The following is a 55,997-nucleotide window of genomic DNA, read 5'->3' on the forward strand; positions in this document are numbered from 1 at the left end:
GAACCGAGGTCGTTGACGGTCAGGTTCTCCAGCTTGATGCCCAGGTCTTCGGAAACGACCTGGCCGCCGGTCAGGGTGGCGATGTCCTTCAGCATGGCCTTGCGGCGCTCACCGAAGCCGGGGGCCTTGACGGCGACCACGTTCAGGGTGCCGCGCAGCTTGTTGACCACGAGGGTGGCCAGGGCTTCGCCTTCGATGTCCTCGGCGATGATGACCAGCGGCTTGGACATCTTGGCGCACTGCTCCAGCACGGGCAGCAGTTCCTTCATGTTGGAGACCTTCTTCTCGTTGATGAGAATCAGGGGCTCTTCCATTTCGCAGGTCATGCGCTCGGTGTTGGTGACGAAGTAGGGGGAGAGGTAGCCGCGGTCGAACTGCATGCCTTCGACAACGTCCAGGGTGGTTTCGAGACCCTTGGCTTCCTCGACAGTGATGACGCCTTCCTTGCCGACCTTGTTCATGGCCTCGGCGATGATGTTGCCGATGGTGGCGTCGTTGTTGGCGGAGATGGTGCCGACCTGGGCGATTTCTTTCTGATCGCGGGTGGGCTTGGCGACCTTTTCGAGGTCTTCGACGATGGCTTCGACGGCCTTGTCGATGCCGCGCTTGATGGACATGGGGGAGCGACCGGCGGCGACCAGCTTCACGCCTTCGGTGAAGATGGCCTGGGCCAGGACGGTGGCGGTGGTGGTGCCGTCACCGGCGACGTCGGAAGTCTTGGAGGCGACTTCCTTGACCATCTGGGCGCCCATGTTCTCGAACTTGTCTTCCAGCTCGATTTCCTTGGCAACGGACACGCCGTCCTTGGTGATGACGGGGGAGCCGAAGGACTTCTCCATCACGACGTTGCGACCCTTGGGTCCGAGGGTGACTTTGACCGCGTTGGCCAGCTTGTCCACACCCGCTTTCAGTTTCTCGCGGGCCTTGGCATCGAAAAGAATATCTTTCGCCATGGTGTATTCTCCTTAAAATAGAAATTGTGTTTAGTAGATTGGTACCGGATATGGAGCTATTCGACGATGGCGAGGATATCGTCCTCGCGCATGACCAGGTGCTCTTCGCCGTCGATGCTGATCTCGGTCCCGGCGTATTTGGCGAACAGGACCAGGTCGCCTTCCTTGACGGTGGTGTTCACGCGCTTGCCGGCTTCGTCCAGCTTGCCGGGGCCGACGGCCACGACTTCACCCTTCATGGGCTTTTCCTTTGCGGAATCCGGGATGTAGATGCCACCCGCGGTTTTTTCTTCCGTTTCCAGACGTTTGACCAGGACTCGGTCGTTCAGCGGTTTCAATTTCATCCTCTTATACCTCCAAAATGGATTTTTTGAATGTTTGCGCCGAGCGACATGAGCCGCCCGGCTTGCAGTTAGATAAACACGGCATGGCAGGAGTCAACCCGAGCGGACAAAAAAAATGGGGTCCGCTCGCGAGCAGCGGATGCATGGGGGAGAATGCGGAGGGCGGCGGCCCCTATCCTACGGATTTTTCCCTGAATTCCGCGAAGGGGAGGTCCATTTCCCGAACGTGTTCGGTGAACCAGTCGGCAAGGAATCCGTGGAGCTTGACGGGCGGCACGGATGTGCCGTTCATGAGTTCGGCTTCCAGGCGCGTGATGTCGTCAAGGAACCGTTCGTGCGATTCCTGCTGGCCATCCAGGCCCGGGTAGTCGGTTTCGTCCATGAGGTTTTCCTCGAAACTGAAGTGCTGCATGGCGAAGTCTTTGAGGTCGCTCATGATGTCGAGCATCTTGTCGGTCTCGTCGTCGTCGAGCTGACGGTACATGTCCGGCGACACCGTTTCGATGCGGCCGAGCATGGCGAAGAAGGTTTCGTGTTGTTCGTCGATTTCGGGGATGCCCAGGGTGATGATAGGCGAAGATTCGGCCGGGTTCGATTTGGCTGGCATGCGTTTCTCCTGTAACGCGGGTTGTTTCTTTTATGTTTCCCATACCGGGAATCCGGAAATATGTCACCTGTTCTCAAATTTTTCCCACGGGAAACGGAAACGGGGGCGGGCTGGCCTGTGTCACACCGTTGCCCGAAATACGTCACCCAAATACGCGGAAATGTCATGGACGCGGCGCGAACGGGGGGCGGCGGCCCGAGTATGGTCTGGCAACCATATTCAGGAGGATGAAAATGGAAGATCGCCTTGCCGGTCCGCTGTTCGATCTGGATTCGCCTTTCAACGACCCCGTTCGCCACACTCTTTTCTCCATGGTCAGGAGACCTTTGGCCAAAGTCCTCAGGCTCGATACCCTCAATACCCTGTACTCGACGTTGCAGGACGGTGAGGGCGGCTCCTTCGTGGACAAGGCCCTTGATCTGCTCGGGGTGCGCTTTTCCGTCGACGGCCAGCCCGTCAGCCGGGTGCCGCGCACCGGACCGCTGGTCGCGGTCTGCAATCACCCCTTCGGCGTGCTCGAAGGGCTTTTGCTGGTTCGCATCCTGCGGGAGGTCCGGTCCGACATCAAGATCATGGCCAATTTCATGCTCGGCATGATTCCCGAGATGGACGACCTCATCATTCAGGTGGACCCGTTCGGCGGCGCCGAGTCCTCGCGCAAGAATATCGCCGGTCTCAAGGCGTGTATGCGCTGGCTCAAGGACGGCGGTATGCTGGTGGTTTTCCCGGCGGGCGAGGTGTCAAGTCTGAAGGTCAAGAAGCGCCGCGTGGGCGACCCGAACTGGAGCCCCATGATCGGCCGGATCATTCGCAAGACCGGGGCCGCGGCCCTGCCGGTATTCTTTAACGGCCGCAACTCGGGGCTGTTCCAGACCTTGGGCCTCATCCATCCCCGTTTGCGCACGGTGCTGCTGCCGCACGAGAACCTGAAGCACGCCTCTCGCGACGTTATCGGTGTGCGGTTCGGCACGGTCATAGGCCACGACAAGCTGGCCGAACACGGCGACGACCAGGCGATAGTGGATTATCTGCGCTTCCGCACCTATCTCCTCCGCCGCGAGCGCAAGCCGCGTTTCAATTTCAAGCCCCGCGAAACCAGGCGGAGCATGGACCCCATCGCCAACTCGCGCGGCAAGCATATCCTCGCCTCCGAGGTGGCCGCCCTGCCGGATGATAACATCCTGCTCGAAAGTTCTGATTTCACCGTGTTCCACGCCCAGGCGTTCATGATCCCCCGGCTGCTGCGCGAGATCGGCATCCAGCGCGAGGAGACCTTCCGTCAGGTGGGCGAGGGCACCGGCCGGGCCATGGATATCGACAGGTTCGACGACACCTATCACCATCTGGTTCTCTGGAATCGGAAGGAACGGGAAGTGGCCGGAGCGTACCGTTTCGCCAGGACCGACGAGATCATCGCCGAGCAGGGCGCGTCCGGTTTGTATACCTCCACCTTGTTCGACTACCGCCCCGGCTTCCTTGAGGGCCTCGGACCCGCGCTGGAGCTGGGCCGTTCCTTCGTCATTCCCAAGTACCAGCGCAGTTACCAGCCGTTGCTCATGCTGTGGAAGGGGCTGGCCGAATACGTGGTCCGCAACCCCCGGTATTCCCGGCTGTTCGGCTGCGTGTCCATTTCCAGCGAGTATTCCGTGATCGCTCGTGAACTTATCGTAGGCTTCATGGAACGCCATTGCTCCATGCCGGAACTGGCTCGGATGGCGCTTCCCAAGCGGCCGCCCAAGGTCAAGAAATTGAAACGGCTCGACTTCTCCCTGCCCGAGGCGGTCTTCGATGATCCCGAGGACGTGGCCGACTTCGTGCGCGACGTGGAGGACGGCCGGTCCATTCCGGTGTTGCTCAAGCAATATCTCAAGCTGGGCGGCAAGATCATCGGCTTCAACATGGACCCGGATTTCGGCAATTGCATGGACGGGCTTATCCTGGTGGACTTGCACAAGTCGGACCCGAAGGTACTGTCCCGATTCATGGGCCGCGAGGGCACGACCCGCTTTCAAAATGCCGGTCAGCCCGCGCCCGTGCGCCGGATCGGCGACGCCGCCGCCTGACCCCGGCGGCGGAAGGCCGTCCGAATCCTGGCTCCGGGCTTGGCTTTCCGGCGTTAAGAGCATATGTTGCGCGAATGCGAACCAAGCTTATATTTTTGCCGTTGCTGATCGTTGCCTTGGGGCTGTTTGTCGGCTGTCAGAGGGTCGGCGACCTGCCGACCGACAAATACAAGCCCGCCGCACATGCTGAAAGCGGGAGTCGGGAAAAGGCCCAGGACCGGAAAAGGGCCGGGGCGCCGGATGGCTGCTCGCCCGAGTTCCGCGCACTCTTTGACCAGGCTGTGGTGGAGATGCGCGGCAAAGGCGACCTGGACGTTGTCGTGGTTACCGATCCCCTGTGCTGGCATTGCCGCCTGGCCCACAAGCTTTTGGGCGAGTACCCCAAGTTGTATGGCAGGCTTCGCCTTTCCTTCTTCCCGCGCCGAAGCTTCATCGGCTCCGACATGGCCGCCTGGATCATGGAGGACGCGGCAGGCTCCGACCGTCTGCCCAAGCTGATCGATTTCGCCTATGAGGATCTCCAACAGCCCAAGTCTGAAGACCTCATGGAAGCGCGCATGATCGTCCTGGCCCAGTTCACCAAGGCTTTTCCAGAGTTGCTTCATGGCACCACGCTCGATGCGCTGTACCTGCGGCTGCAAAAGGACCACGAGTCCCATGTGTTGGAAAGCGTCAAGCTCGCCAGGACGGCCCATCTCCCCGGCACCCCCATCCTGGTGGCGGGTGACACCGTGGTCCTGGGCTTCGGCCCCAGCGTCTGGCTCAAGGTCCTGGAAGGAGCCCAAATGTGCCGGTAGGCGTACCCACTTATCTTTTGGAAAAAAGGAATGACGGCCTCCTTCGGGAGGCCTTTTTCGTGGGGCGTAAAATGAATTTTCGGTGATTGTTGGAAGGTGACTTTTCTCTTTTCCCCTGTAAAACATCTGGGTAGCGATGAAGGTATACACCTAGCATAGGCACACTGAAAATGAGAATGCCTTGAGAGTTGAAAGCGGCCAACTTCGATGGGCTAAGCGTCTTTCGTAGCCGTTTACAACCCTTTCTTCAGCTCGATCCATTTGTCCACATGCGGCGGGACATAGGTCGCAAAGCGATCGATAAGTTCGGCCGGGTTCGGGCTGGTCAGGACCATGCGGCGGTGGTCGGCCATGAGGAACCCTTCGTCCACCATGCGGTTCAGGTGGTCGGTCAGGCAGGCGTAGTAGCCCGATACGTCGAGCAGGCCGCACGGTTTGGCGTGGTAGCCGAGCTGGTTCCAGGTCAGGACCTCGAAGAATTCCTCAAGGGTGCCGATGCCGCCGGGCAGGGCGATGAAGCCGTCGGACAGGTCGGCCATGAGCTGCTTGCGCTCGTGCATGGAGTTGACCACGTGGGCTTCGGTCAGTCCCTGGTGGGCGATTTCCTTTTCCACGAGACGCTTGGGAATGACGCCGATGACCTCGCCGCCTTCGGCCAGGCAGGTGTCGGCCAAGCGGCCCATGAGACCGGTGGAGGACCCGCCGTATACCAGCCCGATTTCGCGGGCGGCCAGTTCGCGGCCCAGTGCCACGGCAGCGGCCACGTACGACGGGTTGTTGCCGGGGTTGGAGCCCAGATAGACGCAGATTCGTTTCATTATTTCACCTTGATATTTTGAGTGCGTTGCGTCCTTGGAATCACTTCCTTTTCAAAAACCTGTCAAGAGGAAATGTTATCCCTTTTTCGGTCTTTTTTATCCCTCTGACGCCCGTTTTCTCTTTTGGCCAAAAACCGGGGTTATAGTTGTCGCGTTTTTTGGAGGCGGTCTCCAAAGACGTTTTCGACAACCTATAAAACAGGAGGCAAAATGTTCTTCTCAACTCCGGCAAAAGACAGATTTTGCAAGTTCACCTACAACTCGATGACAGGCGAATACGAGCGCGATTGGATCGAATACGCTGACGGCACGTTCGAACCGGTGCGCCGAAACGGCCACCTCAAACAAAAATGGGACGGCCAGCCGTCGCGCTTCCAATGTGGCACACCCGCAAACCCGCCGATTGGGTGCCGTGGGAACACGGTCTTCCGTTCTCCTGGAACCACACCCTCGCCCACGGCGACAAGCCCGCTGATTGGGGCGACAAATCGCAGACCGAAATCGAAGCTGGCAGCGCGCCTTACTTCATGGAAGTGGAGACGGACGCGGACAGCCGCATCGAATCGCGCACCGAGCGCATCGACGGCAGGCGCGAGACCTGGGATTTCCAGTACGACGACGAAGGACGGCTCCCTTGTGTGTCCACTGACACCGACTGGGTGCAGGAGTTCGAATACGATGCACAAGGCCGCCGCAGGGCTGACCATGATACGGTCAGGGATGTGTTCACGCGAACCTATGAGTATGGCGACGACAACCGCCTGCTCTCGGCTGGCAAGGTGCGCTACGAGCACGATGAAAATGGCTTCCGCTGCACCAGGATCGACGGTGAGTCCGTGACCCGTTACCAGTACGCAGGTGACTACCGGCTGCTCGGCGCGCTCATGCCTGATGGTCGAGCCATCGCCTACGACCATGACGAGAGCGGCCAGCGGTCCATGAAGTACGTGGACGGTCAGCCGGTCGAGGCATACCTGTGGCGCGACTTCATCCGGCTGGGCGCGTTTTACGATGGCGAGCATGAATTCGTCTTCAATTACGAAGAGGGCGAGCGTCTGCCGTACTCCATGACCGTGAACGGCAGCGACTACACCCTCGAATACGATCAGGTGGGAACGCTGAAAGCGGTTGTTTACCCAACCGGAAACGTGGTAAAGGCCATTCAATACGACGTGTTCGGCAACCTGCTCTGGGATTCCAACCCCGGCCTGCGCATCCCGCTCGGTTTCGCAGGCGGTTTGAGCGACCCGGACACCGGCTTCGTTAGGTTCGGTTGGCGTGACTATGACCCGGACACGGGACGTTGGACAGCGCAAGACCCCATCGGCGATGCTGGCGGGGATGATGACTGGTACGGGTATTGTCTGGACGATCCGGTGAACCTTATCGACCCCAAGGGGCTCATGGGCAGTAAGCCAGGTCTCCCCGATGAATCAAGAGCACAAAAGCGATATTGGAAATTCAAGTCAGAAAGTGGAGCATGCGAAGCGTGTGCAGCTTTGGACGGCGTTGTATTTAAAGATAAGCCCGGTCCGGTGCATCCAAACTGCCGATGCTCGGCAGAAGAGATTTGGATGACCGACGAAGAGGCAAAGAAATACACCGAATGGAAGCCATCGTTGCTTATGCCGGAGGATTCTCTTCGAGGCCGATCTGCTCGAAAACTCTTAAAAAAGAAGTTAACAGAGTTTGGCCAAGGCTTTACAGAAACACCAGACCCAATTGTGACTCCCATCCAAGAATGGGGGAAACGCAGAAAGAATAAAGAACGCGCTCGATAAAATGAACCTAAACAGCATTGCCGCTACGAGCAGAAAAATAGCGGCAATGCTCAAAGAGATATGATTTCATACACACAGATATACAAAATATTGGTGCTTATTGTGCTCGCTATGAAGAGCAATCAAGTCAGGGCATATTTGGAAGTTGACCCAGCAATGACCCCACTTGGATACTCGGCGGTCCAAGCCGGTGCCTATTCCGTGTTTTTGGGCTTTTATATTACAAGTCTTTTCCTAGCTTTTCTTGATGCGGGAAAACTCGCAATCCTTGCGTTATCCGCTTGTCTCCTTGTCTTTCTCTATTATCCTGCTTCGTTGTTTATTTCCGCCATTGTCGCAGGCTTGGCATCTGATATCCCCGTATCTTTGACGGCCTTTCTGGTCTTTTCAATTCTCGCTTTGGGAATGTGCCTCATTCAGATGAAAAAAGTCCCCACATGGTTGACTCTTTCTCGCATTGATAAACGGGATTGTGCTGTGGCTGTCTTCTTGATGTTCTCTCTTCCAACCATCTGGATTTCCGGCTTGTTTGGTGACTATACAATAGCTTTCCTTAACTACTATGCCACCTTTCTTTATGTTGTGTTCGCCGTCATGTTGGTGTCTATCTGGCAGCGCAAAGCCTTGAGTCTTCTGCTCCATCTTGTTTTTCTCTGGTCGATTTTGTTTATGTCTCTGATTGTCTGGTTCGGTTATTGGCAAACAGGCTATTGGTTGACGTTTGTTTTCCATACAGTCTGCGCAATCGCCTATCTCTATGCCATGTTTAAAAATCGACAAGAGCTATTGCCTTGAAGGCAAGTCCCAGTTGTTTTGTATATCAGTCGGTACGGCGGTTAACCACCTGACATCGCGTTGATTCTGAAAAATACTCTCAGTATAACAACTCAGAAACTCAGAAGTAAACACCCAAAATAAAAGAATTTCACCCTGGTATACGCAATGTATACCAGGGTGTGCCTGTATGTGTCTGGGCGGAAAAATTCGTCTAAAAAGGTGAATGATTACAACGGTTGTGAAATAGAGTCAGTGATTCCACGTCAGGACCTCGAAGAATTCCTCAAGGGTGCCGATGCCGCCGGGCAGGGCGATGAAGCCGTCGGACAGGTCGGCCATGAGCTGCTTGCGCTCGTGCATGGAGTTGACCACGTGGGCTTCGGTCAGTCCCTGGTGGGCGATTTCCTTTTCCACGAGACGCTTGGGAATGACGCCGATGACCTCGCCGCCTTCGGCCAGGCAGGTGTCGGCCAAGCGGCCCATGAGACCGGTGGAGGACCCGCCGTATACCAGCCCGATTTCGCGGGCGGCCAGTTCGCGGCCCAGTGCCACGGCAGCGGCCACGTACGACGGGTTGTTGCCGGGGTTGGAGCCCAGATAGACGCAGATTCGTTTCAGTTGCCGGGTCACTTGGCGGCCTCCACGGCCTTGCGCAGATCGGCCACGAACTCGTCGACCATTTCTTCGGTTGTGGCCCAGGAGGTCATCCAGCGCACGGTGTGGTCGTGTTCGTCCCAGACGTAGAAGTAATACTTTTCCAGCAGGATTTCCGTGGCCCGGGGCGGGATGTGGGCGAACAGGGAGTTGCAGTCCACGGTTCCCTTGATGTCCACCCCTTCGATGGCTCCGGCTTTTTCGGCCAGCCGCTTGGCCATGGCGTTGGCGTGGGTGGCGTTCTTGAGCCACAGGTCGTCGGCCAGGTAGGCTTCGAGCTGGGCAGAGACGAAGCGCATCTTGGAAACCAATTGCATGGCCTGTTTGCGCAGGTAGGGGAACCCTTCGCCGATGTCCGGGTTGAGGAACAGCACGGCCTCGCCCATGAGACATCCGTTCTTGGTGCCGCCGAAGGAGATGAAGTCCACGTCCAGCGCGGTGGTCATGTCGAAGAAGGAGCAGTCGAGTGCGGCGCAGGCATTGGCCAGGCGCGCTCCGTCCATGTGCACGAGCAGGTCGCGGTCGTGGGCGAACTCCACCAGGTCCTCGATCTCCTTCAGGGTGTAGAGCTTGCCGAGTTCCGTGGGCTGGGTGATGGAAATGACCTTGGGCTGGGAGGCGTGGACGAAGCCGATGTGGCCCAGATAAGGGGCGATCATGCCCGGCGTGAGCTTGCCGTCCGTGGACGGAATAGGCACCAGCTTGATGCCGCCGAACGCCTCGGGCGCGCCGCATTCGTCATTGTTGATGTGCGCCTGGGCTGCGCAGAGCACGGAGTTGTAGGTGTGGGTCACGGAGCGCAGGCCGAGCACATTGGCCGCCGTGCCGGTGGTCACATAGTGGATGCGCGCCTGGGAGCCGAAAAACTCCTTGAACACCTCGTCGGTGTGGATGGAAAGTTCGTCGTCGCCGTAGGATTTGCGGAATCCGGTGTTGGCCTTGACAACGGCCTCCATGACGGCCGGGTGCGCGCCTGCGTTGTTGTCGCTGGCAAAGGATTTGAGATCAGTCATTGTCGTTCTCCAAATCGAGGAAATTACGTACCGCGTCGGACTTGAGGAGCAGTTCGGCGAGGATGTCATAGCCCTCGGCAGCAGGGTGGACGTTGTCGTAGGCCGCCAGGGCCGAAGCATAGGGCGCGGAGTCCTTGAGGGATTGTATCACCGGCACACAGGGCACGCCGAGCCGATCGCATACGGTTTCAAGGCCCAGGGAAAGCTGGGTGATCCGTTCGGTCTTGTCCGGATCGCCCACGGGCATGGGGCCGATGAACAGCGTGGGGCCGATGTCTTTGGCTTCGGACAGGATGGCTTCGGCGTTGTCGTAGCAGGTCTGCGCGGGCACGTCGTTCGCGATGTCGGCCACGCCGAACGAGAAGATCAGCCGGGCGTTCTGTCCAGGCAGGAAGCGGCGGGCGACTTCGTCCCGCCAGCGGTCGCGGAGTTTGATGGTGGTGTTGGCGCGAACGCCGAGGTTGTACCAGGTGAGATCCCGGCCGCCCCGCATGAGGACAGTCGCGATTCTACCGGGCCAGCCGAGCCCTGTCGCGTCGCCGCATCCCAGCGTCAGGGAGTCGCCGATGAAAAAGGTAATCATGGTTCCCTCTCGTTATTTGATCCGCGCGGTGGCGGATGTGATGGCAATGGCATACACGGCGGTGATGCCCAAAACCTGTTCATTGTAGGGGAGTTTATGGCCCGCGTATTTGAGGGTGATGCGGTCCAGGGCGCGCATTTTTTCGTCGCCGGCAAGGGCGCGGGGCGTGCCGTCGCCCATTACCGAGCGGAAGTGGTATCCCAATTTGCAGGCGTTTTCGTCGTTGGTCTTGAGCCGCATGTCCACGGCGGCGGAGAAGGCCAGAGGCGCGCCCGAATCCAGGCAGGCGGCCTTGCGTCCCTTCATGCCCGAGTGGATGTAGAGCGTGTCGCCGTCCGATGCGAAGTTCACGGGAACACAGTAGGGGCCGTCCTTGTCGGCAAGAGCCAGCCAGACGACCTCGGCTCCGTCCAGAATGTCGGCAACCACGGACTTGTCTTGGGTTACGTCTTTGCGCATGGTTCCTCCAATTTAATCAAAAATGGAAAACAGACTAGTAAGCTTCCATGGGGCCGAAGGCAAGCTTCGCACCCGGCATTTTCCCAAACGGGCCTGATCGGCGGGAGCATGTGACGATGCGGCCGGGCGGCGAACGGACCGCCGTATTCGAATCGTCCGGCGGGTGAGCAATATGGAAACCGTTTGAAAATATCGACTAAATAATCACCGAGTGTTGCCCTTGGGGCAAATGGTGTTATAAATATGCATCATAACCGCAATAGGAGCGACCTATGAGGCAACCTCAGGACAGGCCATTGCCGGTCCATTACGTACTGAGTTCATTCGATAAATTCTTCCGTATGGAGGCCGCTGGCGGTATCGCGCTGATGGCCTGCACCATAGCCGCCCTGGTTTGGGCCAACTCTCCATGGGCCGCGAGCTACCATGCGCTGTGGCAGACCAAGCTGACTGTGGGGGTGGGAAATTGGGTTTTGTCCAAGCCTTCGTTGCTGTGGATAAACGATGGCCTCATGGCCATTTTCTTTTTCCTCGTGGGGCTGGAGATCAAGCGCGAGCTGATGGTGGGCGGGCTGTCCACGCCGAGTCAGACCATCATGCCAGTAGCCGCCGCCGTGGGCGGCATGGCCGTGCCCGCGCTCATCTTCTTTTCCCTGAACAGCGGGCTGGAGTCGGCTCCGGGATGGGGCATCCCCATGGCCACGGATATCGCCTTTGCCCTTGGCATCATGTCCCTGCTGGGCAGCCGGGTGCCAGTGGGACTCAAGATTTTTCTGACCGCCGTGGCCATCGTGGACGACATCGGAGCCATTCTGGTCATTGCCGTCTTCTACACCGACACCCTGAATCTGATGGCCCTCTTCATCGGGCTGGCCGCGCTCGCCTTTATGCTCATGCTCAACCTGGGCTGGCGCATCCGCAACTCCATTCCGTATTTGGTGTTCGGCGTCGTGGTCTGGCTGGCCTTCCTCATGTCCGGCATTCATGCCACCATCGCGGGCGTGCTGGCGGCCATGACCATACCGGCCGGAACACGCATGAACTGCTCCACCTTTGTCGAAGAGCTTCGCCACGCCGCCGAAGTCTTTGAAATGGCCATCACCCCCGGCAAGACCGTGTTGACCAACAAGGAGCAGCAGATGGCCCTGCATTCCATGGAGCACGCATACGATGCGGCCACCACGCCGTTGCAGAACATCGAGCATTCCCTGCATCCATGGGTGTCGTTTTTCATCATGCCTGTTTTCGCCCTGGCCAACGCGGGCGTGCAACTGGATGCAAATGTCTTTCAGGAGTTGCTCACGCCGGTTTCCCTGGGCGTGTTCATCGGACTGGTGGTGGGTAAACAGATAGGCGTCGCCGGGGCGTGCTGGATCATCGACAAGCTCGGTTTTGCCTCGTTCCCGGACCGGACCACAATGGTCCACCTGTGGGGCGCGTCCTGCCTTGCGGGTGTCGGTTTCACCATGTCCATCTTTATCGGAAACCTGGCGTTTAAAGAGGGCACGAGCCTGGTTGCGCTGGCAAAGATCGCCATTCTCTTCGCCTCCCTGGTTTCAGGGGTGCTCGGCTACCTGATCCTTAGGTACCTGGCTTCGGACGTCAGTAAGGACGGTGTGGAAGAACTCCCCAAAGACGCCTAGCCGCTCCACTCGGAAACGAAGCCCCCGCCGGACATTGGACCTGCGGGGGCTTTTAATTTCGGGGGGCGCGGATCATCGCACCGTGTAGATGGTCGTGGTCCCGGAAGTTTCGTTGCCCACGAAGAGCAGGGCGTCGCCCGTGCCGCTCTCGGCGGCGGGAACGAAATGCACGCCTTCGGGGCCGAGATCGCCGGCCGTGCCCTCTTTGGGGTCGCCGGAGAAGTCGCGGTCCAGCCGGTAGGTCTCGAAGAAAGGGTTTTGGGGGTCGGTGATGTCGAAAACCATCACCCCGCCCATGCGTTCAAGCCCGATAAAGACGTAAGTTCGACCGTCGACCACGCCGATTTCCGCGCCTTCCGGTTCGCACCCCTTGTCGTCCGAGCGTTTGTCGAACTTGTTCTTGTCGCTGTCGGCATTGAATCCGTATGCATGGAATCGGGCCAGGATGCGCTCGAACCTGTCGCCGGAGTCGAAAACGAGGCTGCCGTTCTCATCCCATATGGAGAAGGAGCGGCCGCCGAAAGCGACGATACGGTCGTAGTCGCCGTCGCCGTCAGTGTCGGACAGGTCCGTGATGGTCTTGAGGCGGCCCAGAGCCTTGTTGTCCTGAAGCTTGCCGCCTTCGGGGAATGCCCTCGGGTCGAGTTCGACTTTGGACAGCCGCTTTTCGTCGGCATATTCATCGTATTCGCGGGAATCGCCCTCGTTGGCGGTGACGAAATAGTTGCGGCCGTTCACGGCGTAGGCAGCGATGCCGTCGGGCATGTAGGCGGAATACACGGGCCACTGCCTGAGGTTGACGGCCTTGTCCTTGTCGCTGGCGTCCATGACCAGGCCGGACCAGTCCTTGAGGCCGAGGCCCAGGATTTCGACAACCGTTGCTTTCGGGATGTCCACCACGGCCACGCTGTTGTTTTCCTGCAGGGTGACGAAGGCGAGCCGGGAGTCGGGGGATACGGCTATGTATTCCGGTTCCAGGTCCTGGGCCACGGTGGAGCCGGGATGCGAGAGGCGTACGCCCCTTGCCTTCAGGTGTTTCCGGAGGGGATTGAAGGCGGCGAATCCGGCGCTGCGGTTGACGGCTTTGTCCAGGCCGGGGGAGATGTCGATGATGCTGATGGAGCCTTCGGGGTCGACGGAGCAGGCGTCGTCGGGGCCGCCTTCGCAGGCGGCGAGGATGTATTTCCCATCGGGCGAAAAGGTGACCATGTCGGGTTGAGCGCCGACTCGGAAGGCGGCAAGGACGTTTCCCGTGCGGTCCGCCACGACCACATGGCCCGGAGCCTGCTTGGGGGCGGCCTCCACGGCGACGGCGATCATGCCGTCGCGGCAGGCCACGGAATTGAGCGCCGTGCCGTATGCGGAAAAGTCGAAGCTGGTCTTTTTGACGGGGTTGCGGATATCCGAGACGTCGAGAACGTCCACGACGTTCATGTGGCCGTTGACCACATAGGCCTGTCCAACCTCGGGATCGTAGACCACGATTTCGGCGGCGGATTCGTCGAAGACGCCGGAGGCGTAGCGTCCGGCGGGCGTCAGTTCCAGGGCGGCGGCGGGAACGGCCGCCAGCAGCAGGACCAGCAAGGCGAGTAAAAGTTGTGGCATTCCATTCTCCGTGAAGGCTGGTTGGCTGTCGGGGAGGGGAAGATCGCCCTGCCTGTCGGCTGCGTGTTTAGAATTCCATCAGCCCGAGCGGGTCCAGCGCGGAGACTTCCACGCGCACAAAGGTGGCCACATCGAAGAAGAGGTCCGAGGTGATTTCGGTAAGCCGCCACCGGCTGCCGGTGCCGAAGGAGTTCCACAGTTCGGTCTGGATGCCCTGACGGACCTTGAAGGAGACGGAGTCCACTTCGGGCTCTGTCCCTTCCAGATAAGTCTGCATGAGCGGTACCAGGCCACAGGTCACATGCTGCACGTCGATGAATTCCGGTTCCATTGTCATGTTATTTACCTATGCAGAAGGAGTCGAAGATGGAGTTGAGAATATCGTTTGCGGCGATTTCGCCCGTGATGCCGGAGAGCACGTCGCAGGCGGTTTCCAGTCGCACGCTCAGGAGATCGTAGGGAATTCCGGCCGCTGTGTCCCCGGCCAGCGCGGCCAGTTCGCGGTCGGCTTCGGCCAGCACTGCGGCCTGGCGGGCGTTGGGGGCGAGTTCGTCGGGATCGGGCTGTCCCGCGTTCCCGAGGACGCGCTCCCGGATGCGGGCGGACAGACGGTCCAGTCCGTCACCGCTCTTGGCCGAGACGGACGCGGTTTCCAGGCCGACGGCCTTGAGCGTTTCGCCGTTTTGCGCATCGAACGTGTCGAGGTCCGCCTTGTTCAGCACGGCCAGTGCCTTTTCGGGGCCGATGCGCCGGGCCGCGTCCAGGGTGTCGGCGTCAACCGGGGCGGTCCCGTCGGCAAGCAGCAGGACGAGGTCGGCGCGGTCCATGAGTTCGCGGCCCATTTCGAGACCGGCTGCCTCGATCGCGTCCTCGGTGGCGCGAATGCCTGCGGTGTCGGCCAGACGGACGGTCAGGCCGTCCAGATTCAGGGTTTCCTCAAGGTAGTCGCGGGTGGTGCCGGGCTGGTCGGTAACGATGGCCCTGTTGCGGCCGAGCAGGGCGTTCATGAGGCTCGATTTGCCCGCGTTGACCCGGCCGGCCAGGACGACCAGCGCGCCTTCGCGCCATGCGCGGGTGCGATCGACGGCCTTGAGCAGCGAGCCGATCTCTCCGCGCACCCCCTCGACGGTCCCGATCAGTTGCTCCGGGGAGAGGCATTCCAACTCCTCCTCGGGAAAATCCACGGCCACGGCCAGTTGGGCGCGAAGCGCTTCGAGCCGGGAGCGGAGTTCCGTTATTTTTTGTCCGAGCAGACCGGAAAGCTTGACCTGGGCCAGATGCATGGCCGCCTTGGTGGGGGCGTGGATCATCTCGGCCACGGCTTCCGCCTGGGAGAGATCCATTCGGCCGTTCATGAAGGCGCGGTAGGTGAATTCGCCGCGTTCGGCCAGTCGCGCGCCATGGTCCAGCGTTTCCTGGAGCACGGCCCCGAGCACGGCCCGTCCGCCATGGCAGTTGATCTCGACCACGTCTTCGCCAGTGTAGGAGTTGGGGCCGGGCATGAAGGCACAGAGCGCGTCGTCCAGAACCGTGCCGTCCGCGTCGGTCACATGGCCGTAGTGCAGACGGTAGGGGCGGAAGTCCGTGAAGGTCTCCCGAGCGGGCCGAAACATGGCGCGGACGATTTCACGGGCGCGCGAACCGCTGACGCGGACGATGCCCACGCCGCCGTCTCCGGGCGGGGTGGCGATGGCCGCGATGGTATCCTTGGAAAGCCTGGGGTCGAGCATGGAGATTCCTTACAGGAGCTTCGGGGGAATGGCAAAAAGGAAAAGGGCCGCTACAGAGAGCGGCCCTTCAGATATTCGACTTGCAAGAAAGCGGCGCATTCTTGTTTCCAACAATCCCCGACTCGGCGCGCAACAGTCTGCGCAGGTCGGCGAAGTGCGGAACTCGCGGAGCCGCCGGAGAAAACCGACGCTAGTAGCGCGCGCGGCCGTTGTTCTTGCGGCTCTTGGGAACGATGAGCACACGCTTCATGGGACCGTCGCCCTTGGAGCGGGTGAAGACCGTCTCGTTGTCCTGCAGGGCCAGATGAATGACCCGGCGGTGGTAGGAGGACAGGGGCTTGGTGGACTGGGTCCTGCCAAGGGAGTCCGCCTTTTCGGCCAGGTGCCAGGCGATCTGCCTCAGCTTGTCATCCTGGCGTTCACGGTAGTCGCCGGTGTCCACCTGGATACGCACCGAGTCGCCCATCTTGCGGGAGACCAGGCGGTTGACCAGGTACTGAATGGACGAGAGGGTTTGACCCTCGCGACCGATAATCAGGCCGGAGTTCTCCTCGTCGTCGATGAAGACCTTGACCCGGTCGGATTCCAGGGTGATCTCCACGGAGGTTTCGCCCACGATCGGGGTCAACATTTCGTTCATGACCTCGCGCACGGCATTTTCGAGCGCAACCGGGTCGAACGCGGACATGTCGGTGCGGCGGGGCTCCTCGCGGGGCTCCCGGGCTTCCCTGGGCTCACGATGTTCACGCTGTTCACGCGGTTCGCGCGGTTCACGCGGTTCACGCTGCTTCTTTTCGCGAGGCTTGCGCTCGCGTCCCTTCTTTTCGTTCCGGGGCTGCCGAGGCTTCCTTTCGCGCGGTTTGCGTGCGGGGGCCTCGTCGGACGGCTCGGGCTCGGCCACGTTGCCGTTGACGTCATTGAAGACTTCTTCCTCGATGCGGTTGCCGTTTGGCTCCTCATCCAAGGTTTCTTCGGGTTCGTTGGTGTCCACCGGAGCCGGTGCGGGCTCTTTTTCGCGCCTGGGCTTGGCCTGGCGTGCGGGCTTGGACTGCTTGGTCTCGCCGTTGAGGATGTCGGAAGCGTTCACCTGGGCGCGGGGCCGGGCCTGGACCTTGGCCTTCTTCACGCCCATGAGGCCGAAGATACCGGAGGAGCCTCCGGACAGGATCTCAATTTCCAGGCGTTCGCGCTGCAAGTTGAAGTAGTTGCAGGCGCTTTCGATCGCTTCGTCCAGGTCCTTTCCCTGGAATTCCTTGAAGTCGCTCATTCTCATATCCTTATCAAGCCGGGGCGGATATGCCCCCCGGAGGCGTTAGTCGTTGCTCTTGGCCGCTTTGGCCTTGGATTTCCTGGCGATCATCAACTGCTGCCCGATGGACAGGAGGTTGTTGAAGAGCCAGTAGATAACCAAGCCGGACGGGAACTGCAGGAACATGAAGGTGAAGACCAGCGGCATGAACAGCATGATCTTCTGCTGAGTGGGATCGCCCGCGCTCGGGGTCATCTTCTGCTGCAGGAACATGGACGCGCCCATGATGATAGGCGTGACGTAATACGGGTCCTTGGCGGACAGGTCGGCCAGCCAGGGAAGGTCGGTGAAGGGCACATGGGCGATGAAGGGGGCGTGTCGCAGTTCGACCGCACCGAGCAGGGCCTTGTAGAGGCCGAAGAAGACGGGAATCTGGACGACCATGGGCAAACAGCCGCCCATCGGGTTGACCTTGTAGGTCTTGTAAAGGGCCATGGTCTCCTGGTTGAGACGCTGCTTGTCGTCGCCGTACTTCTCGCGCAGCTTGGCGACCATGGGCTGGAGCTTCTTCATCTGTTCCATGGAACCGTAGCTTTTCTGGGACAGGGGCCAGAAAATCAGCTTGATGATTATGGTCAGGATGATGATGGCCACGCCGTAGTTGCCGACAAAGCCGTAGAAGAAGTTCAGGCCGACCAGCAGAGGCTTGGCCAGGAAGTCGAACCAACCGAAGTTGACCGCGTCGCTCAAGTCATTGGGCATCTGGGCGAGCATCTTGCGATCAGTGGGGCCGACAAAATAAGAGGTTTTCAGAGTCTTGGCGACGTTGGGCAGGAAGGTGGCCTTGTCGGTCACCGCCATGCGGAACACGTTGTCCTGAAGGCCCGCGGACATGGAGGCGTCCTCGGTCTTGGGCATGACCGCGAACAGGAAGTAGTTGGATTCGATGGCGCCCCACTTGAGGCCGCCGGGCGCGGACAGTCCTTCCTCGCGCAGGTCGTCGCGGTCGGTCACTTCCTTGCGGGTGTCGCTGGTCAGGTAGGCCACCTTGGTCGGGTTGTACCTGTTGTCCTCTTCGGACATGGACTTGGCGGCGGCGGTGAAGGACAGCGCACCCTCCGCGCCGATCGCGTTCAGGTTGGTGATGGTGGCGGATTCGTCGATGAGATAGGTGTCGGCGTGGAAGGTCAGCACCCGTTCGACGCGATAGCCGTCAACCTGGCCGGTGAAGGTCAGGGTCTTGGGGCCCTCGCCTTCGGCAATCGCCAGGTCGGACCCGGTGAAGGCCCAGTTGCCGCGTTTCCAGGTGTGGTATTCCTTGTCGTTCAGGGTCAGGATGAGACCCAGCGGACCCTTGGCAAAGGCGTTCGTGCCCACCAGGTCGACATTGGGGGAATCCGCTTCGATGGTCTCGCGGTAGTTCTTCAGGATGAACTTTTCGAGCACGCCGCCCTGGGAAGTGAACACGGCGGTGTACAGAGGCGTGTCCACCGTGACGGACACGCCGTCGGTGGGAACGAATTCGGGGACGGGAGCGGTTTCCGCGGCGGCCTTGGCGGCTTGGGATTGCTCGGTGAGGGCGGCCGTCTTCTGCTCGGCCTCGGCGGCCTTGCGGGCCATTTCCGCTTTTTCTTCCGCCGAGGGACCCGTGAGGTATTGCCATCCGAAGAGGACAATGAAGCTCAGGACCAGGGCAATTACAAGACGGATTTGCTCCTTCTTCTCCATGGGGTGAATCTCGCTTTGGTTGTGGAGTCGGGCCAAACGGCCGGGACGGGGTCATATCCCCCGCGGCAAAGAGGCTGGCAACGAAGGAGACGCCAAAGCGTAAGCAGGCACCCCTTGATGACACCATGCTTGAGCAGGGCTTCCTTGGCGTACTGGGAGCACGTCGGATAGAACCTGCAAGCCGGAGGCAGCAAGGGGGAGATGAGTTTCTGGTAAAACCAAATGAGCGCCAAGAATAGCGAGCGCATCATTTCCTCTCTAAGAGGCCGCCGCTTTCGAGTACAGGCGACTCAAAAGCGGGGTGAACTCTTCCGTGGCGAGAGCGAGGGTCAGCTGCTTGGCCTCAAGGTTCCGCTTCGGAACAATGACAATATCCAGAGGCAAATCAAAATCGAATTGATGCAGCCTGAAATACTCGCGCACCACCCTCTTTATACGGTTGCGCGCCACCGCGTGCCCCATCTTTTTACTGACAGTCAGCCCCAGACGGATACCGTCCGAGGGTTCGCTGCGCTTGAGGATGAACAGGATGAAACTTTTCGTGAAATGCTTCTTGCCCTGCTCGTAACAAGCTGTGAATTCAGGGCTTCGGAGCAGCCGGCGCTCCTTGTTCCAAATTAAACGGCTAATCTCTTGCGACCTTTGGCGCGACGGCGTGCAAGCACTTTGCGACCATTCTTGGTGCGGGAACGCACCAGGAAACCGTGGGTTCTTTTGCGACGGCATTTGCTGGGCTGGTAAGTACGTTTCATATCCTATTATCTCCTAAAGAGTGAAATTATGCTAGAAGTTGCGTCGAACGGAAGCATATAACCGCTGTCACTAGGGCCGTCAAGCTGTATTTTGGGGGCTATCCCGGCTGCCTGCTTTCGGCCGAGCGGGTTTTCTGCTACAAGTTTTTTCGCCGCTTGGCGAGCGAAAAAAAGCCCGTTTTTGCGTTTCTCCCGAACTGAACCATATTTAGGGAATATATCCCGGAGGCCTCATGGATAAAACCATGGATAATTATTGGAGCCTGAACCTCGCCGATCTCAGGGAACAGCTTGAGAACAACGGCTTCGACGTATATATGGCCGCGACCCTGGACGACGCGCGCACCATCGTGATCGACGAGATGCTGCCCGCGCTCGCGCCGAAGACCGTTTCCTGGGGCGGGTCCGTCACCTTGGCCGCTTCCGGTCTCTACGATTATCTGCGCGACTGTCCGGACTTCGAAGCGCTGGACACCTGGGACAAGGCCCTTTCGCTGGAGGAGAAGTACGAACTGCGCCGAAAGGCCCTGTTGGTCGACTGCTTTTTCGCGGGCACCAATGCCGTCACGCGCGACGGCCGTTTGGTCAATCTTGACATGTATGGAAATCGCACCGGGGCCATCACCTTTGGACCGCGCAACGTGGTCCTGCTCGTGGGCCGCAATAAAGTGGTTCCCGATCTGGAGCGCGCCATGGAGCGGGTCAAGGAATACGTGGCCCCGGTCAACACCATGCGGCTGAAAATGAAGACTCCCTGCGTCAAGACCGGCTACTGTATGGACTGCTCCTCCCCGGATCGCATTTGCAACGTCTGGACAATCACCGAAAAGTCTTTCCCCAAAGGGCGCATCAAGATCGTTCTCATCAATTCCGACGAAGGGTTCTAGGACGGGGCCTTAAGCCTTCCCGACCTTTTTCCGCGACTTTCCGGCTTCGCTTCGGGGAGCGTTTGTGGAAAATGATGTTCGTAATTTGTTTGTTTCGCGCATTGCTGTTGATAATGTGTTTGTTATTGTGTTCGTAAGCTGTTCCGTATTGGGAACAATATTCCGGAGGGCTTGATGGTGGGGGAGAGGCATCTTTCCACAGATCGCGGGTATCGTCGGACGATTTGTCCGCGCGATGGCGAGGTCCGGTTTCAGGTGGCGGTGGAGCAGACCGATTTGCTTGTCGTGGCCGAACTGGATTTGCATAACGAAATCGCGGCATTCGTGTCCAAGGTGCGCGGCGAAATCAAGAACTGGATCATGTTTCATCCGGAATTTGCGGAGAGTCTGGAGCCGGTGGGCGTTCCGGCCGACGCGCCCGAGATTGTCCGGGCCATGGCGTTTGCCGCCGAGGTTTGCGGAGTCGGCCCCATGGCCGCCGTGGCCGGATCTGTAGCTCAGGCTGTGGGTGACGCCTTTGCCGAGCGCAGCCCGAATATATTGGTGGAAAACGGCGGGGATATTTATATGCGGTCCACGCGTGAACGGGTGGCGGCCCTGCTGGCCGATCCCGGTTCCGGGGCGTCCGTGGGGCTCCGCATCGAGGCCGGAGCCTTTCCCGTGGCCCTGTGCGCTTCAAGCGCCACCATCGGCCATTCCCTGAGCCTAGGGTCGGGCGACCTCGTGGCCGTGCGTTCCAAGGATGCGCGGCTGGCCGATGCCGCGGCCACGGCCCTGTGCAATATGCTCAACTCCGGGAAAGACATGGACCGCGTGCTTCGTCGTGCGCGGGATCTGGCTTCCCACGGCCTGGACGGGGTCTTTGCACAGTACGACGCCAAGGTAGCCGTTTGGGGCGACCTGGAGCTGGTGGCCCTGGACTAGAGCGGTCGGCCGTATATCCACAGGTCCGTGGTTTTCCCCCATTTGCGGACCACGCCCCGGCGCATTCCCTCGTGCGCGAAGCCGGTTTTTTCCAGCACCCGCCGGGAAGCCGGATTCCAGCCGAAGCAACTGGCAGTGAGCTGTTCCACGTCGGTCTCTTCGCGCATGTAGCGGACCAGTGCGGCGACTATCTCGGTTGCCAGCCCCTTTCCCCACCATGCTGTGCCGAGCCAGTACCCGACGGTTGCGGTGTGCGTCTCCACACCACTGCCGCGGATGGCCCCGCAGCCGCCCGCAAGCTCTTCGTCGCTGAATACGGCGAATTGCCATTTGTTTTCGCCCGCCCCGTCGCGGCTCCAGTGGATCATGTTTTTTGCCGCTTCCTCGTCATAGGGGTAGGGGAACCGGAATGAGGTGTTCCAGGATATGTCGCGCGTGTCGGCCAGCGGCGGAACCAGGGGGATGTCCTCCACCCGCCAGGGACGCAACAGGCAGCGTTCGGTGTTTATCTCGGTCAGCATGAATTCGTTCATAACGGTTGCCCTCCTCGCGCATGGCGCCGGGGATCGTTTCGGAAAAATGCGACGGTTTATCGGCCGGCCACGGCGTTGCGGCCCGCTTTTTTGGCCTCGTACAACGCTTCGTCGGCCCGTTTGAGCAAGTCCTTGATGGAATCCTCACCATTCAGGGCCGCGACCCCGATGGATACGGTGACGGTCAGGTCTCCGGCTTCGGACGGAATGACCATGGCCTCGGCCATGGCCCGGATGCGTTCGGCCACCGCCATGGCCTGTTCGGCGTCGGTCTCCACCAGCAGGGCGGCGAATTCCTCTCCACCCAGCCGGGCGAAGACGTCGTTTTGCCTGAAGTCGGCCCGGCAGCGCAGGGCGAAGGCGCGCAGGACCTCGTCGCCCACGGCGTGTCCGTAGGTGTCGTTGATTTCCTTGAAGTAGTCGAGATCGCACATGAGCACGGACAGCGGGTGGGAGAATCTCCGCGCGCGGGCCAACTCGTTCTTGGCGCGATGGAAAAAGGCGTGGCGGTTGTACGATCCGGTCAATTGATCGCGGGTGGCCATGCGTTGCAGCCGGGCTTCGAGCCGCCGCTTGTCGGTCACGTCGTGGACGATGGAGTAGTGGAGCTGGCGGCGTCCCAGCGAGACGGGGCCCGTGAAGACCTCGACGTGTCGGCGGGTGCCGTCCTTGAGGGTGTGCACGTGCTTGAAGTAATTTCTGCGCTCTTTCGCGGCTTCCTTCAGTTCAAGGTACACCTGGGCGTCGGTCATGCAGTCCACTTCCCGCATCGTCATGGTGGTCATTTCCTCGTTTGAGTAGCCGTAGAAACGGCAGGCGGCCGGGTTGGCGAACTGGATGGACAGGTCCAGGGGGTCGTGCAGTATCATGGCCGCCTTGTTCTCTTCGAAAAAGGCGCGGTACAACTCGTCCCGTTCTTCCATGGCCCTCTCGGCTGCCACCTGGTCGGTGATGTCCTGGAGGATGCCGTTGAAGGTGCTGTCCGGGTTCAGCCGTCCGGACAGTTCCGTCCAGATGATCCCGCCGTCCACTTTGCGCAGCCGGGTCCTGAAGCGGGAGATTTCGCCATGCTCGCGCAGTGTCGTCCATAGCCTGACCCGGTCGTCGGGATTGATGTAGTGGGACAACACGTCGATCTTCGGCAGCGTGTCGAGAGACTCGTAGCCCAGTATGTCGGCCATGGTTCTGTTGGCCTCCAGGATAATACCGTTGGAGTTGGTCATGTAGATGCCGACCAGCGCGTTTTCAAAGAGCTGGCGGTACCGTTGCTCGCTATCCGCCAGGACCGCGTCCCTGTCGGCCAGCCGGCCGAGCATGTCGTTGTGAGCCTGGATGACCTCGCCGATCTCGTCGTCGCTTCGCCACTCGGCTTCGGTCGGGCGGCCGGTCTCTGCCGTGGTGCGGATGGAGTCCCGCAGGACTTTGAGTGGACGGTTCACGGTTTTGTTGAAGACGTAGGCCGCCACAGCCAGAGTGAATAATATGATGAACGTGATCAGGCCCATATGCCGCAGAAGGTCCAGCTTGAGACGTTCCTCGGCAAAGGCGTGGGTGTAGTGGATGGCCAGCCTGCCCATGTCGGTACGGCTTCCGTCGGGCTGGCGGCGGTAGATGTCGCGCCATACGGTCAGTATGCCGTCGACGTGGTCGGACGGCGTTAGCCCGTATGAAAGGAAAAGCTTGCCGTCCTCGTCGTAAATCTCGGCCCCGAGCATGGCGGAATGGCTTGATATGGAGGCCAGGGCGCTGACCATCTCCTCGGTCTGGTAGTTCCAGAGGAGACCGTCCAGGACGCGGCAGGTGACAGTGGCGAAGACGCCGACGTCGGTATCGATTTCGGCCAGAAGGTCCCGCCGGGTGAAATGCCATGTGAGAAGCATGAGTAGCAGGGCGGCCGCGAGCAGGAGGGGCAGGGTGCGGAACAGGACCTTGAAGATCAAGGACCTTGCGCCGCCCTCTTCCAAAGGCCTGCGTTCGGGACTCCTGCCTTTTTCTGTTCCTCTGTTATCGGTGGTCATTGGACGGACGCTCTCCTCAAGCCGACTTGGTTCCCACGCCGTGGGTTTTTCGGCACATGCCGTGGGGCCGTCTCTTCCCGGCGTCGGTCGTTACCAAGGCCCTCCGACATCCGGGAAGGCTGGTTTTCATGGGGCGGCGGCGGTGGTCGCGGCCCGGCGACTTTGCGACATTCGGGGTGCTGGGCGAGCAAGTCTCCGGTGCGGAGGCTTTCTTGTCCGAGGGAAAGAAAGAAGGATCAATGAGAACGGCCAAGCGGAAGACCTCCCGAAGGGTCGAGGGTTAGTCTCCTATTCTTAGCTGAATATTATCCTTAGTGGAAGAATGCATTCAATTATAGATTGTGCGCAGAATTCGTCGGCTCATGCAGGGGCGGTTCGGTCCGACCTTTCAGCCTGGACGGCTTTTCAATCGGGTTTCATCGGCCAATGGTCCTGTTCAGGGTATCCTGTGATTTTTGTCACGTGTTCTTGTCAAGGCCCTAGTTTGCCGATTCGCTTGAAAGTTTTTTGAAGTTGCCTATTGATTTTGTTTGTAAACCGCGATACGACTTTGTTAATTAATTTTTCCAGGGGGTTATAGCACGAACTTGGAAAAAGAATGCGAATCGTGTCACGCATATGTAATTCGTGACAAGGAGATGGCTTAGGTGCGAGTTCGGGCGTGTGCCCGACGGTTATGCTGGGAATAACGGTGTTCTCTTCATAACAGACTCATTTTATTACGGAGGTGTTCTATGAAATTTTCCGTAGGTCATGGCAAGGAAGGAGCCGTGGAACGGCTGGAAAAACGCGGCGTTTCCCGTCGTGATTTCATGAAGTTCTGCGGAACCGTGGCCGCAGTGATGGGCATGGGGCCTGCTTTCGCCCCGAGAATTGCGGAAGCCCTCACGGCAGACAACAGGCCCAACGTGGTCTGGCTGCACAACGCCGAATGTACCGGTTGTTCCGAATCCATCCTGAGGACCGTCGAGCCTTACATCGATGCCCTCATCCTGGATTACATTTCGCTGAACTACCATGAGACCATCATGGCCGCCGCGGGTCACGCCGCAGAGAAGGCCCTGTGGGATACGGTCAACGCCGGCAACTTCGTCGCCGTCATCGAGGGCGGCGTACCCACCGCTCCGGCCGGTACCGCCAATGAGGCCGGTGCTCACGGCAAGGTCGGCGGACACACCATGCTGGAGACCACCACCAAGGTAGTCAACGCGGCCGCCGCAACCATCACGTACGGCACCTGCGCCTCCTATGGCGGCGTGCAAAAAGCCGCTCCGAACCCGACTGCCGCCAAGGGCGTTGGCGAGCTGTTCCCCGGCAAGGCCATCATCAACGTGCCCGGCTGCCCGCCGAACCCGTTCTCCCTGGTCGGCACCATCGTGCACTTCCTCACCAAGGGCATCCCCGAGCTCGACGACGTCGGGCGTCCGATCCCCTTCTACGGCGAGACCGTTCACGACAACTGCCCGAGGCAGGAGCACTTCGACATGGACGAATTTGCACCTTCCTTCGGTTCCGAAGAGGCTCGCAAGGGCTGGTGTCTGCGTAAACTCGGTTGTCGTGGTCCCGAGACCTTCAACAACTGCCCCACGGTCAAGTTCAACCAGTACAACTGGCCTGTTCAGGCCGGTCATCCCTGCATCGGCTGCTCCCAGCCCGATTTCTGGGATGGAGCCGATTGGGACGGCGAAACCTTCATGTACGCCGATCTGACCGATCTTTAGTCGGTCGTCCGTACGGGTTTCGTTCAACTAACGCAGACAGAATCAGAATTCTCAAGGAGGATACAATATGTCCGGTTGCTCCCCTAAAGCCGCCCCGATGGCGCACGGGAAACACGATGTCGTAGTTGATCCGGTCACCAGGATCGAGGGTCACCTGCGCATTGAAGCCGTGGTCGAAGATGGCAAGATCGTAGATGTCCGCAGCAGCTCCCAGCTGTTCCGCGGTCTGGAGATCATCCTCAAGGGTCGTGATCCCCGCGATGCCCAGCACTTCACCCAGCGTTCCTGCGGCGTCTGCACCTATACTCATGCACTCGCTTCCATCCGCTGTGTCGACAACGCCGTTGGCGTGGACAAGGAACTGCCCCACAACGCCACCATCATCCGTAACCTGGTGATGGCCGCGCAGTTCATGCATGACCACATCGTGCACTTCTATCACCTTCATGCCCTGGACTTCGTTGACGTGGCCGGCTGCCTGTCCGCCGACGTCAACAAGACCGCTGAAATCGCCGTCGCCGTCGCCAAGACCGTGCGTCCGAATCCGAAGATCGTCTCCTCCAAGGAAGACCTTCAGAAGACCAAAGACACCGTCAAGGGCATCGTCGAGTCCGGCCGCCTGGGCATCTTCACTAACGCTTACTTCCTCGGCGGCCACCCGGCTTACGTTCTGCCGCCCGAGGTCAACCTGCTTGCCACCAACCACTACCTGAACGCCCTGCACCTGCAGGTCAAGGCCGCTCGCGCCATGGCAGTGTTCGGTGCCAAGAACCCGCACACCCAGTTCACCGTCATGGGCGGCGTAACCTGTTACGAAGCCCTGAGCGACAAGTACATCAATGACTTCCTGGCCTTGTACGCGGACATCAAGGACTTCATCCTTGACTGCTACATCCCGGACCTCATTGCCGTGGCCAGCTACTACAAGGATTGGGCTTCCATCGGCGGCACCACCAACTTCATGAGCTTCGGCGAATACCCGGCTCAGGGCGGCGAAGCCGATCTGAACTCCCGGTACGTCAAGCCCGGTGTCATCTTCGACCGCAACATCACGAACGTGATGGCCTTCGATCCCACCAAGGTCGAGGAGCATGTCAAGCACTCCTGGTACAAGGACGACACTCCGAAGCATCCCTACGCCGGTGTCACCGATCCCATGTACACCAGCCTGGACGACAAGACCAAGTACTCCTGGATGAAGGCTCCCCGTTACGACGGCCGCGCCACCGAAGTCGGTCCTTTGGCCACCTGTTTGGTCAACTACGGCCTGGGTCATCCCGAGTTCGTCAAGTACGTCAACTTCGTCCTCGGCAAACTGGAAGTCGGCCCCGAGGCCCTGTTCTCCACCCTGGGCCGCACCGGCGCCCGTGGTATCGAGTGCCTCATCACCTGCCTGAAGACCGAAGACATGGTCAACGATCTGAAGGAAAACATCGCCAAGGGCAACCTCGACATCTGCAAGGATTGGGATATGCCCGCCGAAGCGCAGGGCGTTGGCTTCGTCAACGCTCCCCGTGGCGCTCTGAGCCACTGGATGAGCATCAAGGGCGGCAAGATCGACAACTTCCAGCTCGTGGTCCCGTCCACCTGGAACCTCGGTCCCCGCTGCGACATGAACGTGCCCGGCCCCACTGAAGAGGCTCTGCTGGACAACACCCCGATCGCCGATCCGGAACGCCCGGTCGAGATCCTGCGTACCGTCCACTCCTATGACCCCTGCATCGCCTGCGGCGTGCACGTCATCGACAACAAGACCGGTAACGTCAAAAAGTTCCGCGTCCTGTAATTGCACAGGCGCGAACGCGCGAAAGTCATGGGGCTCGGCATTTGCCGGGCCCCTTTCTTTTGGCGTTCATTTCTTCGGTGTTCATTTCATAGGGGGGACAGTTCGTGGGTGTGAGCGGGCCGTTCCTCCCGCGATACGATTGCCACTTGCACAACCGAATTATACACCCGCTCACCGACCGGTCTGTTTGTCCGCGTTCGATGCTTTTGACAAAGCTTGATGCGTCGGAAGAGCGAAAGAGGCCTGGAGTGAAGCGCGCAACCAGTTGAATATTTGACAAGAAAATGAAGACGGTTTGCCCTTGCAGTGCGTCAGGACGACGTTGGGACGGGGTTGCTTGGCGTAGCCGGTCGGCCGCTTTCGAAGGCTTCGGGGATCACGAATCAGTGAGAGTTTCGGGCAGGTGTGCAGATGTTTGACCTTTTATGTGTTGTTGGCTACGCAGTCGGGTATGCGTGAAATGGAAAAACTCGGAATGCTCAAGCGGGGAGCTCGATACGTGCAAGCCGCTCCGTGGCCGTACATGACCGGACTCGGTGCGTTGCTTTTGGCCCTCGGACTCAAGGGGGCCGGTGTTTCGCAGTGGGCCTCGGGCAACGCGTCTTTGGCCGGGGCGTTTTGCTGGTGGGGCGTGTGCTGGTTCGTGGTCGCGTTCTTCGCCATGGCGGACGGCGTGTCCCGGCACCGGGAGTACCGGCGCATCAAGGCCATGTTTCTCAAGTACGGATTCAGCGAACGCATCCTCAAGCCCCTGGCCGGGTCCCGCTGTCAGCGGGACGCCGCGCTGCACGCAGCCCGCGAAACCGGCCACCTGGACAGCGCCCGTGCCTATTTTCACGACCTCGGCTATCGCTGGTACCACATCCTTCCGGACCTCGTGATCCGCAACCCCTTGGCCTTTGCCAGCCCCACCTTCATCCGCACTTCGTTCTTGCCCGGCAAGAAAGAGCGAATCTAGATCGGCACAACTATCGGAGGTATGGTGGGATACGTTTATTTTGCCCTGGCCATTGTCTGTGAAGTCATCGGCGCCACGGCGCTTCAGGTGAGCGATGGTTTTTCCCGCATCGGTCCGAGCCTGCTGGTGGTTGGCTACGGGCTGGACTTTTTCCTGCTCGGCCTGATGCTTCGAACCATTCCCATGGGTGTCCCATCTGGGCAGGGCTTGGCATTGTGCTCATCGGCCTGGCCGGGGTGGTCGTGTATAAGCAGCCGTTGGATTTTCCGGCGATCCTCGGCATGGCCCTTATCGTGGGCGGCGTGGCGGTCATAAATCTGTTCTCCGACAGCGTGGCCCATTGATTTGCGTTATTCGAAACAAGAAAAGGCCCGGAACACGGTGTGTTCCGGGCCTTTGTTATGGCTGATGGAAATGGCTAGAGCATTTCGTGCTGGTAGTTTTCGCCGCCAAGGAGATCGACCATGTCGCGGAGGATCTTGAGTGTTTCCTGCGCCTCCTTGGGGTCGAGCTTGCGCAGGGCGAAACCGGCGTGGATGATGATGTAGTCGCCGATGTTTGCTTCCTCGTCTAGGAGCATGATGGACGCCTGGACCGTGGTGTCGCCTTCGCCCACTTTGCAGGTGGCGACGCCGTCATTTATTTCAAGAATTTCTGCAGGAATCGCGAGGCACATAAATTTTCTCCGTTGCGGGGTTTTTGTCCGTCCGAAGGGTGTAGGAGCCGCCGGCGTTCTTCACTTCCTCAAGAACCAGGGCTTCCATCTGCGGAAGTCGCATTTCCAGTTCCGGGGACAGGGCGGCGGACATGTCCTTGAAGTTGACCGGCTCTATGCCGAAAAGAATGACGTTGTCCGGCACGCTTCCGATAATGCTACACTGGGCCAGCGTGTCGAGCAAGTCGGTCTGGTGCATTGAGTTCTTGAAGGCGCACGCCTTGTTCAGGTCTTCGCCGAGGAGGCGGAAGATTTCGCCCGGCGTGCCGTCGTTGAGGACGATGTCCACAATGATGAGGTAGTCCGACTCCATGATCGGTCCCATGAGCTTGAGGCCCAGGGTGCCGCCGTCGAGCACGGTGACGTTGTCGGAAAACTCGTATTTCTGTTCGAGATCCTCGGCCACGCGGACGCCGAATCCCTCGTCGGTGAAGAGGATATTTCCGACGCCAAGGATGAGAATGCGTTTATCTTTTTCAGGCATGACTTTCACTTAGTAGAGAGCCAAGGTTTTCGCAAGGTCTAAAACGGAAAACCCTGACAGAAACGGATTAAAGTGCCTTTGGACGACCTCTTGCGCCGGACCGTCGGGCGGGCCTGCGCCGTCGCGCTTGGGCCCGCCCGGACGTCAAATCAGATGACGGCCTCGATAAGCCTGGGACCGGACGCGTCGAGGGCCGAGCGCAGGGCGTCGGCAAAGGCCTGGGTCGTTTCCGCGCGCACGGCCTGGACGCCCATGCCTTCGGCGAGCTTCACCCAGTCCAGGGCCGGATCATGCAGGTCCAGGAGAGACAGGGCCTTGTCACCCTTGGACGCGGCGCGGACCAGCTTGAGTTCCTGGTTGAGGACCGCATAGGAGCGGTTGGCGTACAGGACGGTGACCACGTTCAGGTCCTCCCTGGCCTGGGTCCACAGGGCCTGGAGGGTGTACATGGCGCTGCCGTCGCCTTCGAGACAGACGACCTTGCGATCGGGCGCGGCCACCGCGGCCCCGGTGGAGAGGGGCAGGATACCGCCGATGGAGCCGCCGGTCAGGGCCAGGTAGTCGTGCGGCGCGGCCTGGGAGAGCTGGTTCGCATAGGGCAGGGTGGACGTGATGCCTTCATCGGCGACGATGGCGTTTTCCGGCAGCAGTGCGGCCACGATGCGCATGGCGGCTTCGGCGGTGAGCGGACCGTCGGCGGGCAGGGCGGGCGGATCGAGCGGGACCGTGGGCGCGTGGTCCGGGGCGTCGATCGCCGTTGCCAGGTCGGCGAGCGCGCGGTTTCCGTCTTCGTCGGGCTGGGACAGGGTCAGGATGTCGCAATGCGGCGGGGTAAGCCAGCCCTCCTGGCCGGGATAGGCGAAGAACGAAACAGGCGGCTGCGCTCCGACGAGCAACAGTCGGTCAAAGCCGTCGAGACGCGCCAGAACATCCTTGCCCCGGTAGGGCAGCCGTTCCACCACGGGCGAGCCTGCGCCGGAGCGCATACGCGGGGTGAAGGTGTCGCAGAAGAGTGTGGCCCCTGTCTTTGCGCAGATGCGGCCTGCGGCGGCAAGCCCTTCGCCGTGGAGCACCGATCCGCGCAGGAGGATGGCGGTTTTGCCGCCGTCCATGAGTGCCTTTGCTGCAACGTCGATGGCGTCTTGGGCCACGGGTGCGGGGACCGGGACCGGCAGGGCGGGCGCGGGGCGTTCGGCCTGGAGCCAGGCCGTGTCCGCAGGCAGGATCAGAGTGGCCACCTGTCCCGGGGCGGTGCGCGCGGCGCGTACGGCGCGTGCGGCGTCGGCGGCCACGGCGCGGGCGCTCCTCGGGCGGGCGACCCAGTGGGAGATGGCCTCGGCGAACGCGGTGACGTTGGATGTCAGGGGCGCGTTGTACCGTTCGTGGTATGTCGCGTGGTCGCCAACGACGTTGATTACCGGCGACTGGCCCTTGCGCGCATTGTGCAGGTTGGCCATGCCGTTGGCAAATCCCGGTCCGAGATGGAGCAGGGTGCACGCGGGCTTGCCGGTCATGCGGGCATAGCCGTCGGCCGCGCCGGTAGCCACGCCCTCGAAAAGGCAGAGCACCGGGCGTATGCCGGGGATGCGGTCCAGAGCGGAGACGAAGTGCATCTCGGAGGTGCCGGGGTTGGCGAAACAGACTTCCACCCCGCTTTCGACCAGGGTGGCGACCAGGCTGTCCGCGCCGTTGAGGTCGGTCTCCTTTTCGGGGCGGGGGGGCGCAGCGGTATGTTGAGGCATGAATCGACTCCTTTATTCAGGGTGTTGCGGAGTATGACGGCCCGTGCGGGGCCGGGAGCAGGAATCCGAAGGTCGGGCGTCCCGGATTCGGGACAAGCGATCGACGGCGAACGCGGTACCCGGCGGCGGGCCGAACGGCCCGGTCGGGAAACGGTTTTCGCCATGTGAGAGGGTAGCCGAGCGGGGTGTGCCGGTCAAGACGGGCGCGGGAAATCGTCGGGAGGAAAAGGAACGGCGGGCCGCGAAACAAGTTCGCGGCCCGCCGGTTGGGTTCGATATGGCTGCCTGCTACAGGTTGGCCAGCAGAAGTTCGCCGAATTCCTTGCAGCCCACCCGGGTGGAGCCTTGGATCTGGGAGGCCAGGTCGACGGTGACCTTCTTGTCGGCCAGGGTCTTTTCCATCGAGGCGTGGATGAGCGCGGCGGCTTCATGCCAGCCGATGTGCTCAAGGAGCATGGCGCCGGACAGGATCAGGGAGCCGGGGTTGGCCATGTCCTTGCCCGCGATGGTCGGGGCGGTGCCATGGGTCGGCTCGAAGAAGGCGAGCCGGTCGCCCATGTTCACGCCGGGGGCCAGCCCCAGTCCGCCCACCTGTGCGGCCAGGGCGTCGGAGATGTAGTCGCCGTTGAGGTTGGTGGTGGCGAGGACCGAATACTGCTCGGGGTACATGAGCACGTTCTGGAACATGGCGTCGGCGATGCGGTCCTTGATGACCACGCCCTCGCCGTCTTCGCCCTCGCGTACGACCTTGCCCTTGTACTCCTCGTCGGCCAGCTCGTAACCCCAGGCGCGGAAGCCGCCCTCGGTGGTCTTCATGATGTTGCCCTTGTGGACCAGGGTTACGGAAGAGCGGTTTTCGGCGATGGCGAAGTCGATGGCCTTTTTGACCAGCCGCTTGGAGCCCGCCGGAGTGATGGGCTTGATGCCGATGCTGGCGGTGGGATCGATCTTCGCGCCGAGTTCGCCCACGAGATAGTCGATCAATTTTCTGGCTTCCGGGGAACCGGACTGGTATTCAATACCGGCGTAGACGTCTTCGGTGTTCTCGCGGAACACGACCATGTCCACCAGGTCGGGGCGTTTGACGGGGGATTCTATTCCCTCGAAATATTTGATGGGCCGGATGCAGGCGTAGAGGTCGAAGGCCTGGCGCATGGTCACGTTGAGGCTGCGGTATCCCTTGCCCACGGGCGTGTTCAGGGGGCCTTTCATGGCCAAATCTGCCTTGGACAGGGCTTCCATGGTGGCCTGGGGCAGGTACTCGCCGGTCTCGGCAAAGCCCTTTTCACCGGCAAGCAGTTCCTGCCAGTCGAGTTTGTTGGCCCCGCCGTAGGCCATCTCAACGGCCTTGTTCAGGACGGGACGTCCGGCGGCCCAGACTTCGGAGCCGATGCCGTCGCCTTCAATGAAATAAACAGTTCTGGTAGCCAATGGGTCCTCCTCGGCGATGTGTCGGGATTGTTTCGAGATGAAGAAGCGGACTATGACGTTTATTCGGTTGGATTGCAAGCGGCCGGGAGTCCGGAAAAGCCGCCGCGCAGCGTTTTTAGCGGCAGATTTGAAAATATAATAACTGGTTGGAGATATCGTGCTGGGTGAATTGGAAATGGTCAAGGCGATGCTGGGAGGCGACAGGCGGGTTGTCGTTCTTACCGGGGCGGGGGTGTCCGCCGAGAGCGGGGTCCCCACCTTTCGCGGCCGGGACGGGCTGTGGAAGCGGCATCGGGCCGAGGACCTGGCCAGGCCGGACGCCTTTGCCGCGCACCCGGAACTGGTCTGGGAATTCTACAACTGGCGGCGCGGGCTGGTGAGAGACTGCGAACCCAATCCGGCGCACCTGGCCCTGGCGGCCATGGAGCGGCAGATGCCGAATTTTCTTCTGATTACCCAGAACGTGGATGGACTGCACGCCAGGGCGGGCAGCCTCAGAATGGTGGAGATGCACGGTTCGCTGTGGCAGGTCCGGTGCACGGTCTGCACCCATGCGCGGGAGGATTTTACCGACTTGCCCGACCTGCCGGAATGTCCCGTGTGCGGCCATCTGCTCCGGCCCGGCGTGGTTTGGTTCGGGGAACCGCTCACGCCCGGCGTGCTCCGGCTGGCCATCGAGCAGATCGGCAAGGCGGACGTATTCCTATCCGTGGGCACATCGAGCCTGGTGCAACCCGCCGCGTCCTTTTGCCAACTGGCCAAGGACCACGGGGCCGTGACCGTGGAGATCAACAGGGAGCCGACTCCGAACACGGGGCTCATGGACTTCGCGCTGCACGGCCCGGCCGGGGAGATTCTGCCCGAGCTGGCGGCCGGGCTGGCCGAGTAGGCCCGCTTGACTTCGCGGGAAGTTCGGGAGTAACCATGGCAACTATGCAAACACCCATATCATACAATTACTTTTGTGCGCGCGGGTGGCGCAACGTCAAGCGGCCCGATTCCTAGACGCGCGCTGAAGTATTTCCGCCGCCGGTCCTGGTGGCGGGTGCTTCCGTGCGCAGTTGGACATCGGAAAAGCCGCTGGATGAAACGCCAGTGGTTTTTTTTTACGTCAACCCGCAGGGGCCGGAGGGGAGTCGGTACGCTCCCGCCGTTACGGCCCGCAGCGCAACTGTTCGGAGGAACACCATGTCAGTGAAGAAGATCTTTTTGCCCCAGGACCAGATGCCTACCCAGTGGTACAATCCCATGCCGGATTTGCCCACGCCCATGGCTCCGCCCCTCAACCCGCAGACCATGGAACCGCTCACCCCGGACATGCTCTCCCCGATTTTCCCGGATTCCCTCATTGCCCAGGAGATGAGCCCCGAACGGTTCATCGACATTCCCGAAGAGGTCATGGACGTCTACAGGATATGGCGTCCATCCCCCCTGGTGCGAGCCGACCGGCTGGAAAAGGCCATCGGCGCCAAGTGCAAGATATTTTACAAGGATGAGTCCGTGTCTCCGGCGGGTTCCCATAAGCCCAACACCTCGGTTCCCCAGGCGTACTATAACAAGATCGAGGGCGTGAAGCGGCTGGCCACCGAGACCGGCGCGGGACAGTGGGGCACGGCCCTGTCGTTCGCCTGCGCCCAGTACGGCATGGAGTGCGTGGTTTACATGGTCAAGGTCTCCTACGAGCAGAAGCCGTACCGCAAGATGATAATAAACACCTACGGCGGGACCATTTATGCCTCGCCGTCGGAGCAGACCCGGACGGGCCGTGAGATGCTGGCCAAGGACCCGAACTGCAAGGGATCGCTGGGCCTGGCCATTTCCGAGGCTGTGGAGGACGCGGCCACCCATGACGACACCAAGTACGCGCTGGGCTCGGTGCTCAACCACGTGCTTATCCATCAGACCATCACCGGCCTGGAAGTGCAGAAGCAGTTGGAGATGGTCGGCGAGAAGGCCACCCATTTGGTCGGCTGTGTGGGCGGCGGTTCCAATTTCGGCGGGCTGGTCCTGCCGTTTATGCCGCAGAAGCTGGAGGGAGACCCGGTCCGGTTCATCGCGGTGGAGCCCAAGGCGTGTCCGACCCTTACCCGGGGCGAGTACCGCTACGACTTCGGCGACATGGCCCGGCTCACCCCGTTGGTCAAGATGCATACGCTGGGGCACGATTTCATGCCCGCGCCCATCCACGCCGGGGGCCTGCGCTATCACGGCGACGCGCCCATCGTCTGCAACATCGTCAACGAGGGGCTGTGCGAACCCGTGGCCTACTTCCAGACCGAGTGCTTCGAGGCGGCCAAACTGTTTATGCAGACCGAGGGATTTTTGCCCGCGCCCGAGACGTCCCACGCCATCAAGGGGGCCATTGAGGCGGCCAAAACCGCCGGACCGGACGACGTCATCGTCTTTTTGTACTCCGGCCACGGTATGCTCGACCTGGCGTCCTACGACGCCTTCAACCAGGGACTTTTGACCAACTTCGAGTTGCCCCAGCGCGACATCGAGGAGGCGCTCAAAGCCTGTCCGGACGTGAAATAACGACCCGCACGGCAGATGCCGATCACACCCCCGGTCCGGATTGCCGCGCCGGGGGTTTCACGTTTTCTTGCATCGGGACAAAGCCCTTGCTATTCAATAAAGATAGACACCGATCAAGGAGACGAACGATGCTGACCATGTGGAAAAGAATCGGGTTCGCCGCGCTGCTTGTCGCCGTCCTGGCGGCGCTGGGCGCATGTGGGACCCACAACGCCCCGACGATGAGCGAGGACGCCATCCGCCAGGCCCTGGTCGGCAAGACCTGGACCCTGCGTAGAATCGTGGCCCGGAGCTACGGCGACGATCCCGCGCGGACGTTGACGTTCAACGCCGACGGCACGGTTGAGGGATTCGGCGGGTGCAACGCCTTCAACGGCACCTATTCCCTGACGGGTGACAAGATCGAATTCGGCCCTCTGGCCTCCACCCGCAAATCCTGCGGGCCGGGCATGGATGAGCAGGAATTTACCTATCTGACGTTTCTGGCCAAGGTGCGCCGTTTGCATGTCGAGGAAGAGGGGACCGAGCTGGTCCTGCTGACCGAGGCCCAGGAACAAATTCTGTTTACTTCCGGAACGTCCGGGCTGTTCTGGTAGCCCTCTCGGAGAGTTGTTCATCACAGGCCGCCGATCGTCCGCACTGGACGGTCGGCGGTTATTGTTTCAGGGATTGCTTCAGGCGCAGGATGCGGTTGTACGATGTCTCGATGCGCGACCGGGGAATGATCCCGTCGTCCACGAGTTCCCGGATGATAGCGTGGGCCTTTTCCGCGATGCGCCGGTCGTAGGAGAGGTTGTTGCCGAAGAGAAGAATGTCCGCACCGGCCTCGATGGCCAGACGCACGGCTTCCTTGCGGCCGTATTCATCGGCGATGGCTCCCATGTCCATGTCGTCGGTGATGACCACGCCGTCGAAGCCGAGCTTTTCACGCAGCAGGCCGGTAACGACCTTTTTCGAGAGGGTGGCCGGATAGTTCGGGTCGAGTTTCGCGTTGAAGATATGGGCGGTCATTATCATGTCGGCCCTGCCGCTTCCGATCAGTTCCCGGTAGGGAGTGAGTTCGGCCTCGGACCAGGTTTCGGTCACATCGGTCAGCCCGGCGTGGGAATCGGTCCCGGCGGACCCGTGCCCGGGGAAGTGCTTGAGACAGGAGAGCACGCCCGCCCGGTGCAGTTCATCCACGAACACTCCGGCGCAGTGGGCGGTCCGCATGGGATCGCTTGAGAAGCTACGTCCGAGCCTGCCGATGGCCGGGCTGTCGGGATTGACGTTCACATCCACCACCGGGGCGAAATCCAGGTTGAAGCCCACCGAGGAGAGATTGGACCCGATCATGTACCCCGCCGTGCGCACGTTGAATTCTCCGTCAGCGCACATGTCGGCAGCGGCCGGTGTCTCGTGGAAACCGTACTTCCGCTTGAGCCGCTGCACCTTGCCGCCTTCCTGATCCACGGCCACGAGCAGGGGAATCCGGGCTTGCGCCTGGAGATCGCGGATGAGTTTTTCGACCTGTTCCGCCGACCGGATGTTGCGTCGGCCGCTGCCCAGCAGCATGTCGTGGTCGAAGAGAATCACTCCGCCCAGGCCTCGGTCGCGGATGTCGCGGACGATTGCGCTGTCCTCGTCCACGGCGAATCCCCGGAATCCGGCCATGAGCATCTGGCCGATCATGGCGTCAAGGTCGGCGGCATGGGCGGGGCCGGAAAGAAGGATAAGGAACGGCAGAAGCAGGACGGCGAAGAAATTGCGCATGGCGGGCTCGTCGGGCTGAAGGTTTGCGGGACCCGGCAAGTGTAGGGTGGAGCGCGCCGCACCGCAAGGATGAAACCGGTTTGCGCGCGGCCGGATTTCCTAATACATTGCGGCATGAACCTTCGAACCGGCCGCCCCGGATTGTTTCGCCGAGTCCTGCGACATGCCTGGACCGATCTCGTCCCCCTGGTCCGAGGAGAGGACGCCGCCCCCTTGTCGCACAAGGAAGCCCAACTCTGGGCGCTGGTCCTGGCCTCGCGCCATGTCCCTCACAGGTTGCGGCGGCTTAGCGCCGAGCAGGGAGGGGGATATGCGGTTATGGTTCAGGAGTGGTATGCCGACCGGGGCGCCGGGGAGATCTGCCAGTATTTCGAGGAAAATCGGCCTGAGCTTGCCCGGACTGAGCTGCCGGACCTGCGGCCCGTGGGCGGGCTGGAGCCGACCCTGTTCGGGCTGGCCCTGCTTGTTCTCTTTTATTGGGTTTATTCCCGGACCTATCCTGCCCAGGGGCTCTATCCGGACCTGTGGGTGCGCCTGGGCAGCGCGGACGCCGGAGCCATTCTTTCCGGCCAGTGGTGGAGGCTTTGCACGGCCCTGACCCTGCACGCGGACGGTCCGCACGTGGCCGGGAACGCGGCCATCGGCGGGGTGTTCATCTGGCTGGCCGCGCGTCGGCTCGGCTCGGGCGCGGCGTGGATGCTGACCATCCTGTCCGGGGTGCTCGGCAACCTCTTCAACTCCCTTGCCCTGGGGGTGCATCACGACGCCATAGGCTTCTCCACAGCCACCTTCGGCGCGGCCGGGGTGCTCGCCGGAATCAGGCCATTCGGCGTGGGGGGCGGACTGCACGGCCTCGGCGAAGGCTCGTGGTTCCGGCGTTTCCTGCGGTTTACGCGCACGGCGCTCATTCCGTTCGGCGCGGGGCTCGGTCTGCTGGCCATGCTCGGGGCGGGCGACGGGGAGGGCAATGTGGATCTGGGCGCGCATCTTTTCGGCTTTGCGGCCGGGCTTGGCCTGGGCGCCGTCATCGGGCTACTGACGACCCGCTTCGGCCTGCCGGGCAAAGATGTGGACTTCAGGCTATACCTGACGGCCCTCGCCATGCCCGCGGCCGCCTGGGTTTGGGCCTGGCTGGCGTGATATCAGGGCTTGTGCTACGCTAACTAGGTCTGTATGGATGTCCATCCAACGTGTTTTATCTGGAGTTTCGAGTGTCTGAGCCCGTTGTAGACATACAGGGTCTGAATTACGCACCCGGCGGTTTGCCGGTGCTGCAAGATGTCGACCTGCGCATTGAGCGCGGCGACTATCTGGCCGTACTCGGCCCCAACGGCGGCGGCAAGTCCACCTTGCTCAAGCTCATTCTCGGACTCATCAAGCCCGACAGCGGCACCATCCGCGTTCTCGGCCTGCCTCCGGGCGAGGCCGGAGGGCGCATCGGCTACCTGCCCCAGCATACCGTGGTGGCGGGTTCCTTTCCCATCACCGTGCTCGAAGCGGTCTGCATGGGCACGGTCCGGCCCGGCTTCAAGGGGATGTCCGGCCGCCACTCCAGGGCCGATCATGAAAAGGCGCGCCGGGCTTTGGAAAAGGTGGACATGCTCGCCTTCGAGGGGCGCGGCCTGGCTCGGCTGTCCGGCGGCCAGAAACAGCGCGTGTTCATCGCCCGCGCCCTGGTGGACTCCCCGGAGCTGCTCCTGCTCGACGAACCCACGGCCAGCGTGGACTCCGTCAGCCGGACGGCCCTGTTCGCCCTGCTTACCGAACTGAATAAGGACATGACCGTGATTATGGTCAGCCACGATATCTCTTCCCTGTCCTCGGGCGTCAAGTCCGTGGCTTGCGTCAATCGTTCGCTTCATTTCCACAAGGCTCCTGAAATCACCGACGACATGTTCACCATGGCCTACGGCGGGGCCGGAGACCATTGCTGCCCGGTTGAGCTGGTCACCCACGGCCATGTGCCGCATCGGGTGCTCGCTCCCCATGATCGGGACGACGAATCCAAGGGCTCTGCCGGGGACGGGGAGGCGTAATGGACGTCCTGAGCTTCGATTTCATGCAGAACGCCCTGGCCGCAGGGCTTCTCGCGAGCCTCATTTGCGGCGTCATCGGCACCCTGGTCGTGGTCAACCGCATCGTCTTCATCTCCGGCGGCATCGCTCACGCCTCCTACGGCGGAGTGGGGCTGGCCTTTCTCCTCGGGCTGCCTGTCCTGCCCGTGACCGCGGCCTTCACCGTCTGCATGGCCCTGATTATGGCCCTGGTCACGTTGCACGCCCGGGAGCGGGTGGATACCGTCATCGGCGTCATATGGGCCTCGGGCATGGCGCTCGGCATCATCCTTCTGGACCTCACCCCCGGTTACAACGTGGACCTCATGAGCTACCTGTTCGGCTCCATCCTGGCCGTGCCGCGCAGCGACCTCTGGATCATGGCCGCCATGGCCGCCGTTGTCGCCGTCATGGTGCTCGTCTTCTACCGGGGTTTCACGGTAATGAGTTTTGACGAGGAGTTCGCCCGTTCGCGCGGCGTGCCCGTGGATTTTCTCTATATCCTGCTCATCGTCATGGTAGGTCTGTGCGTGGTCATGATTATCCGCGTGGTCGGCCTTATCCTGGTCATCGCGCTTTTGACCATACCGCCTTTCATCGCCGAGCGGCGTACCCGCTCTCTCAAGGTGATGATGCTGGTGTCCACCCTCCTGTCCGCCTTATTCACCGTCACGGGGCTTTTCTTTTCCTACGCCCTGGACCTGACCTCCGGCGCATCGATCATCGCGGTGGCCGCCATCGGCTTTTTTGTTTCCCTGCTTATCCCTCAAAAAAATACTTGATTCATAAGGGGCTGTTTTTTCCCATGGAATGTCTTTTGCAATATATTGTCGGCGGGTGTACATCTTTTCCTGGCTCAAGGCCTGACAAACGGACCGCCGCATGACCATGAACTGCAAGCAAAAGCTCATACAGGAAGGATACACCCGGTACCGGGGCGCAGTGGACGCCTCGGTGTACGAGTATTTCAACTGCGATTGTTCGTGGAAGGCCCAGTGGTACCTCAAAAAGGGCCAATACCGCTGCTGCGGCTGCAAGGAGCGGTGCGAAACCCGCGATCCGGAAGGGTTTCAGCTCTTTCTCGATCTCGGATAAGGCAACCAAGGAAGGACAATGCGACGCATCCTCATCGCCCTGTGTCTGGCTCTGGCCCTGGCCGTTGTTTCCGGCCCGGCCCGCGCCTCGGATTACATGGACATGGATATCTGCCTGGGCAAGCAGGTCCTTGCGCGCATCCTGTGCAAGGACGCCAGAGAGGTCAATTTCGTGGCCAAGGTCCGGGATAACGTTTACCTCTTTTCCGTGTTCTACGCCAAGCAGATGGCCCGGTTTGTGGTCGGTATTTCCAACGACAAGATTCGCGTCCAGGGTCGGGAATTTCTCAAGCTGACCCGGACCATCCCCTACGAGTTCGACAAGACCAGCAAGTGCGGCGTTGTCGAATACTCCTCCTCGGAATGCCGCAACAGCCAACCCATTGTCTGCTGTTCGGAAAAAACCGAAGAGGAGAAGCTGGACGACAAGTTCTGGGACCGTCCCATTCCCGACCTGCTTGAGGAAGACCTGCGCAAGGCACTCGAAGTGCTGCCGCCCGAAGACGGGCAACCCGCCCAGGGACAACAGGGCGCAGTTCCGGGAACCACGCCGCCTCCGGTGCAATAGCTCCGATAACTACGTATGCCAAAGCCCCCGAGTTCGCTCAGGGGCTTTTTTGCGTGAGATGAGCGGAGTGGCTGGTGGAAGGGGAGGGGCCTCGCCGACCGGGTGTTTTCGACGGCTCAAGAACCCTTTGAAAAGGGTTCTTGAGGATCTCCCAAACTTTTTATGTCATCTTCGGCGAATGGTGTGCTTTTGAAAATGTAAATTTCATAGCACTCGTTCAATCCGCGTAGCGGCACAAAAAGTTCAGGAAGGAAAAAGGGATGGGGGTTCCGGTGCCTCTAAACTCTCCGAAACCAGAGGAGCAAGGCGATGACGGCGATCGTTGGATAGAGCGGCCACCATACTTTGTAGGCGATGCAGGCCCCGGCCACGGAGCCGAGGACCAGGACGTAGGCCCAGGCTTCCAGCATACGTTTGACGGTTTGCATGAGGTCCCGTGGCAAACCCTGATGCCGGAATGGTTCGAGGGGCGCGGTCGAGTGGTCCGGGCGCGATACAGCGCGTCGGGAGGATTGGAGTTTGTTGCCGCAGCGGGCGCAGGCCAGGGCGTCGTCGGAGTTTTTGCCTCCGCATTTCGTACAGGTTATCACGGCTGTGTTATGGCCGCCCCGGGCGGTTGAGGTCAAGGGCGGCGCGAACTCTTTTGTCCCGGAGCGGTTGGAGAAAATCCTTTTGCAGAAGAAGTGCGGATGGCATAGGGTTAAGCTCGCGAAAAGCTGCATCGAGGATAGTTTGAGGTCATGACGGAAGTATCCCCTGGAATAAGGACGAAAAGAGCGGGCAAGGAAGAGCGTCTTGCCGCCTACCAGAAGACATTGCGCGCCCTGAAGGAGCGTTCATCGCTGCGCGAGGTCACGGAACGAGAGATGTTGTTGGCGATTTTGGAGCACAATGCCCCGGCCATCAACGAATATCCCATGCTCGACGCGCAACGCAGCAGCGTCAAGGAGCTTCTGTGCGGCCGGGTGGGACATCCCGGATACGAGTTCATCCATGAGCGGATCGGCCGGTTCATCGTGATGCTGGCTCATCATGAGAAGGCGGCCAAGACCGGGGACTCGTCGCGTCGCGACGAGTTGGAGGCCGCGTTGCTCAACATCGAGGCCGTGCTCGTGAAATGCGCCCAGGGCATTGTCTACGCCATGGCCCTGGTGACGGACAACTTCGAAGAGCTGGTCCTGCGCTACTTCGGCCGACAGAGCCTGGAGCAGTACGGCGCGCTCATTGAGAAGCACCGGATCGACCAGGTGTTCTGGAACGCCTTCGTGGAGGAGTTCATCGCCAGCCGGGTGAAGGACGCGCACCGCGAGATTCTGGACGGCGGGCGGTACGTCGTGGCCAAGGAGCGGACTTTTCTGGTTATCCGGTTCCTTTTCGATGATATCCTTTCCAGGCTCAACCCCACGGATCAAGAAATTTCCAAGACTCGTATCCAGAAGAGCTACATCGCCGCCCGTGAAAATCCCGTCCAGCGGACTCGGACCAAGCTGGTCCAGGCCATGTTGCTCAAGGGGATGAAGCCGCTGTCGCAATTCGACGGGCTCTCCTCCGGCGAGTTGCTCCATGCCGCGTGTATCGTTTGCTCCGACCCTGTGGCCGAGGAGTTCGAGAACCAGTATCGGGCGCGGGTGGCCGAGGCTTCAGCTTCCCCTGACGGCGAGGCCGGGGGCAAGGACTCCGAGGAGCGGAAAAGGGAACAGGTCTGGTTCAAGTTCGTACTGGACCAGCTTGTGGGGCTGGGCATCGGTGCGGCCATTGCTTTCGGCGTGACCGGCGATCATTTTTTCAAGGCGCTGGAAGCCGTGGTACCGGATCAGATTCAGGGCATTACGCCGCTCAAGAAGGATTTCAGTCTGCCTGTGCTGGAGAAAATTCTGTTTTTCCTGCTGGAAAATCATTTTATCCAGATTCTCAAGGAATGCGGCCGTGAGGAGGGGGGTAAAATCCAGGTGCGCAGCGGCCGGGCCAGACGGGTGCCCGCCCAGGCCGTGGACGCGCTGCCCGGCATGTCCAAAATCCGCAAGAAGCAGCTCTTCGGAAACGACGTGACCAGGGAAGACACCCTGTTGTTCAAGTACAAGACCGCCAAGCAGATGGCCGAGGCCATGTCCATGCTCTCCCTGGAGCCGGAATTGCGCCAGGGGCTGTCCGAGCTGTGGAAGCGGGCTGTGTTCCGTGTGGACATCATGGTTCTCATCAATCTGGAACTGGTGGCCCGGACCACAACCAACCTGACGGTTCGACTGACCGAAATCCTGCGAAAATACGGCGTAAAAAAGACCGCCTGACCTTTTTACGGGCGGCGGTCTTTGGTGCGTTTTTTTTGCGTCGGCTAGCGGCGGAAGACGATGGTCTTGTTGCCGTCTACAATGACCCTGTCCTCCAGGTGCCATTTGACGGCACGGGACAGGACCTGGCGTTCGATGTCGCCGCCGAGCCTCTTCAGGTCGTCCACGGTGTGGCTGTGGGTCACGCGGATGACGTCCTGTTCGATGATCGGGCCTTCATCCAGCTTTTCGGTGACGTAGTGGGCGGTGGCTCCGATGAGCTTGACGCCGCGCTCGTAGGCCCTGCGGTAAGGGTCCGCGCCCACGAAGGCGGGCAGGAACGAGTGGTGGATGTTGATGATTTGGTTGGGATAGCGGCTGACGAAGTCCGAGGTCAATATCTGCATGTAGCGGGCGAGCACGATGAGGTCCGTCTGGCCGTTCATCAGCTCGATCATGGCGTCCTCGGCCGTGACCTTGTCTCTGAGGGACGGGCCCACGGGCACGTGGTGGAAGGGCACGCCGAAGTTCTCCACTTCGCGTTGCAGGGTCGGGTGGTTGGATATGACCATGGACACTTCAGCGTCCAGCTCACCGCGCTTCCAGCGCCAGAGAAGCTCCATGAGGGCGTGGTCCACCTTGGAGCAGAGGATGACCATTCGTTTGGGTACCCAGACCGGGTTCAGGGACCAGTCCATGATGAAATTGCCCGCCACTTTTTCGGCAAATTCCCTGCGCAGGCCGTCCAGGCCGTCCATGTCCAGGCCGGGCAGGAAAAATTCGTTGCGCATGAAGAACCGGCCGCCTTCGGGGTCGGTGGAATGCTGGTCCGAGTGGATGATATTGGCGTTCTTGCTGTGCAGAAAACCGGAAACTGCGGCTACGATACCCGGCTGGTCCGGGCAGGTGATGAGCAGCCGGACGGTGCTTTCCTTGGATTCGGTCATTGTCTTGGATGCCTTGATGCGGTCTGAATGGTGTATGATCCGGCGGGAAACGGCCCGCGCCGGGCGCAAGGTTGGGCTGTACCGCAAAAGAGGGCCGAATAAAAGTCTTTTCCTCGCTCACTGGCCGGTAAGGCTTGGCAAGCGTGGATTTCGGCAGTATAGGCAGGGCTGACTATCGTTGGACGACAACCATAAACGAGGAATGCATGTCTGAATCCGCTTTGCAGAAGGTGATGGATCACGCGTCGGCCGGTCTGGCCGTGCGCAAGGCCTTCTTCGATACCAAGGCTGAATTGGTGGTCGAGATCGCCCGGGCCATGGCCGTTTGCCTGGCCGGAGGCGGCAAGGTCATGTTTTGCGGCAACGGCGGGTCAGCCGCCGACAGCCAGCATCTGGCCGCAGAGTTCACCAACCGATTCCGCATGGAACGGCCGCCCCTGCCCGGGCTGGCTCTGACCACCGACACATCCGCCCTGACCGCCATCGGAAACGACTACAGCTTCGACGAGGTTTTTTCCAAGCAGCTCCTCGCCCTGGGCCGGGCAGGAGATATCCTCGTGGGTTTTTCCACTTCAGGCACCAGCACCAACGTCATTCGCGCCATGCGTGAAGCCAAGCGCAACAACATCGTCACCGTCGGCCTGACCGGCCAGAGCGGTGCGGAAATGGCCGCCGTGTCCGACTTCCTGGTTACCGTGCCCTCGGGCGATACCGCCATCATCCAGGAAATTCATATCGCCGCCGGGCACATGATGTGCCATCTCGTCGATCATTTCCTCTTCGAGGCCGTAACGGAACTCACGCCCTATCTGCCGGAATCCAGAGGCTAGAAGCCTCCGGCGGCCGGGGGGAAGGGGAAAGGGAAACCCTTTGAAAAGGGCTTTCCCTTTCCCCTTCCCCCGGACCCCCCATCCCCTTTCCCTTCCTAAACTTTTTGTGCCGCTACGCGGATAAGTTGGTTGCAATTAAGCTTATCTGACGCTTTGGGCGAGACTCGGCCGTAAACCTAGGTATTGAATAAGAAGCAGTTTCTTATGCATACACCCTTCGCCGAAGGCGACATAAAAAGTTTGGGAGATTCTCAAGAACCCTTTTCAAAGGGTTCTTGAGCCGTCGGAGACGCCCGGCCGGCGAGGCCCCTCCCTCGCTGAAAGCGAGTGGGGGAGGCAGGCCCTGTCGGGGCTTTTTTTTCGCTGGAGCGGAGAGGCGCTTAGAAATCTTCGCGCTTGATGCGGATAATCAGCCCTTTTTCACGGAGCTTTTGGGCCAGGATATTGGCGCGCTGGATGGATGGTACGGTGCTGATGACCAGTTGCGCGGTGCCGTTGTCGTCCCAGACCCAGATGTTTTCGGGCAGGACGAGCCCAGCCTTGCGGGTGGTGGCGAGCAGTCGTTCGCGAGCCTGTTCTCGGTTGTCAAAAGAGGCTTCGTCCAAAGGATCGCCGCACGCCAAGACCCACCAGCCGCGCGGCCGGAGTTTTGGATTGGGCTCTTCGCCGAAGCTTTTGGCCGTCACGGCGGCCTGCCTGGCACGGACCACGGCGGTCATGCGCAGGATGCTTTCTTCCACTTGCCTGATTGCATTTTGCATGTATGTAGATTCCCCCAAAGCGGCGGTGTTCATCCGCCAGAAGGTACAGTTACTCCGGGGCTCGGGGAATGGCAAGCAAAGCCGAGGGGGGACGCAAGTTTTTTCGATTGCTTGCGCAAGGTCGGGAGGGAATGTATCCTGCGCCGCATGGTTTATCTTTCCGGTTCCGCGCCCAGGCGCACCCCTGCGCAGAAGTTTGCCCGCATCCTGATAGGTGTGGCGGCGGTCGGGCTTATCTGTTGGGGGCTGGCCTCCATTCCCTACGACATCCTGCGTGCCGAGCGCGCCCGGCTGTTCGGCGAGGACATTACGTCCGGCCTGGTGCTTGATGCCCGGACGGTCGAGGACCCGGATTATCCCCAGGCCAGTCTGGTCATCGAATACAAGTACGCGGACCCGGACGGGTTCACACGGCGCGCCCAGGCAAGGCTGCCGAACGGCCTGTGGCGTCGTTACCGTCCCGGCTCGGTGGTCAAGGTCCTGTTGGTCAGGGGGCGTCCGGAGCTGTCGCGCCTGCCCGACGAGGTGGAACCCGCCTTTCAGGTATGGCTCAGGGATTTGATGAACTGACCGACTGCGATCAGTTGCCGTACTGCTTGGGAAATTTCTCGCCCATGAGGTATTCCATGGCCTCGCGGTCGATGGTTCCCGAGGCGATGAGAAATTCCAGGCCCACGACCATGGGATGATACTCGATGCCGTGTCCCAACTCGTCGGCCGGGCCGTAGAAATAGCGTTCGGCGGGTAGGGCTTCGTTCACTTTCAGAAGTCCCTCGCCGGAAAGCGTCGAAGGCAGGACGTGGTCCAGAATAAGTCCGCCGGGCAGGGTGGTCCAGAGATGATAGGTCCCCAATGCGTCTTCGCCCGATTCGTTTTCGATCATCTTCCGAAAATGTGCGGGCGTGACTGGAAAGCGCATTCCGCCGTCCACCGACACGTTGCCCATGGTCAGTATGCCGCCGGGAATGTGGAATTTCTTGGTCAGCATATGGAACATGCCGAAATTCACGGAAAGAGCCTGCACGGCCCGCTGCCGGAACGGAATGTGTCCGGTCTCCTCTATGGCGTTCAGCACGGCCTGATCGAGCGGCATGGCCGTTTCGTTGACCGTTGGTTCGCCCAATCCCAGCTTCCGTGTCCGCGATACCGCGTTCTTGAATTCCTTGAGGTATGACATGGCCGGTTTCTCTACCACCTCGCCCGAGTCCCGGCAAGCGGGTAGGGAAGATGGGGATGCCTCCTTCTCCTTCGCTAAGTCACAAGCAACTTTCTTTCCTTAACTTTTTGGTTTCGCTTCGCTGGTAAGAACGTGTGTTTTATCTTGGGAATTACTTCTACAGGGTCATCCCCTTTGCAAAGAGGCTCATCCCTTCGCGAACCTTTGGCCGCGCGGAAGCGCATACAAAAAGTTTCGGAGGGTGAGAGGGAGATAGGGGGGGCGGAGGCGAACATTCAAAAAGCGTAATGCCCGCTGCGGGAAGCAGCGGGCATTACATTCCACTATCCTCGGACCCCTTTCCTCTCAGGGGTCTTCAGAACTCGATTAATTGCACAGGCAGTCGCCGAAGACCACGCGGTCGGTGTATTCCGCCTGTTTGCCCTTGTTCCAGCGGGACACGGGGCGGTAATAGCCCACGATCCGCGTATAGACCTCGGCCTCCTGGCCGCAGGTGGGGCATTCGAAGTGCTCGCCCAGAATGTACCCGTGCTCCTTGCATATGGAGAAGGTGGGCGTGATGGAGATGTATGGAATCTTGGTCTTGGTGAACGCCTTGATGATGAAGTTCCTGAGGGACTTCGGGTCGGACACGGCTTCGCCCAAGAAGGTATGGAACACGGTTCCGCCGGTGTAGAGGGGCTGGAGCTGGTTCTGGTGTTCCAGGGCGTAGAGGACATCGTCGGAGATGCCCACGGGCAACTGCGTGGAGTTGGTGTAGTAGGGAGTGCCGTTGCCCTGGGTCTTGATGTCGGCGTAGAGCGACTTGTCGATCTTGGCCAGCCGGTAGCTGGTGCCCTCGGCCGGGGTGGCTTCAAGGTTGTAGAGGTTGCCGGTTTCCTCCTGGAAGCGGGCCGTGATTCGGCGGAGGTGGTTGAGGGTGCGGCGCATGAGGCGCACGCCGCCCTCGGTTTCGATGCCCTTGCCGATGAGGTTGAGGCAGGCGTCGTGGCCGCCGAGCAGGCCGATGGTGGAGAAGTGACCCTTGTAGCCGTTCTTGAGGTAGCGCCTGGACCAGGGGAACATGCCCGCCTCAAGGTTGGCGTTGATGACCTTGCGCTTGTATTCCAAAGAGTCCTTGGCCAGCTCGGCGTATTCTTCGACCAGATCGAGGAAATCGTCCTCGCTTTGCGCCAGGTAGGCGAGCTTGGGCAGGTTGAGCGTGACCACGCCGATGGAGCCGGTCAGGTCGCCAGCGCCGAACAGGCCGCCGGTCTTGTTGCGCAGCTCTCGGAGGTCCATCTGGAGGCGGCAGCACATGGAGCGGACGTCCTCAGGGTTGAGGTCGGAGCTGATGAAGTTCTGGAAGTAGGGCACGCCGTACTTGGCGGTGAGCTTCATGAGCAGGTCGCCGATATCGGATTCCCAGGGGAAGTCTTCGGTGACGTTGTAGGTCGGGATGGGGAAGGAGAAGATACGGTCGCTGTAGTCGCCTTCGAGCATGACCTCGATGTACGCCTTGTTGACCATGTCCATCTCTTCCTGGAAGTCGCCGTAGGTCAGTTTGTCGTCGTATTTTCCGCCGATGATAATCGGCTCGGTGGCGATGTGTTTGGGAGCCACCAGGTCGAAAGACAGGTTGGTGAACGGCGACTGTCCGCCCCAGCGCGAGGTGGTGTTCAGGTTGAAGACGAACTTCTGCATGCACTGGCGCACCTGTTCGTAGTCCAGTCCGTCGGCGCGGACGAACGGGGCCAGATAGGTGTCGACGTTGTTGAATGCCTGGGCTCCGGCCCACTCGTTCTGGAGGGTGCCGAGAAAGTTGTTCATCTGCCCGAGGGCCGTGTCGAAATGCTTGGCCGGACCTGCCGACGCGCGGCCCGCCAGGTTGAAGCCTTCGAGGAGCAGGTCGCGCAGGGACCAGCCTGCGCAGTATCCGGCCAACCCGAAGGAAAGGTCGTGAATGTGGAAATAGCCGTGCTCGTGGGCCAGGCGGATTTCCTCAGGGTACTTCTCCAGGGCGTAGCGCGCCTGGACCGTGCCGGAGAGGTGCAGCATGAGCCCCTGGAAGGAGTGGGTCATGTTGGCGTTCTCGTTCACGCGCCAGTCGGCCTGGTCAAGGTAGGTGTCGATGACTTCCTTGATGTCCAGGTAGGCTTCTTTCTGGGAGCGGAGCTGACGGCGCTTTTCGCGGTACATGATGTACTTCTTGGCGATGTCGTACTGCCGGGCCTCCATGAGCACCTGCTCGACCATGTTCTGGACGTGCTCCTGCTCGGGGATGTCCATGTCGGCGAGCTTTTTCTCGACCTTGCGGGCCAGCCGCTTGGCAAGGAGCGGGTCCTTGATGCCGCTGGCGCTAAGCGCCTTGAAAATGGCCTGTGCGATGCGCTCAGTCGACCAGGTTTCCAGCCGGCCGTCTCTCTTCATGATTTGACTTGGCATGCTCCGGCGTCCTCCTTGGGGGCACGAATTTCTGGATTTTCAGTTCCTGTTTCGGGGGCAGATAGCTCTGCGCGACGGCGACGTCGGCCTTGGTCAGGCCGGGCACCTGGGTGATCCGGAAGTAGAAGGCGTCGGGCATGGCCTCGGCCATCTCGAAGATGCGGGTCATATTGGCGCGGGCCGCTATTTCGGAAACCGCCTTGCCGGTCAGCGCCGGATACTTGGCGTAGGGGCCTTTGACGTCCACCGCGAAGGTGTCGACAAGCTTGGCTTGGAGGAGATCGGCGACCACCTCGGGGCGCATCCCGTTGGTGTCCATCTTGACGGGCAGACCGGCCTTGCGGATTTCGTAGGCCAGTTCGCCCACGCCGGGCACCGTTGTGGGCTCGCCGCCGGTGATGGTCACGCCGTCCAGCCATCCTGCCCTGTCGCGCAGGTAGGTCCTGACGCGCTGGGGGTCGATGACGGGCAGGGACTGCATGTCCCAGGCGAGCTGAAAGTTATGACAGGTGGGGCAGCGCAGATTGCAGCCGCCCAGAAAAATGATGCATGAGGTCTTTCCGGGCCAATCGCACAGGCTCAGGTTCTCGAACCCGCGAACATAATTCCAGACCCCAGTGGGATCGCTCATCTCGACTCCTCGCAATGGCGCGGCCGCTTGAACGGCTGCACCCGACGTAGGTAACATAAGTTAAGTAGTGATAATGTCCGGGGTATGCCTTTACCGTCACCATTCCCCGGGGTGGACGCGGCCCGATTTCGAAGGAAAAAGGGCTTGAGCGCGTGAGGGTTAATCTATCTCACGAGAAAAATTTTGTACAGGGGGGATTCTGAAAATATTTGACTACCTGATCAGGATTTAGCGGTTACAAGAGATTATAAGCGATTATTGAAAAATTGAAAAAGTTTTCCACTGTTGTCGAAAAATGAACACGGCAATATAGTTAACTTTTTTCTAGAGTAAGTTTAGAAAAAAATCTTTTCGATTCCGACGGGATTTGTTTTCGACAGAAAGGATTGCGGCGGGCGGGAAAAGATGATCGTTGATCCGTGAAAGATTGCTTACCACAAGGGCTGCCGCTTGGGAACACCTGATTTGCGGTATTCCACAAGAAAAAGAACAATCTATTTGGGAGTTTTTCCCGAATCCCGGCAAGCCTCCGCAGGCCGTGGGTCAGCGCGTGTCAACAGTGTTTTCGAACGTTTTTGGGGTGTTTTTTAGGCACGGGTTTTGCGTGTCGGACCGATAGTCCCGGAGGTGATTGCCTATGTTAAATATCGACTTGCCGGTATTGTGTGTTTTTGGGGCGTGGCCGTCGAAAGGACGCCTTGCGCGGCCCGGCTTATCGGTTAGATCGCGGAACGGCCGTCCACCAGGGCGTTGCGCTGGTAGGCGCGCAGGCCGAACTCGGGCAGGGCGGCCAGGAGGTGGTCCATGATGTCCGACTGGATGTCCTCGTGCAGGGCCCAGGCCGTCTCGCTGGTGAAGCAGTATATCTCAAGCGGCAGCCCGTCGTCGGCGTGGGGCTGCAACTGGCGGACGAGCAGGGTCATGTCCTGGCGAATCTTGGGATGGCAGCGCAGATATTCCAAGGCATAGCGGCGGAACAGGCCGACGTTGGTCATGCGGCGGCCGTTGAGGGGCGAGGCGGGGTCCGCGCCGGACGCGGTGTTGGCGGCGTCGATCTCCTTTTGGCGCATGGCGATGAACGGGGCCAGGTGCTGAACTGTCATGAGCCGCATCTTGAGTTCCCGGTCGGCGAACCGGATGGACGACTGGTCGATCATGATGGCCCGCTTGATTCTGCGTCCGCCGCTTTTCGTCATGCTTTCCCAGTTCTTGAAGGGCGTGTCCAGGAACTTGAAGGTCGGGATGGCCGTCACGGTCATATCCCAGTTCTGGACCTTGACCGTGTTCAGGGCGATATCGATGACGGTTCCGTCCGCGTTCATGGCGGGCATTTCGATCCAGTCGCCGGTGTGCAGCAGGTCGTTGGCCGATATCTGGATGCCCGCCACCAGGGAAAGGAGGGTGTCGCGGAAAACGAGCATGAGCACCGCGGTCATGGCGCCGATGCCGGAGAGCAGCCCCCAGGGCGATTCGCCGAGGAGAATGGCCACCACCGAAACCGCGCCAAGCATGTATATGAACAGCTTGACCAGTTGCACGTAGCCTTTGATTGGCCGGCGGCTTGATACCTCGAACGTGCTGTACAGATTGGACAGGGCGTCCAGAAGTGTGGCCAGGATAAGGACAACGCTCACGGCCAGGTATGCGAAGACGAGGCGGTCGAGGACTCCCTTGAGCCCGGAGAGAAATTCCAGTCCCCAGAAGAAGACCAGGGCAGGGGCCAGGAGCGCGGCGCGGGAGAAGAATCCGGTTTCCAACAGGAAGTCGTCAAAGCCGTTTCTGGTGCGATGAGAAAAGGCGCGGGCCCCCCGCAGCAGCAGGGTCCGGGTCAGGAAGAAGGCGAGCAGCCCGGCGAGCAGCATGATGCCGGTCTTGGCCGCGAGGTCCAACATCGGGTTGGCCTCGATGAGGGTCGCGGGCAGGTCGAGTTGCAGGTCGAGGTTCACGGGGGGGAGGCTCCTTGTGCTCTTGGTCTGCTCCGTTTCTAGCAGATTCCCCCGGGCTTGAGAACCAGGGAGGGAATAGGGCGCCCGGTTTGACATCGGCCGGGATGTCCTCCATGCTCAAAGGGAAAAGTCCTGAGGGAATCTCATCATGAGTTACTGGTTCATCATCGTCATGACCGTTTCCACCCTGCTTGTTCTGTACCTGGGGTGGCGGTTGATAAATCCACTGCGGATAGCTCGCAGCCGCAAGATCACGCTCTGGTCGTTGCTGGCCCTGCTCCTGTTCGGCCACCGGCTGACTTGGGTGCTGCACCGGACCAACCGCTACGAGCTTATCGTCTGCGACTGCATCGACTGGGTCGGGTTCACCTTTCTCGGATTTATTTCCATTCTGGTCGTGTTCATGCTGGCCCGGGACATTCCGAGTCTGTTCGGGGCCTTGATGTCGGGCCTGAAGCGGCTGTTCACGCGGCGCAGCCAACGGCCCTATTTCATCGGTCCGAACCACGCCCGCCGCCGGTTCCTGCTCAACGCCTCAAACGGATTGTTTCTGGCTGCCGCCCTGCCCATGACCGGATTCGGCGTGTACAATGCCCGGCGAAAGCCCTCGGTGCTGAAGAACGATCTTTTCGTGCTCGATCTTCCCGAAGGATTGGACGGCTTCACCATAGCGCAGATATCGGATACTCATATCGGCCCGACCATTCGCGCGGACTGGGCGCGCAAGGTCGTGGACGCGGTCAACGGACTCGACCCGGATCTCATCGTGCACACCGGCGACATGGTGGATGGAGCCGTGGACGGGCTCAAGACGGACGTTCTGCCCTTCGGCGATCTGAATGCGCCGCACGGGGTGTGGTTCTGCACCGGCAATCACGAGTATTATTCCGGCGTGTTCGAATGGCTGTCCGAGGCGCGGCGGCTGGGCATCCGGCCCCTGGTCAACGAACACGCGCTTATAGATACTGGGCGGGGCAGGCTTCTGCTGGCCGGGGTGACGGACCTGCGCGCAGGGCGCATGGTGCCGGGGCACGTCTCTTCGCCGTCGAAGGCCATGGCGGAAGCGCCGGAACACGATGTGTCCGTGCTTCTGGCCCATCAGCCAGATTCCGTGTACGCCGCATCGGAGGCGGGTTTCGACATCCAGCTTTCCGGGCACACCCACGGCGGGCAATACTTCCCGTACAACTATGTCATTCATCTGTTCCAGACGTTCGTGCGCGGTCCGTACATACATGACGGCACACAACTCTATGTGAACATGGGCACCGGCTATTGGGGGCCGCCCATGCGTATCGGCACCATGCCGGAGATCACTCTCCACACCCTCCGCCGCGCCTGACAATAGCTGCGGCCTCAAGCCCCGCCGCCGCCCCGCAGAGGCGATAAAGGGGATGCAAGGGGGCGCTCCCCTTGCCCGCCGGAGGCGAAGTCACCCGACAATCCCGCCGAAGGCGGCTCCGCTCCTGTATTCCCAATGGGTCAAAACATTGGCTACACTCCCCGCATACGCCTTCCTTTCCCGCTTCGATTTTCCTCTCGGTCTCGTCGCCGCCTCGAAGGGGCGATAAAGGGGATGCAAGGGGGCGCTCTCCTTGCCCGTCGGAGGCGAAGTCACCCGACAATCCCGCCGGAGGCGGCTTCGATCCTGTATTCCCAATGGGTCAAAACATTGGCTACACTCCCCGCATACGCCTTCCTTTCCCGCTTCGATTTTCCTCTCGGTCTCGTCGCCGCCCCGAAGGGGCGATAAAGGGGATGCAAGGGGGCGCTCCCCTTGCCCGCCGGAGGCGAAGTCACCCGACAATTCCGCCGAAGGCGGCTCCGCTCCTGTCTTTCTCCACCTCCCGGCCATAAAAAAGGCCGACGCCCGCTGATAGCGCGCGTCGGCCCGATGCTTTCGGTCCGCTTCGGATTATGCCTTTTGCCGTCTGCGGTTTTTGGGTCTGCGTCCGTGCATGAGCCAGACGCCCGACATCAGGATGAGCAGGGAGACGACCAGGAAGTGCAGGAACATGGCCTTCTGGATGGCTCCCCAGATGATGTACACCGATCCGGCTCCGGCCAGGACCGGACAGAGATAGCGGCTGACGTTGCCCAGATCGGTGAAGGTCTTCATGACCCAGATGTAGAGGGAGATGTAGATGACGTACAGGAAGGCGATGGGCAGTTCGGAGATGTCCATGAAGTTGCCCCACCAGCCCGCGAAGTTGCCGTACCAGACCAACAGCCAGAAACAGGACAGACCGTAGCCCAGCACGGCCGAATGGGTGGTGCTGTTGGTTACGGGGTTGACCCGGCAGAAGAAGTCGGGCTTCGGGCCGAGGCCGCGCGAGGCGATGGAGAACATGCCGCGCGCAGATCCCATAATGAGGCCGTTCAGGGTGCCCAGACAGGAGATGATGACGAAGACCGTGAGCAGGGTGCCGCCCAGGCGTCCGAAGATGAGCGAGATGACCCGCACGGGGGCGGCGTCGCCCTCGGCCAGTACCTGCTCGTTGGTCAGGACGCCGGAAATGCCCATGTAGTAGAGCATGTAGATGCAGACCACGGCGATGGTTCCGACCACCAGGGCGCGGGGCAGGGTGCGCTTGGCGTCCCGGAGTTCGGCGTTGATGACCGTGGCGATGATCCAGCCCTCGTAGGCGAAGGCCGTGGACAGGGTGGCCAGAGCCAGGCCGCCGCCTTCACCGGAGACGGTCTTGGCCGCGGTGGTGAAGTTCTCGACGGTCATGCCGTTGGTCAGCCCGGCGATGGTGCCGACCACGGCCACCAGGGCCAGCGGAATCAGCTTGACCACGGTGGACGTGACCTGCCACCGCCCGGCCAGGACGGGCGAGAAGTAGTTGAGCAGGAAGAACAGGGTCATGTAGGCCCAGGCGAAAGGCCACAGGGCGTTTTCCGTGCCGAGAAGGCCCTGGGTGTAGTTGGCCGAAACCCAGGCCAGGACGGCCACCAGGGTCGGGTAGTAGATGAACGTCATGAACCAGGCCACCAGGTATCCGGCGGTTTTGCCGTAGGCCTGTTCGAAGTAGTCCACCACGCCGTTGACCCGCTCGATGCGGGTGGCGATCTTGGAAAAAACATAGGCGGTCACGACCATGATCGCGCCGCCGATGAGCCAGGCCAGCAAGGCCGTGGGCAGGCTTCCGGCCGAAGCCTCAAGCACGTTGTCCGCCTTGAAGAATACGCCGGAACCGATGACGATGCCCACGACCATGGCGGTCGCGGTCCAGAATCCGTACTTTTTCTGTAGAGTTTTCATGCTGATATGGAATCGCCTCTCAAAAGGCAGTATGTGGGGTTGCAACCGCGGCCCGTCCTTTCGATCTACCGCACCTCCTGCGGCGACAGGCCTAGGACCCCTTAACGCCCGGAACGGGGTTACGTCCAGCCATTTCCCCCTTTTGGGGCAGCGTGTTGCCCTTGTTTCTTCTTTCCCCCTTGACTCGGCGGTCAACATGTCCTAAACCGGATTGGTCCAACCAATTTACAAGAGGCGTGATATGGAAGCCAGGCCAGTGACCAGAAAAAGCATATCCGATGAGATCGTCAACCAGATCAAAGAGATGATCGACCATGGACGATTGCAGCCCGGAGACCGGCTGCCGGCCGAGCGGAAGCTGGCCGAGCAGTTCGGCGTGTCCCGCACCACGGTGCGCGAGGGCATCAAGATATTGTCCGAGTCGGGCCTTTTGACCAGCCGTCAGGGAGCGGGAACCTTTGTCAGCCGTCCCGACGAGGGCGGCCGGGGAGGATCGCTCATAGAGGCGGTTCTGACAGGCGATTACGACCTCCAGGACGTGTTCGAGGTGCGCAAGATGTTGGAGCCGGAGATAGCGGCCCTGGCGGCGCGCAATGGTTCGCCGGACGCCAAGATGCGCCTTGAGGCCATTATCATGGAGCAGGAGCAGGCCATCCGGAGCGGCGAGAGCGGGGCGGGCATCGATCACCAGTTCCACCAGGCCCTTGCCGAAGCCTCGGGCAACCCGGTGTTGCGCGAAATGGTCTCGGCCTTGCACGAGGGGTTTTCCCGGAGCCGGGCCGAGGAGGTTCAGTCCCCCCAACGGCAGAAGGCGTCGCTGGCCGCGCACAGGGCTATTGTGGAAGCCGTCAGGAACGGCCACGCCATGCGGGCCGAGCGGGCCATGCGGGAACATCTCGACGAAGTGGAAAGAATCATCTTTGATAATCAAAGAGGAGTATACTCAAGGAGATAGCGATGAAGGAAGTTAAAGAGAAAGCACGGGAACTGA

Annotated in this window: 55 protein-coding genes and 2 pseudogenes (2 of these 57 running past the window's edge); 26 read left to right on the forward strand and 31 right to left on the reverse strand. The window is 60.6% G+C overall.

Going from position 1 to position 55,997, the window contains the following annotated elements:
- The 3 genes from groL to LF599_RS04895 form a co-directional block, all read right to left on the reverse strand.
- Window positions 1-953, reverse strand: the 5' portion of a protein-coding gene (gene groL, locus LF599_RS04885) for a chaperonin GroEL (RefSeq protein ID WP_279522505.1). It extends 700 nt beyond the left edge of the window; 953 of the gene's 1,653 nt are visible here — the first part of the coding sequence; it begins with the start codon at window positions 951-953; its stop codon lies off the left edge, out of view.
- Between the two features lie 56 nt (window positions 954-1,009).
- Entirely contained in the window at window positions 1,010-1,297 is a 288-nt protein-coding gene (gene groES / locus LF599_RS04890) for a co-chaperone GroES (RefSeq protein ID WP_279522506.1), read from the reverse strand.
- 172 nt (window positions 1,298-1,469) lie between these two features.
- Entirely contained in the window at window positions 1,470-1,904 is a 435-nt protein-coding gene (locus tag LF599_RS04895) for a bacteriohemerythrin (protein WP_279522507.1), read from the reverse strand.
- Between the two features lie 233 nt (window positions 1,905-2,137).
- On the opposite strand from LF599_RS04895, the gene LF599_RS04900 reads away from it, so the two are divergent.
- Both LF599_RS04900 and LF599_RS04905 read left to right on the forward strand, forming a co-directional pair.
- Entirely contained in the window at window positions 2,138-3,967 is a 1,830-nt protein-coding gene (locus LF599_RS04900; protein WP_279522508.1) for a lysophospholipid acyltransferase family protein, read from the forward strand.
- Window positions 3,968-4,041: 74 nt separating this feature from the next.
- Entirely contained in the window at window positions 4,042-4,764 is a 723-nt protein-coding gene (locus LF599_RS04905) for a DsbA family protein (protein ID WP_269941516.1), read from the forward strand.
- A gap of 233 nt (window positions 4,765-4,997) precedes the next feature.
- On the opposite strand, the gene LF599_RS04910 is transcribed toward LF599_RS04905, so the two are convergent.
- Window positions 4,998-5,582, reverse strand: coding sequence for an LOG family protein (locus LF599_RS04910; protein WP_269941515.1), 585 nt, complete (start codon window positions 5,580-5,582; stop codon window positions 4,998-5,000).
- Window positions 5,583-5,959: 377 nt separating this feature from the next.
- Here LF599_RS04910 and LF599_RS04915 point away from each other — a divergent pair, with 377 nt between their 5' ends.
- Both LF599_RS04915 and LF599_RS04920 read left to right on the forward strand, forming a co-directional pair.
- Window positions 5,960-7,363: an RHS repeat-associated core domain-containing protein gene (locus tag LF599_RS04915; protein WP_279522509.1), complete on the forward strand. Its 1,404-nt coding sequence runs from the start codon at window positions 5,960-5,962 to the stop codon at window positions 7,361-7,363.
- A gap of 60 nt (window positions 7,364-7,423) precedes the next feature.
- On the forward strand, window positions 7,424-8,158 hold the full coding sequence (locus tag LF599_RS04920; protein ID WP_279522510.1) for a hypothetical protein: 735 nt from the start codon (window positions 7,424-7,426) through the stop codon (window positions 8,156-8,158).
- A gap of 240 nt (window positions 8,159-8,398) precedes the next feature.
- Here the strand turns inward: LF599_RS04920 and LF599_RS04925 are convergent.
- From LF599_RS04925 to LF599_RS04940, 4 genes and pseudogenes are all read right to left on the reverse strand, one after another.
- A pseudogene (locus LF599_RS04925) lies at window positions 8,399-8,758 on the reverse strand (LOG family protein); the annotation flags it as partial.
- Between the two features lie 8 nt (window positions 8,759-8,766).
- Window positions 8,767-9,807, reverse strand: coding sequence for a threonine aldolase family protein (locus LF599_RS04930; RefSeq protein WP_269941511.1), 1,041 nt, complete (start codon window positions 9,805-9,807; stop codon window positions 8,767-8,769).
- On the reverse strand, window positions 9,800-10,390 hold the full coding sequence (locus tag LF599_RS04935; RefSeq protein WP_269941510.1) for a GDSL-type esterase/lipase family protein: 591 nt from the start codon (window positions 10,388-10,390) through the stop codon (window positions 9,800-9,802). Before LF599_RS04935 ends, LF599_RS04930 begins: the two co-directional genes overlap by 8 nt.
- 12 nt (window positions 10,391-10,402) lie before the next feature.
- Entirely contained in the window at window positions 10,403-10,849 is a 447-nt protein-coding gene (locus LF599_RS04940) for a pyridoxamine 5'-phosphate oxidase family protein (protein WP_279522511.1), read from the reverse strand.
- 272 nt (window positions 10,850-11,121) lie between these two features.
- Here LF599_RS04940 and nhaA point away from each other — a divergent pair, with 272 nt between their 5' ends.
- A complete protein-coding gene (gene nhaA / locus LF599_RS04945) occupies window positions 11,122-12,492 on the forward strand; it encodes a Na+/H+ antiporter NhaA (protein ID WP_279522512.1) in 1,371 nt (456 codons plus the stop codon).
- Window positions 12,493-12,564: 72 nt separating this feature from the next.
- Here nhaA and LF599_RS04950 read toward each other — a convergent pair whose 3' ends face one another.
- The 8 genes from LF599_RS04950 to rpmH form a co-directional block, all read right to left on the reverse strand.
- On the reverse strand, window positions 12,565-14,097 hold the full coding sequence (locus LF599_RS04950; protein ID WP_279522513.1) for a choice-of-anchor I family protein: 1,533 nt from the start codon (window positions 14,095-14,097) through the stop codon (window positions 12,565-12,567).
- 67 nt (window positions 14,098-14,164) lie between these two features.
- The gene (locus LF599_RS04955) at window positions 14,165-14,434 is read right to left on the reverse strand and encodes a hypothetical protein (protein WP_269941503.1); all 270 of its coding nucleotides are present in this window, start codon (window positions 14,432-14,434) and stop codon (window positions 14,165-14,167) included.
- Window position 14,435: 1 nt separating this feature from the next.
- Complete coding sequence (gene mnmE / locus LF599_RS04960; protein ID WP_279522514.1) at window positions 14,436-15,827, reverse strand: tRNA uridine-5-carboxymethylaminomethyl(34) synthesis GTPase MnmE; 1,392 nt, start codon at window positions 15,825-15,827, stop codon at window positions 14,436-14,438.
- A gap of 190 nt (window positions 15,828-16,017) precedes the next feature.
- On the reverse strand, window positions 16,018-17,094 hold the full coding sequence (locus LF599_RS04965; RefSeq protein WP_269941502.1) for a Jag family protein: 1,077 nt from the start codon (window positions 17,092-17,094) through the stop codon (window positions 16,018-16,020).
- Window positions 17,095-17,139: 45 nt separating this feature from the next.
- The gene (yidC, locus tag LF599_RS04970; protein ID WP_279522515.1) at window positions 17,140-18,804 is read right to left on the reverse strand and encodes a membrane protein insertase YidC; all 1,665 of its coding nucleotides are present in this window, start codon (window positions 18,802-18,804) and stop codon (window positions 17,140-17,142) included.
- Entirely contained in the window at window positions 18,774-19,055 is a 282-nt protein-coding gene (gene yidD, locus LF599_RS04975) for a membrane protein insertion efficiency factor YidD (RefSeq protein ID WP_279522516.1), read from the reverse strand. The genes yidC and yidD overlap by 31 nt, the downstream gene beginning before the upstream one ends.
- A 7-nt stretch (window positions 19,056-19,062) precedes the next feature.
- Complete coding sequence (rnpA, locus tag LF599_RS04980; RefSeq protein WP_279523077.1) at window positions 19,063-19,434, reverse strand: ribonuclease P protein component; 372 nt, start codon at window positions 19,432-19,434, stop codon at window positions 19,063-19,065.
- Entirely contained in the window at window positions 19,422-19,556 is a 135-nt protein-coding gene (rpmH, locus tag LF599_RS04985) for a 50S ribosomal protein L34 (protein ID WP_071546398.1), read from the reverse strand. Before rpmH ends, rnpA begins: the two co-directional genes overlap by 13 nt.
- Window positions 19,557-19,789: 233 nt before the next feature.
- On the opposite strand from rpmH, the gene LF599_RS04990 reads away from it, so the two are divergent.
- Entirely contained in the window at window positions 19,790-20,443 is a 654-nt protein-coding gene (locus LF599_RS04990) for a lactate utilization protein (protein ID WP_269941501.1), read from the forward strand.
- 177 nt (window positions 20,444-20,620) lie between these two features.
- The gene (locus LF599_RS04995) at window positions 20,621-21,367 is read left to right on the forward strand and encodes a UPF0280 family protein (protein WP_279523078.1); all 747 of its coding nucleotides are present in this window, start codon (window positions 20,621-20,623) and stop codon (window positions 21,365-21,367) included.
- On the opposite strand, the gene LF599_RS05000 is transcribed toward LF599_RS04995, so the two are convergent.
- On the reverse strand, window positions 21,364-21,900 hold the full coding sequence (locus LF599_RS05000) for a GNAT family N-acetyltransferase (protein WP_279522517.1): 537 nt from the start codon (window positions 21,898-21,900) through the stop codon (window positions 21,364-21,366). The two genes, LF599_RS04995 and LF599_RS05000, sit on opposite strands and share 4 nt — an antisense overlap.
- A 56-nt stretch (window positions 21,901-21,956) precedes the next feature.
- Window positions 21,957-23,918 carry a diguanylate cyclase gene (locus LF599_RS05005; RefSeq protein ID WP_279522518.1) on the reverse strand — a complete coding sequence of 654 codons (1,962 nt, stop codon included), beginning with the start codon at window positions 23,916-23,918 and terminating at the stop codon, window positions 21,957-21,959.
- A 734-nt stretch (window positions 23,919-24,652) separates the two neighbouring features.
- Here LF599_RS05005 and LF599_RS05010 point away from each other — a divergent pair.
- From LF599_RS05010 to LF599_RS05030, 5 genes and pseudogenes are all read left to right on the forward strand, one after another.
- The gene (locus tag LF599_RS05010; protein ID WP_279522519.1) at window positions 24,653-25,639 is read left to right on the forward strand and encodes a hydrogenase small subunit; all 987 of its coding nucleotides are present in this window, start codon (window positions 24,653-24,655) and stop codon (window positions 25,637-25,639) included.
- 67 nt (window positions 25,640-25,706) lie between these two features.
- Window positions 25,707-27,425, forward strand: a complete 1,719-nt coding sequence (locus tag LF599_RS05015; RefSeq protein WP_279522520.1) for a nickel-dependent hydrogenase large subunit — start codon at window positions 25,707-25,709, stop codon at window positions 27,423-27,425.
- A gap of 451 nt (window positions 27,426-27,876) precedes the next feature.
- The gene (locus LF599_RS05020; protein WP_279522521.1) at window positions 27,877-28,383 is read left to right on the forward strand and encodes a hypothetical protein; all 507 of its coding nucleotides are present in this window, start codon (window positions 27,877-27,879) and stop codon (window positions 28,381-28,383) included.
- 21 nt (window positions 28,384-28,404) lie between these two features.
- Window positions 28,405-28,515: pseudogene (locus LF599_RS05025) on the forward strand (SMR family transporter); the annotation flags it as partial.
- 83 nt (window positions 28,516-28,598) lie between these two features.
- Window positions 28,599-28,727: a DMT family transporter gene (locus tag LF599_RS05030; RefSeq protein ID WP_269941498.1), complete on the forward strand. Its 129-nt coding sequence runs from the start codon at window positions 28,599-28,601 to the stop codon at window positions 28,725-28,727.
- A gap of 74 nt (window positions 28,728-28,801) precedes the next feature.
- Here LF599_RS05030 and LF599_RS05035 read toward each other — a convergent pair whose 3' ends face one another.
- The 4 genes from LF599_RS05035 to icd form a co-directional block, all read right to left on the reverse strand.
- The gene (locus tag LF599_RS05035) at window positions 28,802-29,059 is read right to left on the reverse strand and encodes a HypC/HybG/HupF family hydrogenase formation chaperone (RefSeq protein WP_269941497.1); all 258 of its coding nucleotides are present in this window, start codon (window positions 29,057-29,059) and stop codon (window positions 28,802-28,804) included.
- Window positions 29,028-29,582: a HyaD/HybD family hydrogenase maturation endopeptidase gene (locus LF599_RS05040; RefSeq protein ID WP_269941496.1), complete on the reverse strand. Its 555-nt coding sequence runs from the start codon at window positions 29,580-29,582 to the stop codon at window positions 29,028-29,030. The genes LF599_RS05035 and LF599_RS05040 overlap by 32 nt, the downstream gene beginning before the upstream one ends.
- A gap of 149 nt (window positions 29,583-29,731) precedes the next feature.
- The gene (locus tag LF599_RS05045) at window positions 29,732-31,324 is read right to left on the reverse strand and encodes an acetolactate synthase large subunit (protein ID WP_279522522.1); all 1,593 of its coding nucleotides are present in this window, start codon (window positions 31,322-31,324) and stop codon (window positions 29,732-29,734) included.
- A gap of 288 nt (window positions 31,325-31,612) precedes the next feature.
- Complete coding sequence (icd, locus tag LF599_RS05050) at window positions 31,613-32,755, reverse strand: NADP-dependent isocitrate dehydrogenase (protein WP_279522523.1); 1,143 nt, start codon at window positions 32,753-32,755, stop codon at window positions 31,613-31,615.
- 157 nt (window positions 32,756-32,912) lie between these two features.
- On the opposite strand from icd, the gene LF599_RS05055 reads away from it, so the two are divergent.
- The 3 genes from LF599_RS05055 (at window position 32,913) to LF599_RS05065 (ending at window position 35,886) form a co-directional block, all read left to right on the forward strand.
- Window positions 32,913-33,644 (forward strand): SIR2 family NAD-dependent protein deacylase, encoded by a 732-nt coding sequence (locus LF599_RS05055; RefSeq protein WP_279522524.1) that lies wholly within the window; start codon window positions 32,913-32,915, stop codon window positions 33,642-33,644.
- A 299-nt stretch (window positions 33,645-33,943) separates the two neighbouring features.
- Window positions 33,944-35,290 carry a TrpB-like pyridoxal phosphate-dependent enzyme gene (locus tag LF599_RS05060; protein WP_279522525.1) on the forward strand — a complete coding sequence of 449 codons (1,347 nt, stop codon included), beginning with the start codon at window positions 33,944-33,946 and terminating at the stop codon, window positions 35,288-35,290.
- Between the two features lie 128 nt (window positions 35,291-35,418).
- The gene (locus tag LF599_RS05065; protein WP_279522526.1) at window positions 35,419-35,886 is read left to right on the forward strand and encodes an META domain-containing protein; all 468 of its coding nucleotides are present in this window, start codon (window positions 35,419-35,421) and stop codon (window positions 35,884-35,886) included.
- A 58-nt stretch (window positions 35,887-35,944) separates the two neighbouring features.
- Here LF599_RS05065 and LF599_RS05070 read toward each other — a convergent pair whose 3' ends face one another.
- Window positions 35,945-37,042: a glycoside hydrolase family 3 protein gene (locus LF599_RS05070; RefSeq protein ID WP_279522527.1), complete on the reverse strand. Its 1,098-nt coding sequence runs from the start codon at window positions 37,040-37,042 to the stop codon at window positions 35,945-35,947.
- Window positions 37,043-37,255: 213 nt separating this feature from the next.
- On the opposite strand from LF599_RS05070, the gene LF599_RS05075 reads away from it, so the two are divergent.
- From LF599_RS05075 to LF599_RS05095, 5 genes are all read left to right on the forward strand, one after another.
- Complete coding sequence (locus LF599_RS05075; RefSeq protein WP_279522528.1) at window positions 37,256-38,182, forward strand: rhomboid family intramembrane serine protease; 927 nt, start codon at window positions 37,256-37,258, stop codon at window positions 38,180-38,182.
- Window positions 38,183-38,253: 71 nt separating this feature from the next.
- Complete coding sequence (locus tag LF599_RS05080; protein WP_269941487.1) at window positions 38,254-39,078, forward strand: metal ABC transporter ATP-binding protein; 825 nt, start codon at window positions 38,254-38,256, stop codon at window positions 39,076-39,078.
- Window positions 39,078-39,878 carry a metal ABC transporter permease gene (locus LF599_RS05085; RefSeq protein ID WP_279522529.1) on the forward strand — a complete coding sequence of 267 codons (801 nt, stop codon included), beginning with the start codon at window positions 39,078-39,080 and terminating at the stop codon, window positions 39,876-39,878. Before LF599_RS05080 ends, LF599_RS05085 begins: the two co-directional genes overlap by 1 nt.
- Before the next feature lie 100 nt (window positions 39,879-39,978).
- A complete protein-coding gene (locus LF599_RS05090) occupies window positions 39,979-40,191 on the forward strand; it encodes a DNA-binding protein (RefSeq protein WP_279522530.1) in 213 nt (70 codons plus the stop codon).
- A gap of 18 nt (window positions 40,192-40,209) precedes the next feature.
- Entirely contained in the window at window positions 40,210-40,758 is a 549-nt protein-coding gene (locus tag LF599_RS05095; RefSeq protein ID WP_269941486.1) for a hypothetical protein, read from the forward strand.
- Window positions 40,759-41,036: 278 nt separating this feature from the next.
- Here LF599_RS05095 and LF599_RS05100 read toward each other — a convergent pair whose 3' ends face one another.
- A complete protein-coding gene (locus LF599_RS05100) occupies window positions 41,037-41,186 on the reverse strand; it encodes a hypothetical protein (RefSeq protein ID WP_269941485.1) in 150 nt (49 codons plus the stop codon).
- 312 nt (window positions 41,187-41,498) lie between these two features.
- On the opposite strand from LF599_RS05100, the gene LF599_RS05105 reads away from it, so the two are divergent.
- Complete coding sequence (locus LF599_RS05105) at window positions 41,499-43,046, forward strand: hypothetical protein (protein WP_279522531.1); 1,548 nt, start codon at window positions 41,499-41,501, stop codon at window positions 43,044-43,046.
- 44 nt (window positions 43,047-43,090) lie between these two features.
- Here LF599_RS05105 and purU read toward each other — a convergent pair whose 3' ends face one another.
- Window positions 43,091-43,972 carry a formyltetrahydrofolate deformylase gene (gene purU, locus LF599_RS05110; RefSeq protein WP_279522532.1) on the reverse strand — a complete coding sequence of 294 codons (882 nt, stop codon included), beginning with the start codon at window positions 43,970-43,972 and terminating at the stop codon, window positions 43,091-43,093.
- 206 nt (window positions 43,973-44,178) lie between these two features.
- Between purU and LF599_RS05115 the strand changes: the two genes are divergently transcribed.
- A complete protein-coding gene (locus LF599_RS05115) occupies window positions 44,179-44,802 on the forward strand; it encodes a D-sedoheptulose 7-phosphate isomerase (protein ID WP_279522533.1) in 624 nt (207 codons plus the stop codon).
- A gap of 380 nt (window positions 44,803-45,182) precedes the next feature.
- On the opposite strand, the gene LF599_RS05120 is transcribed toward LF599_RS05115, so the two are convergent.
- Window positions 45,183-45,563 carry a hypothetical protein gene (locus tag LF599_RS05120; protein WP_269941481.1) on the reverse strand — a complete coding sequence of 127 codons (381 nt, stop codon included), beginning with the start codon at window positions 45,561-45,563 and terminating at the stop codon, window positions 45,183-45,185.
- A 147-nt stretch (window positions 45,564-45,710) separates the two neighbouring features.
- On the opposite strand from LF599_RS05120, the gene LF599_RS05125 reads away from it, so the two are divergent.
- Complete coding sequence (locus LF599_RS05125) at window positions 45,711-46,133, forward strand: hypothetical protein (protein ID WP_279522534.1); 423 nt, start codon at window positions 45,711-45,713, stop codon at window positions 46,131-46,133.
- Window positions 46,134-46,143: 10 nt separating this feature from the next.
- Here LF599_RS05125 and LF599_RS05130 read toward each other — a convergent pair whose 3' ends face one another.
- The 4 genes from LF599_RS05130 to LF599_RS05145 form a co-directional block, all read right to left on the reverse strand.
- Window positions 46,144-46,740 (reverse strand): hypothetical protein, encoded by a 597-nt coding sequence (locus LF599_RS05130; protein ID WP_269941479.1) that lies wholly within the window; start codon window positions 46,738-46,740, stop codon window positions 46,144-46,146.
- Window positions 46,741-47,106: 366 nt separating this feature from the next.
- Window positions 47,107-49,164: a ribonucleoside triphosphate reductase gene (locus LF599_RS05135; protein WP_279522535.1), complete on the reverse strand. Its 2,058-nt coding sequence runs from the start codon at window positions 49,162-49,164 to the stop codon at window positions 47,107-47,109.
- Window positions 49,112-49,795: an anaerobic ribonucleoside-triphosphate reductase activating protein gene (locus tag LF599_RS05140; protein WP_279522536.1), complete on the reverse strand. Its 684-nt coding sequence runs from the start codon at window positions 49,793-49,795 to the stop codon at window positions 49,112-49,114. Before LF599_RS05140 ends, LF599_RS05135 begins: the two co-directional genes overlap by 53 nt.
- 719 nt (window positions 49,796-50,514) lie before the next feature.
- On the reverse strand, window positions 50,515-51,741 hold the full coding sequence (locus LF599_RS05145) for a mechanosensitive ion channel family protein (RefSeq protein ID WP_279522537.1): 1,227 nt from the start codon (window positions 51,739-51,741) through the stop codon (window positions 50,515-50,517).
- 148 nt (window positions 51,742-51,889) lie between these two features.
- Between LF599_RS05145 and LF599_RS05150 the strand changes: the two genes are divergently transcribed.
- The gene (locus tag LF599_RS05150; RefSeq protein ID WP_269941477.1) at window positions 51,890-53,083 is read left to right on the forward strand and encodes a metallophosphoesterase; all 1,194 of its coding nucleotides are present in this window, start codon (window positions 51,890-51,892) and stop codon (window positions 53,081-53,083) included.
- A gap of 573 nt (window positions 53,084-53,656) precedes the next feature.
- On the opposite strand, the gene LF599_RS05155 is transcribed toward LF599_RS05150, so the two are convergent.
- Window positions 53,657-55,006, reverse strand: a complete 1,350-nt coding sequence (locus tag LF599_RS05155) for an APC family permease (protein ID WP_279522538.1) — start codon at window positions 55,004-55,006, stop codon at window positions 53,657-53,659.
- A 241-nt stretch (window positions 55,007-55,247) separates the two neighbouring features.
- On the opposite strand from LF599_RS05155, the gene LF599_RS05160 reads away from it, so the two are divergent.
- Window positions 55,248-55,961 (forward strand): FadR/GntR family transcriptional regulator, encoded by a 714-nt coding sequence (locus tag LF599_RS05160; protein ID WP_279522539.1) that lies wholly within the window; start codon window positions 55,248-55,250, stop codon window positions 55,959-55,961.
- Window positions 55,962-55,963: 2 nt separating this feature from the next.
- Window positions 55,964-55,997, forward strand: partial view of an alpha-hydroxy-acid oxidizing protein gene (locus LF599_RS05165; RefSeq protein ID WP_279522540.1) — the start only. The gene runs 983 nt beyond the window's last position; 34 of the gene's 1,017 nt are visible here — the first part of the coding sequence; the start codon lies at window positions 55,964-55,966; the stop codon falls past the right edge of the window.

Source organism: Pseudodesulfovibrio thermohalotolerans, from assembly GCF_021353295.2.
GTDB classification, from domain to species: Bacteria; Desulfobacterota; Desulfovibrionia; order Desulfovibrionales; family Desulfovibrionaceae; genus Pseudodesulfovibrio; species Pseudodesulfovibrio thermohalotolerans.

Coding starts and splice junctions, on each gene's coding strand:
- LF599_RS05105 (WP_279522531.1), top strand. CDS start 41,499: ATGACGGAAGTATCCCCTGGAATAAGGACGAAAAGAGCGGGCAAGGAA.
- LF599_RS04905 (WP_269941516.1), top strand. CDS start 4,042: ATGCGAACCAAGCTTATATTTTTGCCGTTGCTGATCGTTGCCTTGGGG.
- LF599_RS04990 (WP_269941501.1), top strand. CDS start 19,790: ATGGATAAAACCATGGATAATTATTGGAGCCTGAACCTCGCCGATCTC.
- LF599_RS05140 (WP_279522536.1), bottom strand. CDS start 49,795: ATGAGCGATCCCACTGGGGTCTGGAATTATGTTCGCGGGTTCGAGAAC.
- LF599_RS05035 (WP_269941497.1), bottom strand. CDS start 29,059: ATGTGCCTCGCGATTCCTGCAGAAATTCTTGAAATAAATGACGGCGTC.
- LF599_RS05115 (WP_279522533.1), top strand. CDS start 44,179: ATGTCTGAATCCGCTTTGCAGAAGGTGATGGATCACGCGTCGGCCGGT.
- LF599_RS05130 (WP_269941479.1), bottom strand. CDS start 46,740: ATGTCATACCTCAAGGAATTCAAGAACGCGGTATCGCGGACACGGAAG.
- purU (WP_279522532.1), bottom strand. CDS start 43,972: ATGACCGAATCCAAGGAAAGCACCGTCCGGCTGCTCATCACCTGCCCG.
- LF599_RS04895 (WP_279522507.1), bottom strand. CDS start 1,904: ATGCCAGCCAAATCGAACCCGGCCGAATCTTCGCCTATCATCACCCTG.
- LF599_RS05000 (WP_279522517.1), bottom strand. CDS start 21,900: ATGAACGAATTCATGCTGACCGAGATAAACACCGAACGCTGCCTGTTG.
- mnmE (WP_279522514.1), bottom strand. CDS start 15,827: ATGCTCGACCCCAGGCTTTCCAAGGATACCATCGCGGCCATCGCCACC.
- rpmH (WP_071546398.1), bottom strand. CDS start 19,556: ATGAAACGTACTTACCAGCCCAGCAAATGCCGTCGCAAAAGAACCCAC.
- LF599_RS04920 (WP_279522510.1), top strand. CDS start 7,424: ATGATTTCATACACACAGATATACAAAATATTGGTGCTTATTGTGCTC.
- nhaA (WP_279522512.1), top strand. CDS start 11,122: ATGAGGCAACCTCAGGACAGGCCATTGCCGGTCCATTACGTACTGAGT.
- LF599_RS04950 (WP_279522513.1), bottom strand. CDS start 14,097: ATGCCACAACTTTTACTCGCCTTGCTGGTCCTGCTGCTGGCGGCCGTT.
- LF599_RS05005 (WP_279522518.1), bottom strand. CDS start 23,918: ATGACCACCGATAACAGAGGAACAGAAAAAGGCAGGAGTCCCGAACGC.
- LF599_RS05045 (WP_279522522.1), bottom strand. CDS start 31,324: ATGCCTCAACATACCGCTGCGCCCCCCCGCCCCGAAAAGGAGACCGAC.
- LF599_RS05065 (WP_279522526.1), top strand. CDS start 35,419: ATGCTGACCATGTGGAAAAGAATCGGGTTCGCCGCGCTGCTTGTCGCC.
- LF599_RS05150 (WP_269941477.1), top strand. CDS start 51,890: ATGAGTTACTGGTTCATCATCGTCATGACCGTTTCCACCCTGCTTGTT.
- LF599_RS04935 (WP_269941510.1), bottom strand. CDS start 10,390: ATGATTACCTTTTTCATCGGCGACTCCCTGACGCTGGGATGCGGCGAC.
- LF599_RS05015 (WP_279522520.1), top strand. CDS start 25,707: ATGTCCGGTTGCTCCCCTAAAGCCGCCCCGATGGCGCACGGGAAACAC.
- LF599_RS04955 (WP_269941503.1), bottom strand. CDS start 14,434: ATGACAATGGAACCGGAATTCATCGACGTGCAGCATGTGACCTGTGGC.
- LF599_RS05100 (WP_269941485.1), bottom strand. CDS start 41,186: ATGCAAACCGTCAAACGTATGCTGGAAGCCTGGGCCTACGTCCTGGTC.
- yidC (WP_279522515.1), bottom strand. CDS start 18,804: ATGGAGAAGAAGGAGCAAATCCGTCTTGTAATTGCCCTGGTCCTGAGC.
- yidD (WP_279522516.1), bottom strand. CDS start 19,055: ATGATGCGCTCGCTATTCTTGGCGCTCATTTGGTTTTACCAGAAACTC.
- LF599_RS04965 (WP_269941502.1), bottom strand. CDS start 17,094: ATGAGCGACTTCAAGGAATTCCAGGGAAAGGACCTGGACGAAGCGATC.
- LF599_RS05120 (WP_269941481.1), bottom strand. CDS start 45,563: ATGCAAAATGCAATCAGGCAAGTGGAAGAAAGCATCCTGCGCATGACC.
- LF599_RS05125 (WP_279522534.1), top strand. CDS start 45,711: ATGGTTTATCTTTCCGGTTCCGCGCCCAGGCGCACCCCTGCGCAGAAG.
- LF599_RS05155 (WP_279522538.1), bottom strand. CDS start 55,006: ATGAAAACTCTACAGAAAAAGTACGGATTCTGGACCGCGACCGCCATG.
- LF599_RS05020 (WP_279522521.1), top strand. CDS start 27,877: ATGCGTGAAATGGAAAAACTCGGAATGCTCAAGCGGGGAGCTCGATAC.
- LF599_RS05135 (WP_279522535.1), bottom strand. CDS start 49,164: ATGCCAAGTCAAATCATGAAGAGAGACGGCCGGCTGGAAACCTGGTCG.
- LF599_RS05095 (WP_269941486.1), top strand. CDS start 40,210: ATGCGACGCATCCTCATCGCCCTGTGTCTGGCTCTGGCCCTGGCCGTT.
- LF599_RS05160 (WP_279522539.1), top strand. CDS start 55,248: ATGGAAGCCAGGCCAGTGACCAGAAAAAGCATATCCGATGAGATCGTC.
- LF599_RS05040 (WP_269941496.1), bottom strand. CDS start 29,582: ATGCCTGAAAAAGATAAACGCATTCTCATCCTTGGCGTCGGAAATATC.
- LF599_RS04915 (WP_279522509.1), top strand. CDS start 5,960: ATGTGGCACACCCGCAAACCCGCCGATTGGGTGCCGTGGGAACACGGT.
- LF599_RS04900 (WP_279522508.1), top strand. CDS start 2,138: ATGGAAGATCGCCTTGCCGGTCCGCTGTTCGATCTGGATTCGCCTTTC.
- LF599_RS05060 (WP_279522525.1), top strand. CDS start 33,944: ATGTCAGTGAAGAAGATCTTTTTGCCCCAGGACCAGATGCCTACCCAG.
- LF599_RS05085 (WP_279522529.1), top strand. CDS start 39,078: ATGGACGTCCTGAGCTTCGATTTCATGCAGAACGCCCTGGCCGCAGGG.
- LF599_RS04940 (WP_279522511.1), bottom strand. CDS start 10,849: ATGCGCAAAGACGTAACCCAAGACAAGTCCGTGGTTGCCGACATTCTG.
- LF599_RS05090 (WP_279522530.1), top strand. CDS start 39,979: ATGACCATGAACTGCAAGCAAAAGCTCATACAGGAAGGATACACCCGG.
- LF599_RS04930 (WP_269941511.1), bottom strand. CDS start 9,807: ATGACTGATCTCAAATCCTTTGCCAGCGACAACAACGCAGGCGCGCAC.
- LF599_RS05070 (WP_279522527.1), bottom strand. CDS start 37,042: ATGCGCAATTTCTTCGCCGTCCTGCTTCTGCCGTTCCTTATCCTTCTT.
- groES (WP_279522506.1), bottom strand. CDS start 1,297: ATGAAATTGAAACCGCTGAACGACCGAGTCCTGGTCAAACGTCTGGAA.
- LF599_RS04910 (WP_269941515.1), bottom strand. CDS start 5,582: ATGAAACGAATCTGCGTCTATCTGGGCTCCAACCCCGGCAACAACCCG.
- LF599_RS05010 (WP_279522519.1), top strand. CDS start 24,653: ATGAAATTTTCCGTAGGTCATGGCAAGGAAGGAGCCGTGGAACGGCTG.